The following is a 57,671-nucleotide window of genomic DNA, read 5'->3' on the forward strand; positions in this document are numbered from 1 at the left end:
GCCATAGCGGAGGGGAAACGCCCGGCTCCATTCCGAACCCGGAAGCTAAGCCCTCCAGCGCCGATGGTACTGCACTCGCGAGGGTGTGGGAGAGTAGGACACCGCCGGACTAAAATTAGATACAGGATGAAGGCCCTTGGGGATCGTGTCGAACACTTCGCAGTGTTCCACCTCCCCAGGGGCCTTCGCCATGTCCAAGTACAGTAATAGCGGCAGTCGCCTCGGAGGCGACGGGAAGTGGGTGCAACGTGGCGGCTGAGTCGAACGGCGAGCGCCGGCAGCGCGCGGGGTTCACCAATCCCGCCGACCGGACCGATCGCGGCACCGACGGAGATTCGTCACGTGGCACGAACCGGGGCGGCGGCGGTCGCTCGGGTGGCGAACGGCGCGGCGGCGAACAGCGCGGTGGCGAACAGCGCCGTGGCTACCAGGGCCGGAGCCGGGATCAGGGCCGCTCGGACGGGAACCGCGGGGAGCGGCGTGACGTCGGTGGTTCTCGGGGCGGCGACGCGCGCGGCGACCGTCGGGACTACCGTGGCGGCGACTACCGTGGCGGCGACTCCCGGGGCGGCGCTTCCCGCGGCGGGGATCGCCGAGAGTACGGCGGCCGCCCGTCGGGCGACCGTCGCACCGGGGGCGGCGCGGATCGTCGAGGCGGCGGCCCCGGTGCAGACCGCCGAGGAGGAGGCGACCGCCGTGGCGGCAATTCCTTCGGGGCTCGCAACGGCTCAGGCCCGCGTTCCAGCCAGGGCGGCCGGAGTGGTTTTCCGCGCGACGACCAGCGCTCCGAGCGGCCGCGCACCCGGGCCGGCGAGCCGTCGATCCCGAACGACGTCGATCCGAAGGAACTGGACCCCGCGATCCGGCGTGACCTGCTGAGCTTGGATAAGAACAACGCCGAGCTCGTGTCCTCGCACCTGGTGCTCGCCGGTCGGCTGCTCGACAGCGACCCCGCGGCCGCTCTGGCGCATGCGCGTGCCGCCCGCGAGCGGGCCGGGCGCATCGCCGCCGTGCGGGAGGCCTGCGGCATCGCGGCGTACATGAACGGCGAGTGGTCGGAAGCGCTCAGTGAACTGCGCGCCGCGAAGCGGATGGGCGGCGCCGTCAACCTGCTCCCGCTGATCGCCGACAGCGAACGGGGCCTCGGCCGGCCCGAGAAGGCCATCGAGACCGCCCGTGGTGAGGAGGCCGCGCAGCTGACCGGCGACGACCGGACCGAACTGCGGATGGTCGAGGCCGGCGCCCGCATGGATCTGGGGGAGTACGACAAGGCCGTCGTCACCCTGCAGGCCGAGGACCTCGATCCCGCGCGACGCGGCTTTCACGCCGCCCGCCTGTTCTACGTGTACGCAGAGGCGCTGCTCGGCGCCGAACGGCGGGACGACGCCTTGACCTGGTTCCTCAACGCCGCCGCGGCGGATGAGGACGAATTCACCGACGCGGAGGAACGCGTCGCCGAGCTGTCCGCCGACGCCGCGGAATGAGCGCACCACTCGCGGCCGGCTACGACCGGCTGCTCGTCGACCTCGACGGCACCGCCTACGCGGGCGCCGTCGCGATTCCGGGCGCCGCCGAGGCGCTCGACGGTCTACCCGTCACCTACGTGACCAACAACGCCAGCCGCAGCCCCGGCGACGTCGCCCAGCATCTCCGCGACCTCGGCTTCGCGGCGCCCGACGACACCGTCGTCACCAGTGCGCAGGCCGGCGCGGGACTGCTCGCGTCCCTCGTGCCGGCGGGAACGCCGGTGCTCGTCGTCGGCGCGCAGGCGCTGTGCCAGGAGGTCGAGGCCCGTGGCCTGGTGCCGGTGGAGACGGCCGAGGAGGCCCGCGCCGTCATCCAGGGGCACAATCCGGAGACCGGCTGGGCGCGACTGTCCGAGGCCGCTCTCGCGATCCGCGCCGGCGCCGTGTGGGTCGCCACCAACACCGACGCCACCCTCCCCACCGAACGGGGCCTGCTCGTCGGCAACGGCTCGATGGTCGCCGCGGTGCGCCACGCCACCGAGCGCGAGCCGCACGTCGCAGGCAAGCCTTTCACTCCGATCTTCGTCGACGCGATGCGCGCGGCCGGGGCCACGCGCGCGCTCGTCGTCGGAGACCGCCTCGATACGGACATCCAGGGCGGCAACGCCTTCGGAGCCGACACCTTCCTCGTGCTCACCGGCGTCAACGACGTGCAGGACGTCGTCGCCGCGCCGGACGTGCACCAGCCCACCTTCGTCGCCGACACCCTGGCGGGCCTGCGCCTGCCACCGGCGGCGTCGCGCCCGGGTCCGCGGGACGGCTGGACCGCCACCGTCGACGGGGACGAGCTGACCGTGACCGGAGCCCCCGGCGCGAACCCGGCCGATGCGACGTACGCCGCGATCGCCGCGGCCCGCGCACTCTCCGAGGAGCGGCGGTCGGGCCTGCGGCTGACGATCCGATAGCGTGGACCCCGTGGAGCCGACTGTGTTTCGAGGGGACGACCCGGCCGACGTCCGCACGGCCGTCGAGGACCTGATGCGTCGCGTCGACGAGCTCGAGGCGGAGCCTGTCGTCGACCCCGGTGCCGTGGCCGGCGTCGGCGAGCTCGCGACCCTCGGCCGGCAGGCCGCGCTGTTCGAGCAGGCGCACCACCTGCTGGTCGACGCCCTCGACACCGTGGATCGCGCCTGATGGCTCGGAGGGTGCGGCTCGACGCCGAGCTGGTCCGCCGCGGCATGGCCCGGTCCCGGGAACACGCCCGCGAGCTCATCGAAGCCGGGCGGGTCACCGTCAACAAGCAGATCGCGCGCAAGGCCGCCAATCAGATCGATCCCGCAGACCCCGTGCACGTCACGGCCGTCGCCGGCGAGGTCGAATGGGCCTCCCGCGGGGCGCACAAGCTGATCGGGGCGCTCGACGCCTTCCCCGACGTCGCGGTCGAAGGCCGGCGTTGCCTCGACGCCGGCGCGTCCACCGGGGGGTTCACCGACGTGCTGCTGCACCGCGGCGCCGCCCGCGTCTACGCAGTCGACGTGGGCTACGGCGAACTCGTCTGGCGACTCCGCGACGACGACCGCGTGACGGTCCTCGACCGGACCAACGTCCGTTTCCTCGAGCCGGGCGCGGTCGACGGTCCCGTCGACCTCGTCGTCGGGGACCTGTCCTTCATCTCCCTGGGTCTCGTGCTGCCCGCACTCGCGCAGTGCGCCGCGCCCGGCGCGGACCTGCTGCCCATGGTGAAGCCCCAGTTCGAGGTGGGGAAGGAGCGCCTCGGCGCCGGCGGCGTGGTGCGCGATCCCGCGCTGCGCGCGAGCGCGGTCCGCGGCGTCGCGGAGGCCGCCGCCGCGGCGGGCCTGAGTACCCGCGGCGTGACCTTCAGTCCGCTGCCGGGGCCGTCGGGCAACGTCGAATACTTCCTGTGGTTGCGCAGGGAACCCGGCGAGGCCGGGGCCGGTGGCGCGGTGGCCCTCCCCGACGAGGTGGACGACATGATCGACAGGGCTGTGACGGAGGGACCGCAGTGACCACACCGCACGACCGCACATTCCTGGTGGTGGTGCACACGCTCCGCAGCGACGTGGACCGCACCGTCGACGAGATTCGCCGCCGGCTCGACGCCGCCGGAGTGCGGATGAAGCTCGAGAGCGACGTGCGCGAGGCGCCGGACGATGCCGCGGTCGGCTGCGAGGTCGTCGTCGTTCTGGGCGGCGACGGCGGCTTCCTGCGGGGCGCCGAACTCGCGCGCCGCGCCGACGTCCCCATCATCGGCATCAACCTCGGGCACGTCGGCTTCCTCGCCGAGTCCGAGGTCGACACTGTGCCGGAGACCATCGACGATCTCGTGCAGCGGCGCTACACCGTGCACCCGCGGATGACGCTGGACGTCGAGATCCACGACGGTGACCGCCTCGTCGCCGCGGGCTGGGCGCTCAACGAAGTCTCCGTCGAGAACCGCTCCCGGCAGGGCCTGCTCGAGCTGGTCACCGAGGTCGACGGGCGCCCCGTCTCCCGCTTCGCCTGCGACGGCCTCCTCGTCGCGACGCCCACCGGCTCGACCGCCTACGCGTTCTCCGCGGGCGGGCCCGTCATGTGGCCCGATCTGGAGGCCCTGCTCATCGTGCCGAGCAACGCGCACGCGCTGTTCGCGAGGCCCATGGTGACCAGCCCGCGGTCGGTGATCGCGATCGAGGTCGAGGGCAGCCGGCACGAGGCGATCGCGTTCTGCGACGGCCGGCGCACCCTCGACGTGCCCGAACGCGGGCGCATCGAGATCCGGCGCGGCATCGAACCGGTCCGGTTCATCAAGCTGGGCGCCGGCCCGTTCACGGACCGCCTGGTGACCAAGTTCCAACTGCCCATCAGCGGCTGGCGCGGTCGCCGCGAGGGCGACGCCGGCAGCACCGACACCAGCACGGGAATCGGGGGATAACGCAGTGCTCGAAGAGATCCGCATCTCGTCGCTCGGAGTGATCGAACAGGCCGCGGCGGAGTTCGCGCCCGGCCTGACGGTGCTCACGGGTGAGACCGGGGCGGGCAAGACGATGGTCGTCACCAGCCTGCACCTGCTCGCGGGTGCCCGCGCCGACCCGGGCCGCATCCGCGCCGGTGCGGACAAGGCGATCGTCGAGGGTCGCTTCTCGCTGGCGGGCGCCAGCTCCGCGGACCTGGTCCGCGGGACCGTCGACGACGCCGGCGGCGAGCTCGACGACGACGCCGTGATCGCCGTGCGCAGCGTGGCCGCCGACGGTCGCTCCCGCGCCTATCTCGGCGGACGCAGCGTGCCCGTCGGCACGCTCTCCGAGTTCGCCGGCCCTCTCCTCACCGTCCACGGGCAGAACGATCAGCTGCGGCTGCTGCGCCCCGAGCGGCAGCGCGACCTTCTCGACGCCTTCGCCGGCGCCCCGGCGGCCAAGGCCCTGCGCGCCTACCAGGGTGTGCGGGAGGAGTGGCTCGCCGCGCGCGCCGAGCTCGCCGACCGCACCACCCGCTCGCGCGAGCTCGCCCTCGAGCAGGACCACCTCACCGCGTCGCTCGCCGAGATCGACGGCGTCGCACCGCTGTCCGGTGAGGACACGGAGACCGTCGAGAAGATCAAGAGGCTCTCGGACCTCGACACCCTGCGCGAGGCCGCCGATACCTCGTACGCCGCCCTCACCGGCACGGGCTACGGCAGCGACGCCGAGGGCGCCGGCTCCGTGCTCGACCTGCTCGGTACCGTCCGCGCCGCACTCTCGAGCTCCGACGACGCGGCGCTGCGCGCGCTCGCCGAGCGGATCGAGGAGGCGGCGACCGTCGCCGGCGACGTGGCGACCGAGCTCGGCGCCTACCTCACCGACCTGCCGAGCGACCCGTCCGAGCTGGAGTCGCTCCTGCTGCGCCAGTCCGAGCTCAAGACCCTGACCCGCAAGTACGCGCCCGACATCGACGGCGTCATCGCCTGGGCCGAGGAGGCGCGGACCCGGCTCGAGGGGATCGACACGTCCGCCGAGGGGCTCGCGGCGTTGCAGACCCGGGTGACCTCCCTCGAGGCTTCGCTCGCGGAGGCGGGATCGGCGCTGACCGCCGCGCGCGTCAAGGCGGCCGGCTCCCTGGGCAAGAAGGTCACCGGTGAGCTGCGCAAGCTCGCCATGGGCGGCGCGTCGATCACCGTCGACGTGGCGCCGGATGCCGCCGCGCCCGACACCGAGGCCGCCGCGGTCGTCGTCGACGGTGCGCCGCGCCGGGCCGGCGCGCACGGCACCGACGTGGTGGAGCTCCGGCTCGTCGCGCACGACGGCGCAAATCCGCTGCCCATCGGCAAGTCCGCGTCGGGCGGCGAGCTCTCCCGTGTGATGCTGGCGCTCGAGGTGGTTCTCGCGGCCACCGAGCAGGGATTGACCATGGTCTTCGACGAGGTGGACGCCGGCGTCGGCGGCAAGGCCGCGGTCGAGATCGGCCGCCGGCTCGCGGCGCTCGCGCAGCGGCATCAGGTGATCGTCGTGACGCACCTGCCGCAGGTCGCCGCGTTCGCGGACACGCACCTGACGGTGGGCAAGCAGACGGGCAAGGGCTCGGTGACCTCGACGCTGACCGCACTGTCGCGCGAGGAGCGGATCGCCGAGCTGGCGCGCATGCTCGCCGGGCTCGGTGACTCCGATACCGGCCGCGCGCATGCGGAGGAGCTCCTCGAAGCCGCCGACTCGGACAAGGTCGCGCAGTCGGGGGCGCACGCGAGCGGTTAGCCCTCGCGCCGGGGCGATTTCGCGGTTGCCAGCGGTTTCGGTGAGAAAGTGCCTGGTCGCCGCCGCCGAAACCGCTGGGAATCGGTGGGCGTGCTCGAGGTCGACGCGGATGCGCAACTGAAGCGGTGGAAGTAGTTCAAAGTTTCCAGTGTTGTCGGCGCGCCTCCCGTGACTTTTGTGACTGGCGGGGCAGTATGTGCGGCATGAAGCTCACTGGCCTGCTGTCCCGCAACACGTCGAACCTGCCCGGCGTCACCGGCACCGCCCGGGTCGACAAGGACACCACGCGTCTGCTCGGCCGGATCGGCCGCGGCGACATCGTGGTGTGCGACGAGCTGGACCTCGACCGCACCACCGCCGACCTCATGGTCGAGGCGGGGGTCGCGGCGGTGGTCAACGCGTCGCCGTTCATCTCCGGCCGCTACCCGAACCTCGGACCCGAGGTGCTGGCGGCCGCCGGTATCGAGCTCGTCGACGACGCGGGCAAGGAGGTCTTCTCCCGCGTCAAGGACGGCGCGAAGGTCCGCGTCCACGAGGGCGTCGTCTACACCGGCGAGCGCGAGCTGGCCCAGGGCGAGCAGCTCACCGACACCGACGTGACCTCCCGCATGCTGGCCGCGCGCTCCGGCGTCGTCGACCACCTGGAGGCCTTCGCCGGCAACACCGTCGAGTTCATCCGCGTCGAGTCGCCGCTGCTCATCGATGGCGTCGGCATCCCCGACGTCGAGGTCAACCTCAACAACAGGCACGTACTCGTCGTCTCCGACGGCGCCGACCACGTCGAGGACCTCAAGCGACTCAAGCCCTTCATCAAGGAGTACGCGCCGGTGCTCATCGGCGTGAACCGCGGCGCCGACGCGCTGGTCAAGGCCGGCTACCGCCCCGACCTCATCGTCGGCGACCCGGAGACGATCACCACCAACACGCTGCGCTCCGGCGCTCAGGTGGTGCTCCCGGCCGCCCCTGACGGCCACGCCCCCGGCCTCGAGCGCATCCAGGACCTGGGCATCGGAGCCATGACCTTCCCGGCCACCGGCTCCGCCGCCGACCTCGCGCTGATCATCGCCGACCACCACGGCGCATCGCTCATCGTCTCCGTCGGACACTCCGCCTCGCTGGAGGAGTTCTTCGACGCGGGCCGCCGCGAGTCCAACCCGTCGACCTTCCTCACCCGCCTCAAGGTGGGCACCAAGTTGGTCGACGGCAAGGCCGTCGCCACGCTCTACCGCAGCCGCGGTCACGGCGGCGCGATCGCGCTGTTCATCCTCGCCGCGCTGGTCGCCGTCGTCGCTGCCGTGCTGGTCTCCAACCAGGGCCACGACGTGCTGCAGTGGCTCATCGACCAGTGGAACCGTTTCGCGCTCTGGGTCCAGGGCCAGTTCCGGGCACTCTAGGTGCTCGGCCGCTCGCGTCGCCTCCGCTCGCCCGGCGCCCGCCGGCCCGCGCTGGTCTGGGCGGCGGTGCTGTTGGCGTTCGCCGTCGGCGTCGCGCTGGGCGGGGGCGTCCTCGCCCGGTTCACCACCGACAGTGACCTCAAGAACCTGCGCACGAAGGTCGATCAGCTCGAACAGAGCAACGCCGCGCTCACCGATCGCGCCCGCGCCGCGGACGCCTACGCCGGCGCGGCGGCACCGTCGACGCTGGGCCGCAGCCTCGCGGGCGTGCCCGTCCTCCTGTTCGTCGCGCCGTCGGCCGACCGCGGCGACGTCCAGCGGATCAGCGATCGGCTCACCCAGGGCGGCGGCACCGTCGCGGGCACCGTCACCCTGACGGCCGACCTCTACGCCGAGGACAAGTCCGAGCGCCTGCGCGGCGTCGTCGACAACGCCGTCCCGAGCGGCGTCTCCCTCGACGACGCCCTCGTTGACCCCCGGGCCCGCGCCGGTGACCTGCTCGGCGCAGTCCTGCTCGCCAAGGGCGCCGCCGCGGCGCCGTCGACCGGCCGCACCGACGCCCTCGCGGCCCTGAAGCAGGCCGGCTTCGTCGATTTCTCCGGTCCGACGGTGCCCGGCGCGCGCGCCGCGGTGATAGTGACGGGCGGAACAGTGCCGGGCGAGCGAGCCGGCGAGGGGCAGGGGATCGGCCGGCTGGCCGCCGCGCTGTCGCGCCACGGGGACGGCGCGGTCCTCGCCGGTCGCTCCGGATCGTCGCAGGGTGCGGGACCGATCGTGGTCGTCCGGCAGGACAGCGGGCTCTCCGCGGCGCTCGCCACCGTCGACGACGCGGACACCGTCGTGGGGCAGGTCTCGACCGCGCTGGCGCTCGCGCAGGCGACGCGCGGCGACGTCCGCGCCTACGGAACGGGCGTCCGCTGACCCCTGGTGATAGGCTGAAGTCCCGTAGTAGAAGCAGGTCTGTCCGCTCGAATACGGGAGTTTCGTTGCCCTCTCCTCGCGTTGGCGCGCGCGTCGCCACGAAGCACATCTTCGTCTCCGGAGGCGTTGCGTCCTCCCTGGGTAAGGGCCTGACGGCCTCCAGCTTGGGACAGCTCCTCACGGCGCGCGGTCTGCGCGTGACGATGCAGAAGCTCGACCCGTACCTCAATGTGGATCCGGGCACCATGAACCCGTTCCAGCACGGCGAGGTCTTCGTCACCGAGGACGGTGCCGAGACGGACCTCGACGTCGGCCACTACGAGCGCTTCCTCGACCGGAACCTCTCCGGCATCGCCAACGTCACGACCGGCCAGGTGTACTCGACAGTCATCGCCAAGGAGCGCCGCGGCGAGTACCTGGGCGACACCGTGCAGGTCATCCCGCACATCACCGACGAGATCAAGGCCCGCATCCTCGCGATGCAGGCGCCCGACTCCGAGGGCATCGTCCCCGACGTCGTGATCACCGAGATCGGTGGCACCGTCGGCGACATCGAGTCGCAGCCCTTCCTCGAAGCCGCACGCCAGGTGCGCCACGACGTGGGCCGCGACAACGTCTTCTTCCTGCACGTCTCGCTGGTGCCCTACCTCGCCGCGTCCGGTGAGCTCAAGACCAAGCCCACCCAGCACTCCGTCGCCGCGCTGCGCAGCATCGGCATCACGCCCGACGCGCTGATCCTGCGTTGCGACCGCGACGTCCCCGAGGGGCAGCGCAACAAGATCGCGCTGATGTGCGACGTCGACATCGACGGCGTGATCTCCTGCCCCGATGCGAGCTCGATCTACGACGTGCCCAAGGTGCTGCACGGCAACCAGCTCGACGCCTACGTCGTGCGCAAGCTGGGCCTGCCCTTCCGCGATGTCGACTGGACCGTCTGGGGAGACCTCCTCAAGCGCGTCCACGAGCCCCGAGAGACGGTGAACATCGCGCTGGTCGGCAAGTACATCGACCTGCCCGACGCCTACCTGTCGGTGACCGAGGCGCTGCGTGCCGGCGGCTTCGCCAACTGGGCGAAGGTGCAGATCTCCTGGGTCCCGTCGGACGACTGCGTGACGGAGGCGGGGGCCTCCGCGGCCCTGCGCGACGTGGACGGAATCCTCATCCCCGGCGGCTTCGGCATCCGCGGCATCGAGGGCAAGCTCGGCGCGATCCGCTACGCCCGCAAGCGCGGCGTGCCACTGCTCGGTCTGTGCCTGGGCCTGCAGTGCATCGTCATCGAGGCGGCCCGGTCCGTCGGGCTCGAGGGCGCAAGCTCCACCGAGTTCGACGACGACACCGAGCACCCCGTCATCTCGACCATGGCGGATCAGGAGCGCGCCGTCGCCGGCGAGGCCGACCTGGGCGGCACCATGCGCCTCGGCGCCTACCCGGCCGCGCTCGAGCGGGGCTCGATCGTGGCGAACGCCTACGGTTCGACCGAGGTCTCCGAGCGGCACCGCCACCGCTTCGAGGTCAACAACGCCTACCGCGACAAGATCGCGGAATCGGGCCTGACCTTCTCGGGTGTCTCGCCCGACGGGCACCTCGTCGAGTTCGTCGAGTACCCCCGGGAGGCGCACCCCTTCCTCGTCGGTACGCAGGCGCACCCCGAGCTCAAGTCGCGCCCCACGCGCCCGCACCCGCTGTTCGCGGCGTTCGTCGGTGCGGCCCTGAAGTACCGGGCCGAGCTCGAACTGCCGGTCGGTGTCCGGACCGCGGTGGACGAGGTACCGTCGGGGAATGACAGTTCAGGCGGCGGAGCAGATGACTGACCAGCTCACCTCGCTCGATTCCGTGCAGACGCACGACTTCCAGGCGCTCAGCAGTGAGACCGTGTACGAGGGGCCGATCTTCGCGGTCCGTCGCGACGAGGTGACGATGCCCGGCGGCGGCACGGCCATCCGGGACGTCGTCGAGCACGACGGCGCCGTGGCCGTGGTCGCCATGAACGCGGACGGCGCCATCGCCATGGTCAACCAGTACCGCCACCCCATGGGCCGGCGGATGCTGGAGATCCCCGCCGGACTACTCGACCACTCCGGCGAGGAGGAGCCCGTGTGCGCCGCGCAGCGCGAGCTGGCCGAGGAGACGGGGCTCGGCGCCCGCGAGTGGCACGTCCTCGTGGACCTCGCCCCGTCGCCCGGGTTCACCGACGAGATGGTGCGCGTCTACCTCGCCACCGATCTCCGCTACTGCGAGATGGCCGCGCAGGAGGACGAAGAGCTCGACATGACCGTCGAGTGGATCTCCATGCCGGACGCCGTCCGCATGGTGCTCTCCGGCGAGATCGTGAACTCCACCTCGGTGAGCGCCATCCTCGCCGCCACGATGGTGACCGACGACGACACCCCGCTGCGCTGTTCCGATGCGCCGTGGCCGGGCCGCCCGACGGCCCTCGCCGCCCGCAAGGGTCGGCCCGTGGAGGACGGGCGGTAACTGTGCCGGTCGAGGTGGTTCTCGACGATCAGCTGCGCACGTACATCGACCACCTCACCGTCGAACGCGGTGCCGCGGCGAACACCCTGAGCAGCTACCGGCGTGATCTCGCCCGCTACCGCGAGTACCTTCGTGGGTTGGGCGTGGGCGATCTCGCCGACGTCACCCAGAGCCAGGTCAGCGGGTTCCTCGTCGCACTGCGCGAGGGCGGCCCGGAGCATCCGCCGCTCGCGGCCAGCTCCGCCGCGCGCTCGCTGATCGCGGTGCGCGGTCTGCACAAGTTCGCGGCCGCCGAGGGCGTGACGAGCGTCGACGTGGCCCGCGAGGTCCGCCCGCCCGCGCCCGCGAAGCGGCTGCCCAAGGCGCTGCCCGTCGAGCAGGTGATCGCCCTGCTCGAGGCGGCCGGAGGGGAATCCGAGTCGGACACCCCGTCGCGGCTGCGCGACCGTGCGATGCTGGAGCTCCTGTACTCCAGCGGCGCCCGAATCTCGGAGGTCACCGCACTCGACGTGGACGACATCGACGCGGAATCCCGGTCCGTGGTGTTACTCGGCAAGGGCGGCAAGCAACGCGTCGTGCCGATCGGGCGGCCCGCGCTCGCGGCGCTGGACGCGTACCTCGTCCGGGGCCGGCCCGCGCTCGTGCAGCGCTCGAACCCGGCGCTGTTCCTCAACGTGCGCGGCGGTCGGCTCTCCCGGCAATCGGCGTGGCAGGTGCTCGCCGTCGCGGCGGAGCGCGCGGGGATCGACACATCGCAGGTGCACGTCTCGCCGCACACTCTGCGACACTCCTTCGCCACCCACCTGCTCGAGGGCGGTGCCGACGTGCGCGTGGTGCAGGAGCTGCTCGGCCACGCCTCGGTGACCACGACACAGGTGTACACGCTGGTGACGGTGCAGGCACTGCGTGAGGTGTACGCGTCGGCGCACCCGCGCGCGTTCGCCTGAGTGCCCGCCTGCGCACGGGGCCGGCTACGCCCTCCGGGCGCCGGGCGCGCCTGGCGCGGGGATCGATCCGGGGTGATCGCTCGCCCGAAGAGCCATGCGTTTCTCGCATACCCCTTCTGAACTACCAAGCTGCACCCGTTCCGCGCGTGCGCACCCGGCGTGCAGGGTGCGACGGGGTGCCGCGGGTGCGGGAAGCCATCCGCACCCGATCTGCCGACCACGATCAACGACGCTTCGATCCGGGCGCGCCCACGCAGCTGCGGGGCTGACCCGCGTGCCGCTGCGGCGGCACGCGGGTCGCGCGCATTAGGCTGGGTGTGGACTTATCTGGAGGTGGACATTGGCGGCAGCGCCCGATGCGGAGAACCCGGGCCTGGACCTGGGGGAGCTGGAGCATCACCACGCGCCGAAGCCCACGGCCGAGGACGGCCTGGACGTGACCGGCCGACCGGCCGTCGAGTTCCCCGAGCCGACGCCCAAGACCAGCCACGGCCCCGCCCGCGTGATCGCGGTGTGCAACCAGAAGGGCGGCGTCGGCAAGACGACGACCACCATCAACCTCGGCGCCTCGCTGGCCTCCTACGGGCGCCGCGTGCTGCTGGTCGACCTCGACCCGCAGGGCGCGCTGTCGGCCGGCCTCGGCGTCGCGCACCACGAGCTGGAGCTCACGGTGCACAACCTGCTCATGGAGTCCCGGATCTCCGCCGACGACGTGCTGCTGCGCACGCGGGTCGACGGCGTCGACCTGCTCCCGTCGAACATCGACCTCTCCGCCGCGGAGATCCAGCTGGTCAACGAGGTGGGCCGCGAACAGACCCTCGGCCGGGCCCTGTATCCGGTGCTGGACCGCTACGACTACATCCTCATCGACTGCCAGCCGTCCCTCGGGCTGCTCACGGTGAACGCTCTGGCCTGCGCCGACCAGGTGCTCATCCCGATGGAGTGCGAGTACTTCGCGCTGCGCGGCCTGGCGCTGCTCACCGACACCGTCGACAAGGTGAAGGACCGCCTGAACCCGCGCCTGGGCATGGCGGGGATCGTGGTCACGATGTTCGATTCGCGGACGCTGCACTCGCGCGACGTGATGGCGCGGGTGGTCGAGGTCTTCGGCGACGCCGTGTACCGCTCGGTGATCTCGCGCACCGTCCGCTTCCCCGAGACCTCCGTCGCGGGCGAGCCCATCACGTCGTGGGCGCCGAAGTCGGCCGGCGCCAACGCCTATCGCGCCCTCGCGCGCGAGGTGATCGCGCAGGAGAAGTGAGCACCACCGAAGTCGAACCCATCGAGGCGGTCGCGGCGCCGGAGGCAGCGAACGCGGGCGGCCCGGTGGCCGACGGTGCATCCGAATCGTCGTCCGGTTTCACCGTGAAGCTCGCGAACTTCGAGGGCCCGTTCGACCTGCTGCTGCAGCTGATCGGCGGCCGTCGCCTGGACGTCACCGAGGTCGCGCTGCACGTCGTGACGGACGAGTTCATCGCCTACACCAAGCAGCTCGGCGCGGAGGCCGACCTCGACCAGACCACCGAGTTCCTCGTGGTCGCCGCGACGCTGCTCGACCTCAAGGCCGCCCGCCTGCTCCCGGCGGGCGAGGTGGAGGACGCCGAGGACCTCGCGCTGCTCGAGGCGCGCGATCTGCTGTTCGCGCGCCTGCTCCAGTACCGCGCCTACAAGCAGGTGGCCGAGTTGATGGCCCAGCTGGAGGCGAAGGCGAACCGTCGGTACCCCCGGGCCGTGGGCCTCGAGCCCCGGTTCGAGGCGCTCGTGCCCCCGGTCCAGTTGGGCGTGACCCCGGAACAGTTCGCGCTCGTCGCGGCGTCCGCCTTCACCCCGAAGCCGAAGCCGACCGTCGGGCTGGGGCACCTGCACGTGCCCAAGGTCTCGGTGCCCGAGCAGGCGCGCCTCCTCGCGGCGCGGCTGCGCGCGCGGCCCGAGCACTGGTCCGGATTCTCCGAGCTCGTGGCCGACTGCGACTCCGGCATCGCCGTGATCGCGCGCTTCCTCGCGCTGCTCGAGCTGTACCGCGAGCGGGCCGTGCTGTTCGACCAGCCCGAGGCGCTCGGCGATCTCAAGGTGCGCTGGTCGGGGGAGAACGAGAACCTGGTGGTGGGCGGCACCCGCGACGAGTACGACGAGACACCCGGCGACGACTGGCAGGAGGAACAATGAGCGAACAGGCCGAGGCTTTCGCCCTGGTCGAGGGCATGGAGCCGGACGAGCTGCGGTCGGCGCTGGAGGCGCTGCTGCTCGTGGTGGACGCGCCTGCGACCGCGGAGCAGCTGGGCACCGCCCTGGAGGAGCCGGAGGAGCGGATCACCGCCGACCTGCGCACCTGGGCGGGGGAGCTGGCGGAGCGACGCTCCGGCATGGAGCTGCGCGAGTCCGCGGAGGGCTGGCGGCTCTACAGCCGCGCCGAGTACGCGCCCTACGTCGAGCGGCTCCTCCTCGACGGGGTGCGGTCCAAGCTGACCCGCGCCGCGCTGGAGACGCTCGCGGTGATCGCCTACAAGCAGCCGGTGAGCCGGTCCCAGGTGGGCGCGGTGCGCGGCGTCAACGTCGACGGTGTGATGCGCACGCTCGCCGCCCGCGGCCTCATCGTGGAGGCGGGCACCGACGCCGGGGCCACCACGTACGCGACGACCGAGCTCTTCCTCGAGCGGCTCGGCCTGAGCTCGCTCGACGAACTGCCGCCGCTCGCGCCCCTGCTGCCCGAGGTCGACGTGATCGAGGACCTCAGCAGCCGGCTCGACGAGGAGCCGCGGTTCGCCAAGCTCGGCCGCAAGAGCGCCGACGTGATCGGATTCGATCCCGATGCCTGATCTCTCCGCCGTCCTCCGCGAGGCCTTCCCCGTCGGCGCCGCCGGCCCGGCGATACGCCGCTGGTGGCCCCTCGTCCTCACAGCGGTCGTCGCCGCGCTGACCGTCTGGGCGGCGACGGTGCCCTGGCTCGGATTCAAGGTCGGGCAGGTCGGGCTCCCCTGGGGCTTCACCGGTACCGGCCGGCTCGTCCTGAGCGGCGAGCTCGACGCGGATCGGGCGGCGGCCGCGGGCTTCCCCGAAGCGGGCGCGGCGACCGACGGGGTGATCCCGTGGGGGTACGCCACCGCCGGTCTCGCGATGGTCGCCCTGATCCTCGTGATCGTGGCCGCCGTGCGACCGGCGTTCGGCGTACGCGGTCGCGCCCTGGCGAGCGGGATCCTCGGTCTGGCCGCGATCCTGTCGATCCTGGTGTGGATCTTCCCGTCCATGATGATGAGCGGGCTGGACGACCTCACCGGCGGCGATGCGGGCGGCGACCCGCTCTTCTTCCCGCCGAAGGCCGGTCTGGTCAGCACGATCGTGCTCACGTCCGTCGGGGCCTCGGTCCTGTTCATGGGCCGCCGGAACCGACCGCTGAGCGCCGCCGGGGCCGCGCCGCGGTGACGAATACCGATTTCGCCCGCGACCTGCGATCATGGAGGGATCATGAACAGACCCGCTCGCCGTGATGGCACACCGGACAGACATCGAACCACCAAGCCGAACCAGGGAGCCGCGCCGCCGCAGAAGCAGCCGGGGCGCCAGGGCGGAGTTCCCCGCCTCTCGAACGCCAAGCCGGCGCGTACGCAGAACGTTCCCGTGCGGTCCTCGGAATCGTCGGACCAGGGGCCCGAGGGCGAGGGCATCCGCCTGCAGAAGGTGCTCGCGCAGGCCGGCGTCGCCTCGCGCCGGGTGGCCGAGGAGATGATCGCCGACGGCCGCGTCGAGGTGGACGGCGAGATCGTCACCGAACAGGGCCGGCGCGTGAACCCCGACGTCGCGGTGGTCCGCGTCGACGGCGTGCGCGTCGTGGTCAACGAGAACCTCGTGCACCTGGCGCTGAACAAGCCGCGCGGCTGGCAGTCGACGATGAGCGACGACATGGGCCGCCCCTGTGTGGGCGACATCGTCGCTGAGCGCGTGGCCGCGGGTCAGCGGCTCTTCCACGTCGGCCGGCTCGACGCCGACACCGAGGGCCTGCTGCTCGTCACGAACGACGGTGAGCTCGCGCATCGGCTCATGCACCCGTCCTATGAGGTGCCCAAGACCTATCTCGCGTGGGTGCAGGGCGAGGTGCCGCGCCGCCTCGGCAACACGCTGCGCTCCGGCGTCGAGCTCGAAGACGGCCCCGCGAAGGCGGACAAGTTCTCCGTCCTCGAGGCGTCCGAGGGGCGCTCGACGGTGCGGATCGTGCTGCACGAGGGTCGCAAGCACATCGTGCGGCGCCTGCTGGCCGAGGTGGGCCACCCGGTCGAGCGCCTGGTGCGCACCCACGTCGGGTCCGTGGCGCTGGGCGATCAGCGCCCGGGGTCCCTGCGCGTTCTCGGCCGCGACGACGTGACTTCGCTCTACAAGGCGGTCGGACTGTGACACTCGTGATCGCCATGGACGGCCCCTCGGGGACGGGCAAGTCGACGGTGGCCCGCCGCATCGCCGAGAACCTCGGCGCCCGCTACCTGGACACCGGGGCGATGTACCGCGCCGCGACGGTGTGGGCGCTGGAGCGGGAGGTCGACCTCACCGACCCGGCCGCGATCGCCGCGGCCACGGCGGACCTGCCGCTGGCGATGGGCTGCGATCCGCTGTCGGAACAGGTGGAACTGGACGGGATCTCGATCACCCGCCGCATCCGCGAGGACGATGTGACCGCGGCCGTCTCGGCCGTGTCCGCGGTGCCCGAGGTGCGCGAGCAGCTCGTGGACTACCAGCGGGCCATCGCCGCCGACGACGATACGACGATCGTGGTGGAGGGCCGCGACATCGGCACCGTCGTCTTCCCCGACGCGCCGGTGAAGATCTACCTCACGGCGTCGGCGGAGGCGCGCGCGCAGCGCCGGCACGCGCAGAACACCGAGCTGGGGCTGCCCAGCGACTACGACGAGGTGCTGGCGTCCGTGCAGCGCCGCGACGGTCTGGACTCGACGCGCAAGATCTCGCCGCTGCGCCCGGCCGACGACGCGATCGAGCTGGACTCGTCGGAGATGAACCTGGAGGAGACCGTTGCGGCGGTGGCCGAGGCGGCCGACCGCGCGCTGGCCCGACGACGGGAGCGAAGCGAGCGGGTCGACGCAGCTCCGGAGCCGCAGAAGGAGGTCACCCGATGAGTGACAACGAGTTCGAGTACGCCGACGACGGGGTGTGGGAGGACGAGGGCGACTTCGCCGAGTACGAGGGCGACTTCGCCGACCTCGAGGCGGAGGCCGCCGCGGCGGCGGCGAAGCTGCCGACGGTGGCCATCGTCGGGCGCCCCAACGTGGGCAAGTCCACCCTGGTCAACCGGATCCTGGGCCGCCGCGAGGCCGTGGTCGAGGACATCCCGGGCGTGACCCGGGACCGGATCAGCTACGAGGCCAACTGGGCCGGCCGACGGTTCCTGGTGCAGGACACCGGCGGCTGGGAGCCGGACGCCAAGGGCATGCAGCAGTCGATCGCGCAGCAGGCCGAGATCGCCATGCGTACCGCCGACGCGATCGTCGTCGTCGTGGACGCGACGGTCGGTGCCACCGCGACCGACGAGGCCGTCGCCCGCGTGCTGCGCCGGTCGAAGGCCCCGGTCATCCTCGCGGCGAACAAGGTCGACGACCAGCGCACCGAGGCCGAGGCCGCCACCCTGTGGTCGCTGGGACTCGGTGAGCCGTACACCATCTCCGCCGCCCACGGACGGGGGACGGGCGATCTGCTCGACGTCGTCCTGGAGAAGCTGCCGGAGACGCCGCGCGAGGGCACCGGCGGTACCGGACCGCGTCGCATCGCGCTGATCGGCAAGCCGAACGTGGGCAAGAGCTCGCTGCTCAACAAGCTCACCGGTGAGAACAGGTCCGTCGTGGACAACGTCGCGGGCACCACCGTCGACCCGGTGGACTCGCTCGTCGAGCTCGGCGGCAAGACCTGGAAGTTCATCGATACCGCCGGCCTGCGCAAGAAGGTCAACCAGGCGAGCGGGCACGAGTTCTACGCCTCGCTGCGCACCAAGGGCGCCATCGAGGCCGCCGAGGTGGCGATCGTGCTCATCGACGCCTCCCAGCCGATCACCGAGCAGGACCTGCGGGTGCTGTCGATGGTGATCGAATCGGGCCGCGCGCTGGTGATCGCCTACAACAAGTGGGACCTCGTCGACGAGGACCGTCGGTACATGCTGGAGAAGGAGATCGACCGGGAGCTCGTGCAGATCCCGTGGGCGCTGCGGGTGAACATCTCCGCGCAGACCGGCCGCGCGCTGCAGAAGCTGGTGCCCGCGATCGAGACCTCGCTCGAGTCCTGGGACAAGCGCATCCCGACCGGTCGGCTCAACAACTGGCTCCGCGAGGTCATGGCCGCGACCCCGCCGCCCCTGCGCGGCGGCAAGCTGCCCAAGGTGCTGTTCGCGACGCAGGCGGCCACCCGGCCCCCGACGTTCGTGCTGTTCAGCTCCGGCTTCCTGGAGGCGGGCTACCGCCGGTTCCTGGAGCGCAGGCTCCGCGAGGAGTTCGGCTTCGACGGCTCGCCCGTGCGGGTGAACGTCCGGGTCCGCGAGAAGCGCGCGAAGAGGTAGCGCCGTGACGGCGGCGCAGGTGGATACCGCTCCCGTGCCACGCCGCCAGGTGGCGGCGTGGTGCGCGTGGGACTGGGGGAGTGCCGCGTTCAACGCGGTGATGACCACGTTCGTCTTCACGGTCTATCTCACCGGCGCCGTCGGCGAGGACCTACCGGGCTCGATCAGCGCCACCAGCTGGCTGTCGTGGGCGATGGCGGCCGCAGGCGTGGTCGTGGCGCTGTCGGCGCCGGTGCTCGGCGGGCGCGCGGACGCGGCCGGGCGGCGGAGGCTGTCACTCGCCGTGTGGAGTGCGGTCATAACCGTGTGCACCGCCGCGTGCTTCTTCGTGCGCGACGAGTACCAGTACCTGTGGCTCGGGCTGCTGCTGCTCGCCGTCGGGACGGCCGCGTTCGAGCTGGCGAACGTGCCCTACTACGCGATGCTGCGGCAGGTATCGACGCCCAGGACGATCGGCCGGGTGTCCGGGATCGGCTGGGCCTGCGGCTACTTCGGCGGCATCGTGCTGCTGTTGATCTGCAACTTCGGGTTCATCGCGGGCGACGGCCCGACTCGCGGGTTCCTCAACGTGCCCACCGAGGGCGGGCTGAACATCCGGCTGGTCGCCCTGTTCGCGGCGGCGTGGTTCGCGATCTCCGCGTTGCCGGTGCTGTTCCTCGTGCCCGAGCTGCCCGCCGATCCGTCCGCGGCGCCCCGGCGCGGGATCGTCGGCGCGTACCGGGACCTCATCGCGACCATCGGCGCGCTGTGGCGCGAGGACCGGAACGTGGTGTGGTTCCTGGTCTCGTCGGCGGTCTTCCGGGACGGGCTCGCAGCGACGTTCACCTTCGGCGCGGTGCTCGCGCACAGCGTCTACGGGATGAGCGAATCGACGGTGCTGCTGTTCGGTGTGGCCGCCAACGTGGTGGCCGCCCTCGGCGCGGTGATCGCCGGCCGGTTCGACGACCGGATCGGCCCGAAGCCGGTGATCGTGACGTGCCTCGTCGGGATGCTTCTCGCCGGGACGGTGCTGCTGTTCGTAAGCGGCCAGACGATGTTCTGGATCTTCGGGTTGCTGCTCACGGTGTTCGTGGGCCCGGCCCAGTCGTCGGCGCGCAGCATGCTGGCGCGGATGACGGTGCCCGGCCGCGAGGGCCAGATGTTCGGGCTCTACCAGACCACGGGCCGCGCGGCGTCGTTCCTCGGCCCCGCTCTGTTCGGCCTCTTCGTCCTGATCTTCGGCACCGACCGGGCGGGCATCGGCGGCATCATCGTGGTCCTTCTGTTGGGGCTGGCGATGTTCCTGCGGGTCCGCCCCGCCCGCGACCGCGCGCTCGCCTGAGCCCGCACCGTCCGGGCCCGGGGGCTCGGAGGCTGTATCACTGCGCTCTCGGATCGTGTCCGGTACGGCCACGCTGTCCGCCGTGGACAGAATTAGAGAGTCGATCCACGGGGCGGCTACGGCACCGGTGGTGCGGTGCGGGTCAGCGCGGCGGGAGCATCGCGGCGACCGCGGGGTAGTCCACCGAGAGCCGCAGGTTGAGCACCGGCCCGTTGGGGGTGTTCGGCATGGCCTTGCGCACGTTGTTCATCAGCTGCGAGAGCTGGATGCCCACGCCGGTGGCGCTGCCGTTCGGGAACGCCGCGAGGATCGGCTGCAGCAGGCTCACCAGCATCGGCGACGCCGTCTTGAGCCCCTCGAGCGCCTGCGGCGTGAGGATCGCCTGCAAGCCGGCCACCAGGCCCGTGCGTTCGTCGTTGAACGCGTCCTGCATCGCGATGGTCGTCTTGCTGTCCCCGTTGTGGAGCGGCAGGTGATCGAGGCCGGCCTGGAAGGCGGGGATCATGGCCGCGAGTGCGGGATCGGCGGCTTTGAGCGAGGCGACGATCGTCGGGAAGGTCTGCGCCGTGGACAGGCGCTGCGTCTCCTGCACCGTCTGCGCCACGCTGCCGAGCGCGGTGAGGAGTGGCAGCATCGCCTTCGACGAGGCGTCGACGTTCATCAGGATCTGGCTCATGTGCGGGCGCAGGGCGTCGTTGTTGACGTCGCCCAGGGTCCTGATCATGTTCGACACGGTGTTGTCGGTGATGGGTCGCGTCGGGGCCAGTTCGGCGCCGTTACGGAGCTCGCCGCCACCCTCGTGCGGGGTGAGGATGACCTCCGAGACGCCGAACAGGTTGCCCGCCGAGAACGCCGCCTCGAGGTTGTTGGTGAGGCTGCGGCCCTGCGGGCCGTCGATGCGCAGGGTCACGCCCTGCTGGGCGTTACCGAGGGCCCGGACCTCGCTGACCGCGCCCACGTCGACGCCCTGGATCCGCACCTTGGCGCCCTCGACGATGCCGGCGGCCACCGTCGGCGTGCGGAGGGTGAGGGTGAAGTCGTCTTTCGGGCGCAGGGCCTGGACGCCCCACACGGCGAGTGCGATCAGCGCCACGCACAGGCTGAACGCGACGCCGCGCCGCCGGAGCTGGGCGCGCGACGGGGAGAAGCCGGGCACGGGAGCAAGATCCACAGGTAGACAAAGTATCCGCAGTTGTCTGAAACTCTTGCTCCGACGGGGCCTTTTGTGCCCACACTCACGTCATCGTCGTCCTGTGACTGCGGTCACCGGGCTCGCCGCCGATGCCCCGGAGAGGCCTAGTCGATCTGTCCGACCGGGGTCCGCTTCTCGGCTTGGAAGGCGTCCTCGGCGCGGCCGCGCGCCCAGTATCCGGAGATCGAGATGCGCTCGCGCGGTACCGCGAGCTCACGCAGGATCTTGCGGATCGCCTTGATCGACTCGCGCTCGCCGTGCGCGAAGACGTGCGCGCTCGCGCTGTCCGCGGGCCAGTCCGCGACGGCCACCTGGCGTGCGAGGAAGTCGACGTCGGCGAGGTCCGGGTTCACCGCCCACCGCACGTCCACGCCCGCCGGTGCCGTCAACGCGATCCGGTCGGCGTTGCTTTCAACCTCGATGATCGCCGCGCCCCGCGCCGCGGCGGGCAGCGCCTCGAGCGCCGACGCGATCGCGGGCACCGCCGAGAGGTCGCCGGCGAACAGGTGCCAGGCGGCCTCCGGGTCGGGCGAGTAGGCGCCGCCGGGGCCCATGAGCGTGATCGTGTCGCCGGCCCGGGCGCGCTGCGCCCAGGGGCCCGCCAGTCCCTCGTCGCCGTGCACGACGAAGTCGAGGGCGATCCGGCGCTCGGCGCGATCGAAGGACCGGACGGTGTAGGTGCGCGTCACGTCGCCGAAAGCGAGCTTGACGTACGCGTCCGTGCTGGGCAGGCCCGGAAGGTCGGGGTCGCCGAAGGAGGCGAGGCATTCGCCCTCGGCGATCACCCGGACCAGGTGTACGCCGATCCTCTCGGTGCGCGCGACAGTGACCTCGTAGGTCGGGCGCGGGCGGCGGACGGGAGCAGTGTTGTCGGTGCGGGTTTCAGTCACGGTCTCCACCGTACTCCGCGAGAGTTAGGGTAGCCTACGTCTCACAGTGGAAAGTTTGCCACTCAAACTGCTCCGAACCGGGTCGGGCGAGGGCTAGCATTTCCTTGCATGAGTGCAGATGTTACGAACGGCAAGCAACTTCGCAAGCGCGTCTCGCGTTCCGCCCAGGCGGGGTTCACTCCCGACGGCCGCGATCCCGTCGACATCATCCGGGAGCAGAACAGCACCCGCATCCAGGAACTGGTGCCCGTGCGGATGTCGCGCATGCTGCACTCGCCGTTCTCCTTCTACCGCGGCGGCGCGGCGCTGATGGCGCACGATCTGGCGGGCGAGGCGAACACCGGCGTCACCGTCATGAGCTGCGGCGACGCGCACATCTCCAACTTCGGCCTGTTCGCCTCCCCGGAACGTCGGCAGTTGTTCGACGTCAACGACTTCGACGAGGCGGGCAACGCCCCGTGGGAGTGGGACGTCAAACGGCTCGCGGCCAGCGTCATGATCGCCGCGCGGGAGAACAACTACACCGATGACCAGGCGCGGAGCGCCGTGGTCACGGCGACGGGCGCCTACCGCACCACCCTCGCGAGCCTGCTGGAGCAGGGCGCGGTCGACCGCTTCTACGTGTCCGTCGACGTCGATCGGCTCACCGCGCAGGCCGCCGGAGACAAGTCGCTCCAGGACCTCATCGAGCAGACCGCGAAGAAGGCCCGCAAGCACACCTCCGCGCGCATGGTCGAGAAGATCACCGCCGCCGGCGACGACGGCGAGCTGCACATCGTGGCAGACCCGCCGACCCTAGTGCCCGCCCCGGCGAAGCTCGTCGAGGGGTTCGAGGGCCTCTACGGGAAGTACCTGGACAGCCTCCGCCCCGATGCGGCCCAGCTGCTGGGGCAGTTCCGCGTGCTCGACTGGGCGCTGCGCGTCGTCGGCGTCGGTAGTGTCGGCACCCGCTGCTTCATCGTCCTGCTCGGGCGGGACGTCCCGGGCGGCGGCACCGAGACCCTCTTCCTGCAGGTCAAGGAGGCCGCGGAGTCCGTGCTGCAGACCTACGGGAAGCGCGGCCCGTCGACGATGCCGCCCCGCGCGCCGCAGAGCGGGGCGCAGGCCTGGCGCGTGGTCGCCGGACAACAGATCCTGCAGGCGCAATCCGACGCCTTCCTCGGGTACACGCCCACACTGCGCGACAAGGACTTCTACTGGCGCCAGTTCCGCGACATGAAGGGATCCGTCGCCCCGGAGCTACTCACCCACGACCAGTTCGAGCAGTACGGCCAGGCCTGCGCCGCGATCCTGGCCCGCGCGCACGCACAGTCGCCGGGATCGGCCGCTGTCTCGCAGTACCTGGGCAAGTCGACGGAGTTCGAGGAGGCCATCGCGACGTTCGCGGCGGCCTACGCCGATCAGAACGAAAAGGACTACGCCGCAGTGCAGGCCGCCGTTAAGGCGGGTGTCCTGCCCTGCGCGGAGGAGGGCGTCTGAAGTCTTAGCGCGACCTTGACGGTACCGGGCCTTCCGCGCGCGTCCCGGCCCGCGTAGACCGGTAGGCGTGACTCTGATGGAGGTACTGCCCTCACTCGCCCGCGCCGGCATCGCCCGGTCCTTCGACCCCACGATCTGGCCCGAGGGCACCGCGATGGACGGCGACGACGTCCTCATCGCCGGCGTCCCTTCGGCCGCGCTGGCAGGCGGGGCACCGTCGACCTACCCCGTGGTGGTGAGCCGGATCAGCCGGCTCGTGCGCTCCGGACCGGTGGTCCTCTGCGATGTCGTCGGGGAGCTCCCGCCGCACGCGAGCCTCGCCGACGTGGCCTGGCCCGGGGTCCGCCTCGCGGGGGCACGCATGCGACAGCTGCTGGTTCGCGGCGCCGACGGTACGCGGCTCGCGGCCCGGGTCGAGGTTCCCGTCGACGTCCCGGTCGACGCGCCGATCGCCCTCGCGCTGACGCTGCCGCACGGCCTCTCGACGCCCGGTGCCCGCTCCTTCTGGCCGGAGGCGTGCGCCCACCGCAGCTTCGGGCGCCTGGCCTGAGCGGCGTCACCGTCGGGGCGAGCGCCGCGTCGATTAGGCTCGGGCCGTGCACAACTTCCGCGACGTGGCCGGTGCGGACGGCTACGCGGCCGACGGGGGCCGGATGCGCCGCGGCCTGCTCTTCCGCTCCAGCGTCCTCGACGCCGATTCGATCGATCCCGCCCGGTTGGCGCAGGCCCGCCTCGCGGACGTCTTCGACCTTCGCATGACGGCGGAGGTGACGCCGAAGCCCGACGTCGTTCCCGACGGTGCGCGGTACGTGCGGCTCAACGTGATCGGTGACGACGTGGAGCTCGGCGCGCTGGATCCCGCGTCGTTCACGGACGCCGACGGCGCCCGCGAGCTGCTGACGGACGTCTACCGGATGTTCGTCAGCGAGGAGAACGCCCGCACGCAGTTCGCGGCGCTGGTCCGTGCGGTCGCCGCCGAGGACCGGCCGCAGGTCTTCCACTGCACCGCGGGCAAGGACCGCACCGGCTGGGCTGCGGCGATCGTGCAGCGAATCCTCGGCGTCTCGCCCGACGACGTGATGGCCGATTACCTGCTCACCAACGACTACTCCGCCGCGGTGATCGAGAGGATCGCCGCGGCCGCGGCCGCCGAGCGGGGTGAGGCGATCGGGGAGGCCGCCCGGGTGCTCGCCGGCGTCTTTCCCGAGGCGCTGACCGCAGCGTTCGACGAGGCCGACGCCCGGTACGGCGGGTTCGATGCCTATGTCCGCGACGGGCTCAGGATCGATGACGCCGTCGTCGCCCGGCTGCGCGCGAAGCTCGTCGGCTAGCGCTGAGCCGGAGCAGCTAGCCGAGCGTGCGGCCGCGAGTGGAGAACCGTCCGTCCTCCTGCGTGAAGCCGGCGGAGTCGACGGAACACTCCAGCCCGTTGTCGCGCAGCGCGGTGCAGGACGCGCCGTGCACCGACAGCCGGGCGCCCTCGGGAAGGGTGCGGGGGCGCTCCTGCACGGTCAGGGTGTCGAGGTAACGCCAGCCGCGGTCCGTGACTTCCACGGCCTCGGGCCGGACGCTCCGGCCCTTGACCGTGATCCGGGTGCCCGCGGGGGCGGAGACGCCGCACCGCACGGTGGTCGGATCGGCCTGGATGGTGCAGACCCGCTTGGTGCCGTCGTAGTGGTAGAGGAAGGCGTATCCGCCGCCCTCGACGCGGTAACGGTCGGCGTCCACCGCCGGTTCCGCGGCCGCGGGCAGCGCGACCACGAAGGAGGCGGCGACGATCGTCGACACCAGCAGTGCACGCTTCATAGCCGTCACTGTACCGCGCAGACAGCGCAGGTAGCAGGGCTAACTTCCGCTCACCCGCACGATGCGATCGTCGCCGGGGCGCGGGTCGCCGCGCCCGTCGGTGTTGTTGGTGAGGATCCAGGCGGAGCCGTCGGGAGCGCGCACCACGTCGCGCAGCCGACCGAGGGATCTGCCGAGCTGCTCGCTCGCCGTGTCGGTCGCGGCGAGCGGGACCGTCCGCAGCCGCTCGCCCCGCAGGTTGGCGACGAGCAGATTCGATCCCACGACGGCGATCCCGCTCGGGCTCGCCGCCGACGGCGCCCACTGCTGCAGCGGGTCGACGAAGCCTGCGCGCCGCCCGATGCCCTCGACCTCCGGCCAGCCGTAGTTGGCGCCCGGGCGGATGAGGTTCAGCTCGTCCCAGGTGTTCTGGCCGAACTCGCTCGCGTACAGCGCACCGTCGGGCGCCCATGCCAGTCCCTGCGCGTTCCGGTGACCCAGGCTGTAGACGAGGCTGTCGGGGAACGGGTTGTCCGCGGGCCGCGCCCCGTCGGGCGTCATCCGCAGGATCTTCCCGCCGAGGGATCGGGGGTCCTGCGCGTCGTCGGGTCGCCCCGCGTCGCCGACGGTGGCGTACAGCATCCCGTCGGGCCCGAAGGCGATGCGCCCGCCGTTGTGGACCGACGCGGCCGGTAGACCGGTCAGAATCGTGCGCGCCGGCCCGAGGCTGCGCGCTCCCGGGGCGCCCCGCAGCGGCATGCGGGCGATCCGGTTGTCCGTTGCGGTGGTGAAGTAGGCGAACAGGTCGCCGTCGCGGATCGCGATGCCCAGCAGGCCGCCCTCGCCGCGCGCCGCGACGCCGTCGATCAGGCCGACCTCGCGTGGCCCGCCCTCGACGATCTCGACGATCCGGCCGCGGTCCCGCTCGCTGACCAGCGGAGCACCGTCGGCGAAGGCGATCGACCAGGGCGCGTCGAGACCCGTCGCGATCGTGGTCTCCGAGCCTGTGCTCTGCGAGCCCGTGTTCTCCGGGCGCGGGCCGGCGCTCGCGCTCGTCTCTGCGGTGTCCGACGGTGCGCCGCCCCCGCACGCCGTGACTGTCAGGGCCGCGAGCAGCGCGATCGCGGTACTTCGGCGTCGAAGTGGGGTACGCATGCGTCCATAATAGGGAGGAACGTCCGATTCGTACCGCGATGCGACGGCCGGTGGCGCCTGACTGTGCGCGTGGGCGGGCTCCCGGGTCCGTGGGCAGGCGATTTCTCCTCGGCGCGGCGCATGGGGTAATCTCCTACAGCACCGCGAGAGCGGCCACGGGCTGTGGCGCAGCTTGGTAGCGCACTTGACTGGGGGTCAAGTGGTCGCAGGTTCAAATCCTGTCAGCCCGACCAGAAGTCCCGAGACACACAGTTTCTCGGGACTTTTTTGGTCCCCGGGCGATGTCCTGGCCGCCCAGGGAATCGCTCGCGGTCGGGCGAGGTTGGCCCTGGCATGGGCGACGAACGGGAGAACGCGCACGCACTGTGGGTCTTCGCGCATCCGCGAGGAGACTCGCTCAACGCCACGCTCCGCGATGCGGGGGTGGCGCGGCTGCGGGCGGACGGCTGGTCGGTGGACGTCGCCGACCTCTACGCGGAGGGTTTCGACCCGGTCCTGGTCGACGAGGGCGGGGACGACGTCCGCGCCGAGCAGTGCCGACTCCTCGCCGCGGATCTCGTGGTCCTGCAGTTCCCCCTCTGGTGGTACGGACCACCGGCCATGCTCAAGGGCTGGATCGACCGAGTCTTCGAGCGCGGCTTCGCCTACGACGTGCCCGACCCGGCTACCGGCCGCAACCGCAAATACGGCGACGGCGGCCTCGTCGGCCGCCGGGCGCTCGCCGTGGTCACCGCGGGCGACCGCGCCGACTCGATCTCGGCGCGCGGGATCAGCGGCGACGTCGAGGACCTGTTCTGGCCCTTGCTGCACGGCACGTTCTGGTACACGGGCATGGAGGCGCTTGCGCCGCATCTCATCACGGACGTCCACGGCATCGACGCCGACGGGGTGCGCCGCGTGGCCGGGATCCTCGCCGAGCGGCTCGGCACCGTCGGGACCGAGGAGCCGATCCCGTACCTTCCCATGACGGAGGAGTATTACGACCACTCGATCGCGCTCCATCCGCACGTCGCGGCGGGGCTGGTGGGAGGGTCGGCGCACCGGCACCGGTCTTAGCCCGTGGACGGCGGCGAACGGAACGCGGTGGATTGCTCCTGGCACTTCGCCGTGCATGATGGGCGTATGAGTCTTTCGGACAAGGCTGCTGAGCTCGGCGCGTGGGGCCTCGAGAACGGCCATCGCGCCCTGCTCGCGATCACGGGCGGACGGTTCCCGAAGCGCGTACTCGGGATGCAGACGCTGGAGCTGCACACCATCGGCCGCACGTCCGGGCAGCGCCGGTCGACGATGCTCACCGCGCCGATCTACGAGCCCGACCGCGTGGTGGTGGTCGCATCCAAGGGCGGGCACTCCGACAACCCGGACTGGTACAAGAACCTGGCGGCGAACCCCGACGTGGAGATCACCGTCGACGAGGTCACCAGCACGTGGACGGCCACAGCGGCCAGCGCCGATGAGAAGTCGCAGCTCTGGCCGCGGATCACCAAGGCCTACAGCGGCTACGAGGGGTACCAGAAACGCACCGACCGCGACATCCCCGTCGTGGTGCTCACCCCGCGCCGGATCACCGGCTGACGCGCTTCGACCCGGCGCGCGGGCTGCGTGGACCGCACCCGCGCGCACCCGCCGATCATTTCCCGAACGCGGGGTCCCGGCCGATGAACGCCATCAGCGAGGTGACCTCGTCGGTCCCGTCCGGCACCGGGATCGGCGCGCCGAACTGCCCCGACTCCTGCAGCATCGGCCCCATCGACTCGAGGCCGCCGCGCAGCACCCGGGCGAACGCCGGGTCGAGGTCCGGGGTGATCCCGTTCGAGCGTGCGAGGTCCCAGGTATGCATGAAGACGTCGGCCGTGTAGAACTGGTCGATCAGCGCATCGAGCTGCTTGTCCCCGAACATCTGCGTGGTGAGCACCCGCGAGGCGTCCGGCGCGTCGAGCAGCGCCTGCACCGCCTCGGTGAGCTGGCCGAAGGCCGCCGCCGGTTCCGCCGCGTCCGACGGCGCGCCGGGCAGTTCCACCCCGTTCATCGCGAGGAATCCGGGGAGCCATTCGACGAGGTGGCCGACCACCTCGCGCGCCGTCCATTCCGGGACGGGGGTCTGCGCGTCCCAATCGGTGATCGCGCCGGCGACCCCGGCGAAGGTCGCGGCTGCGGAGCGGTGGCGTTCGGCGGGGGAGAGCGTGCTGAGTTCGGTCATGAGGTCACTCTGGCACGCTGCGGTCGACGGTGTGCTCCGGTTCGGCCGCTCGATGTCGATCGGATCAGTGTGCTCGTTCACCTCGCAATCGCCCTCCGTTATGTATCTAATAAGGAGCATGTTGCACAGGCGAAAGATGTCCACCACCGTCCGGGTCGTCAGCGCGCTGACAGCCGTGAGCCTCGTCGCGGCCGGCTGCGGCACCTCGAGCGATGATGCGGCCCCGTCGAGCACGGCGGCGGGCTCGTCGTCGAAGGCGGCGCCCAGCAGCGTCGACCGGCCCGCGCCCGCCGGTGCTGCGGACGACGCGGGGGCGACCGAGAAGGCGCGCGCTCTCGCCGACGCCGTCACGCTCGACGGCGCCGTCAAGCACCTGGAGGCGTTCCAGGACATCGCGAACCGCAACGGCGGGAACCGCGCGCTGGGCTCGCCCGGCTACGAGCAGAGCGTCGAGTACGCCGAGAAGGTGCTCCGCGACGCCGGCTACACCCCACAGCGCCAGGAGTTCTCGACGTCCGTCTGGTCCGCCTCGAGGGTCGACGTCCAGGCCGGTGGTGCCCCCGTGAAGGCCGCTGCCCTCTCGTTCTCCGGCGCCACCGAGGGCACCGTGACGGCCAAGGCCGTCGTCACAGGGAAGCGCGGCTGCACCGCCGCCGACCTGGAGAAGGTCACCGCGGGCTCGATCGCGGTCGTGCAGCGCGGCGACTGCACCTTCGGTGACAAGTACAAGACCGCCGCCGCCAAGGGTGCGAAGGCCCTCGTCATCACCAACAATCAGGCGGGCGACTGGAAGGGCGGCACGCTCGGCCTCGACGACGGGGCGTCCATCGCCGTCGTCGGCGTCGCGCAGGACGCGCCGATCGCGGACGGCCAGGACCTCACGCTCACGGTTGACGCCAAGACCGAGAAGGCCAAGACCTGGAACATCCTGGCGGAGACCACGAAGGGCGACGACGGATCCGTCCAGATGGTGGGAGCGCACCTCGACGGCGTCACCGAGGGCCCCGGCATCAACGACAACGGCACGGGCTCCGCCGCGGTACTGGAGACGGCCGCCAAGCTCGGCGCGAACGCCGACGTCAAGAACAAGGTCCGGTTCGCGCTGTGGGGCGCCGAGGAGGAGGGCCTCGTCGGCTCGGAGCACTACGTCACGGCACTGAGCGAGGACCAGGCCTCGAAGATCAAGCGCTACCTCAACTTCGACATGCTCGGCTCACCCAACGGTGGCTACTTCACCTTCGACGGCGACGGCTCGTCCAAGCTCGAGGGCGGTGCCGGCCCCGCCGGCTCCGGCGTGATCGAGCAGGTCTTCCGGAACTACTTCGCGTGGCGGGGCGTGCCCGTCGAGGCCTCCGCGTTCGACGGTCGCTCGGACTACGGGCCCTTCAAGGAGGTCGGCATCGCCTCCGGCGGCATGGACACGGGTGCGGACGGCACCAAGACCCAGGAGCAGCAGCGTCAGTGGGGCGGCACCGTCGGCGAGATCTTCGACCCGAACTACCACAGCCCGCGCGACACGATCGAGAACGTCAACCGCGATATGTACCGCGTCTCGCTCGGCTCGGTGGGCTGGTCGACGGCGTACTTCGCGGCGCTCTGAGCCGGCGCGAGCGGCAGCGGTAGTCTCGACTGCGCAAGCGGTCGAGCGTCGAGTGCGGAGGTCACGTGGGCAGGTTCAGCAACAAGGTGTGGAAGGTGCTCGGCGCGCAGAGCACACGGAACCAGTCCCGGTCCGTCGCGCTGATCGAGCAGTCCGCCGTCTTCGACGAGTGGGCGCAGGGGCTCTCCGACGACGAGTTCCCCGACGCCGCGCTGGCGCTGGACGTCTACGCCGCGAAGTCGGAGGATCGCGCGAAGTTCATCGCGATCGCCCGGGAGGGCGCCGACCGCGCCCTCGGTCTGCGCCCCTTCGACGTGCAGCTGCAGGGCGCCGACCGGCTGCTCGAGGGCGACGTGGTCGAGATGGCCACCGGCGAGGGTAAAACCCTCGCCGGCGCCATCGCTGCGGCGGGCATGGCGCTCGCCGGCCGCAGCGTGCACGTGATCTCGCCGAACGACTACCTCGCCCGGCGCGACGCGGAGTGGATGAGGCCCTTCTTCGAGCTGCTCGACGTGACCGTCGGGTACGTCGCGGAGTCCTCGACCCGCGAGGAGCGGCGCGCGGCCTACGCCAAGGACGTCGTCTACGGCTCGGTCAATGAGATCGGCTTCGACGTGCTCCGCGACCAGCTCGCCACGCGCGCGGAGGACCTGCTCTCGCCCAAGCCCGACGTGGCGATCGTCGACGAGGCCGACTCGGTCCTGGTCGACGAGGCCCTCATCCCGCTGGTGCTGGCCGGCTCCGTCAGGGGCGACGTGCCGCAGGCCGCGATCATGGAGGTCGTGGCCCGGCTGCGCGAGGGCAAGCACTACGAGATCGATGCGGACGGAAAGTCCGCCTTCCTCACCGACGACGGCGCGAAGCTCCTCGAGGAGGAGCTCGGCGGCATCGACCTGTACTCGGACGCGCACGTCGCGTCGACTCTGCCGCAGGTCAACATCGCCCTGCACGCCTACGCCCTCGTCGAGCGCGACGTGCACTACATCGTGCGTGACGGCCAGGTGAAGCTCATCAACTCCTCGCGCGGACGCGTCGCGGAACTGCAGCGCTGGCCCGACGGACTGCAGGCGGCGGTCGAGGCCAAGGAGGGCCTGTCGCAGACCGACTCCGGCGAGGTGATCGACACCATCACGGTGCAGGCGCTGCTCCAGCGCTACGCGCTGGTGTGCGGCATGACGGGCACCGCCATCGCGGCCGGCGAGCAGCTGCGCCAGTTCTACGACCTGGGCGTCTCGCAGATCCCGCCGAACACGCCGAACGTTCGCGTCGATCAGCCCATGCGCGTCTACGACAACAAGGGCAACAAGGTCGCGGGGATCGTCGACTACGTGCGCGAGGTGCACGAGACGGGCCAGCCCGTGCTCATCGGCACCCACGACGTGGCGGAGTCCGAGGAGCTCGCGCACATGCTCAAGATCTCGGGCGTGATCGCGACGGTGCTCAACGCCAAGAACGACGCCGACGAGGCCCGGATCATCGCCGACGCCGGCACCAAGGGCGCGGTCACCGTCTCCACTCAGATGGCGGGCCGCGGCACTGACATCAAGCTCGGTGGCCACGACGCCGGCGACGCGAGTCCCGAACACGACGAGGTGGCCGCGCTCGGCGGCCTCGCCGTGGTGGGCACCGGCCTCCACGACACCGAGCGCCTCGACCAACAGCTGCGCGGCCGCGCCGGCCGCCAGGGAGACCCGGGCACGTCGGTCATCTTCGCGTCGGTCGAGGACCCGATCGTGGAGCGTCATCTGCCCCTGAAGCGACCCCCGGGCGGCGCGGACCCCGAGACCGGAGAGTTCCCCCGGGGCAAGGCGGCCGACATGCTCGACGCGGCGCAGCGCGTCGCGGAGGGCGGCATGCTCGAAACCCACGCCAACACGTGGCGCTACAACCAGCTGGTCAACCAGCAGCGCGACCTGGTGATGGCGCGGCGGCACACGCTGCTGACCACCCAGCGGCCGCTGGACGACTTCGCGGAGCTGGAGCCCGAGCGGCTCGCGCAGCTCCGCGAGGCGGGGATCGACGACGACGTCCTGGAGCAGGCGGCCCGCGAGGCCTTCCTGTACCACCTCGACCGTGGCTGGGCGGAGCACCTGGCGTTCGTCTCCGAGGTGCAGACCACGATCCACCTGCGTGCGCTGGGCAGGCAGTCGCCGCTCGACGAGTTCCACCGCCTGGTCATCGAGGAGTTTCGCAAGCTGCCGGAGGAGGCCGTGAGCCGCGCCCGGGAGACCCTGCGCGAGGCGGAGATCACCGCCGACGGCATCGACCTCGACGACGCGGGCCTCGGCCGCAACACGCTGACCTGGACGTACATGGTCCACGACAACCCGTTCGCCACGAAGGGGATGGCGAACATGTTCGGAATGATCTGAGCCGGACGTGAACGATCCGGGGCGGGAGGCACCGTCGGTGCCGGGCACGCAGCCGAGTGCGCTCAATGTGCCCAACGCCTTGAGCCTGCTCCGCCTGCTCGGGGTGCCGGTGTTCCTGTGGCTTCTGCTGGTGGAGCACAGCGACGGGTGGGCGCTGGTGGTGCTCGTGGTGTCGGGCATCACCGATTGGCTCGACGGCAAGCTGGCCAGGCTGCTGAACCAGCAGACCCGGCTGGGGGAGCTCCTCGACCCGGCGGCCGATCGGCTCTACATGATCGCCATCCCCATCGCCTTCGGCGTGCGGGGGATCCTGCCGTGGTGGGTGATCGGGCTGCTGCTCGGGCGCGAGGTGGTGCTCGCCGCGACGGTGCCCTTCCTCCGCAGCCGCGGCATCACGGCGCTGCCGACTCTGTACCTCGGCAAAGCCGCGACGTTCGCCCTCATGTACGCGCTGCCGATGCTGCTGGCCGGCACCTTCGACAACGGGCTGGGCGCCGTGATGCACCCGCTGGGCTGGGCGATCCTCATCTGGGGACTGGCCATGTACTGGTGGACCGTGGTCCTGTACTGGTGGCAGACGGTGCTGGTGGTGCGTGACCTGCCCAGGGTGCGGTAATCGGGGGGTGTGTTGCTCAATCATCGTGCCGCCCACTAAGTTGTAATCCGCTGCGCGGCCCCGCTCAGCCCTCGCGAAAGGACGTCCACGTTGAGCGCCAGCTTCCCCGGAGAACTGTTGTACACGCCCGATCACGAGTGGCTGCTGAAGAAGAGCGAGACCGTGGTGCGGATCGGGATCACCGATTTCGCCCAGGATCAGCTGGGTGACGTGGTCTTCGTGCAGCTGCCCGAGGACGACGCCGAGGTCGCCTCCGGCGACTCGTTCGCCGAGGTGGAGTCCACCAAGAGCGTCTCCGACATCTACGCGCCGCTGTCCGGCACCGTCGTGGCGATCAACGGTGAGCTCGACTCGAGCCCCGACCTGATCAACTCGGACCCGTACGGCGAGGGCTGGATCGTCGAGATCGAGGCGGCGTCCCCCGAGGACCTCGAGGCCGCCCTGGGGGAGCTTCTCGACGCCGACGCGTACAAGGCGCTGACCGCCGAGGCGTGAACGCCTTTCCTTAGAACGGCTTTAGAGCCCCCGAATCCGGCCGCCTCCGAGGCGCCGGGCGCGGTACCGTGGACCTGTACGTCCATCAGGTGTCGTGACCTACAGAACTATGCAGTAAGCACTGACGAAGGAGCGATGTGAGCGAGAACGACAAGGGCAACGAATCGGCCCCCGTTGAGACCACTTCGGTGTTCCGCGCCGACATCATCCGCGAGATGGACGCCTCCGGCGGCCCCGAGAACGATGCGCCCGTCCAGGGCCTCGACAACCTCCCGGCCGGCGCCGCCCTGCTCGTGGTGAAGCGCGGCCCGAATGCGGGTTCCCGCTTCCTGCTGGACCAGGAGACCACCTCCGCCGGTCGCCATCCGGACAGCGACATCTTCCTCGACGACGTGACCGTCTCGCGTCGGCACGCGGAGTTCCGCTCGGTCGAGGGCGGCTTCACGGTCGTCGACGTGGGCAGCCTGAACGGCACGTACGTCAACCGCGAGCCGGTCGACGCGTCGCCGCTCGCCCACGGCGATGAGGTCCAGATCGGCAAGTTCCGCCTGGTCTTCTTCGTCCCGGCGGCCGGCTGACCCCAGTGACGGCCCCACGCCAGGAATCGGCGGCCCCGAGCGCGATGTCGATCGGGGCCGTCCTCGAACGACTTCGTGACGAGTTCCCGGACGTGACCATCTCCAAGATCCGATTCCTCGAGTCGGAGGGGCTGGTCACGCCTGATCGGTCCCCGTCGGGGTACCGGCGGTTCTCGCCGAAGGACTGCGAGCGGCTCAAGTACGTGCTCACCGCGCAGCGCGACTACTACCTGCCACTGAAGATCATCAAGGAGCAGCTCGACGCGCACGACCGGGGCGAGGCCGTCGAGGGCCCCGCTCCGCGTGCGCCCCGCGCGCTCGCGGCGGTGTCGTCGAAGACGGCGCCCGCCACCGACTTCTCGGCGCGCCGACAGACTCGGATCAGCCGCGCCGACCTCCTCGCCCGGTCCGGGGCCGACGAGGCCTTCCTGCGGGAGCTGGAGCGCTCGGCGCTGCTCACCTCCGGCAAGGCGGGCTTCTTCGACGAGGACGCGGTCGCGCTGGTGCAGGCCGCCAAGGCGCTCGCCGAGTACGGCCTGGAGGCGCGGCACCTGCGCGCCTTCAAGACCTCGGCCGACCGTGAGGCCGGCCTCATCGCGCAGATCGCCAATCCCGTCGCCCGCGGCGGTGACGCGGGCGCCGCCGAGCGCGCGGCCGAACTGGTGCGCGAACTGGCCGCGCTCTCGGTGACCTTCCACACCCAGTTGGTGAAGGCCGCCGTCAAGGATGCGGTGCGCTGACGCCGACCCTGGACTCGATCGGCGGCGCTCCCCGGTAACCGGGGGCGTCCGCGCTCGATCCCGGGTGTCGCGCCGGTAAGCTGGAAACATGATCGAGATGACCGTCGCGGGCATCCGGATGGATCCGCCGCAGAACGATCCCGTGCTGCTCCTGCGGGAGGTTTCGGGCCCCCGGTACCTGCCCATCTGGATCGGCCAGGGCGAGGCCACCGCCATCGCGATCAAGCTGCAGGGCGTCGAGCCGCGCCGCCCTCTCACGCACGACCTCATCGTGGACCTCCTGGAGGCCCTGGGGCGCTCCGTCACCGAGGTGCGCATCACCGGGCTCCAGGAGGGCACGTACTTCGCGGATCTCGTGCTCGACGGTGACCAGACCGTCTCGGCCCGGCCCTCGGACTCCGTCGCCATGGCGGTGCGGCTCGCGGTGCCGATCTTCGCGGAGGAGGAGGTGCTCGCCGAGGCGGGCCTTCTGCTCCCGGACGAGGAGATCGATTCGGAGGCATCCGAATCCACCGAGGAGCCACCGGCCGACGAGGAGGTCGAGGCGTTCAAGGAGTTCCTCGATTCCATCTCGGCGGACGATTTCAAGGCGCCCGGCGACTCCTGAACCCGGCGCAGCTCCGGCACCGGCCCGAGGTCACGATTCGATCTCGACCTCAACTTCAACTTGAGGGTACCGGAGTGTCGCGTTGATTCGGCGCCGTCGGCCCCCTAGCGTTCACGTCGAACAGGGCGGAATGGCACCGGGGGAATTACACCGACGGATTCCACCCGGCAGGCGTACTCTGAGAGTGCGCACGGACCTCATGAGGGAGACGGCAGTGACCGATCAGGACGGCACCGGGCAGAACGCGCCGCAGGCGGATTCCGCAGTGGGCACGCAGGGCTCGCTGGACGACATCGCTCCGGGCCTGTTCCCGAACGACACCATCCCGGATGAGCTGCTCGGCTACCGCGGTCCCAGCGCGTGCCAGATCGCCGGCATCACCTACCGGCAGCTCGACTACTGGGCCCGCACCTCCCTCGTCGTGCCGTCCATCCGCAGCGCGGGCGGCTCCGGTACCCAGCGCCTGTACTCCTTCAAGGACGTCCTGGTCCTCAAGATCGTGAAGCGGCTGCTCGACACCGGCATCTCGCTGCAGAACATCCGCGTCGCCGTCGATCACCTCCGCCAGCGCGGCGTCGAGGACCTGGCCCGGATCACCCTCTTCTCCGACGGCACGACCGTCTACGAGTGCACCAGCGCCGAGGAGGTCGTCGATCTCCTGCAGCACGGCCAGGGCGTCTTCGGTATCGCCGTCTCGGGCGCGATGCGCGAACTGACCGGCACCATCGCGGACTTCCCCGGGGAGCGCGCCGACGGAGTCACCGCCGAGGCGGCGCCCGAGGACGAGCTGGCCTCGCGTCGTCGCAACCGCGCCCGCGCCACCGGGTAGGCCGCGCCGGCGCCGGCCGGAGTGCGTCAGCCCGCCACCGAGGTCCGCGACGATCGTGCGCGCTGCACCACCGGATCGGGATAGGGCACCGCATCGACCAACCGCCGCGTGTACTCCGACGCGGGGTTGGTGAGCACGGCGTCCGTCTCGCCCGATTCCTCGAGCCGGCCGCCCCGCAGTACCGCCACGCGGTCGGACACCTGGCGCACGACTGCCAGGTCATGGCTGATGAACAGTGCCGCGAATCCCAGGTCCGCCTGCAGGTCCACGAACAGCTCCAGCACCCTCGCCTGCACCGACACGTCCAAGGCGCTCGTCGGCTCGTCGGCGATCAACAGTTGGGGGCGCGCGGCGAGCGCACGGGCGAGTGCCACTCGCTGCCGCTGGCCGCCGGAGAGCTCATGCGGCAATCGGTGCGCGAAGGAGGTAGGGAGTTGAACGGCGTCGAGGAGTTCTGCGACCCGGGCCGCGCGTTCTGCGCGGTCGCCGACGCGGTGGATGTCCAGCGGCTCCCGCACGGATTCTCCGACGGTGAACCGCGGGTTCAGGGAGGCCGCGGGATCCTGCGGGACGAAGGCGAGGAGCCGCCGCGTCGCGCGCAGCTCGGTGCGCGAGAGCGACGAGATGTCGCGGCCCGCCACGGTGATCGTGCCGGACGTCAGTGGGACCAAGGCCCCGACGGCGCGGCCGAGTGTGGTCTTTCCGGAGCCCGATTCACCCACCACGCCGACGATCTCGCCGCGTCCCACCGTCAGCGAGACGTCCGAGAGCGCGCGATGTCCCGCGGCACCGAATCGCCCCGGGAAGTGGACCGAGACGCGGTCGACCACGAGGGCCGGCGCCTCCGCGGCGCTGGAATCCGCCTGCGACGGTGCCTCCTCCGTCGCGGAAGCCGACGGGGTAGGCACCGGAACACCGTCGAGTGGCAGTCGTGGCACGGATTCGAGGAGCTGCCGCGTGTACGGGTGTTCGGGGCGGGCGAACACAGTGTGGACGTCGCCCCGTTCGACGACCTCGCCGAGCTGGACGACCACCACGTCGTCGGCGATGTCGGCCACCACGCCGAGGTTGTGGGTGATGAGCAGAATGCCGGCGCCGGTTCGGTCGCGCAGTCGCACCAGCAGGTCGAGGATCTCGGCCTGGACGGACACGTCGAGGGCGGTCGTGGGCTCGTCCGCGAGCAGCAGGGCGGGCTCGTTCGCGAGCGCCAACGCGATGACCACTCGCTGCTTCTGGCCGCCGGAGAGTTGGTGCGGGAAGTAGTCGACCCGCTTCTCCGGATCCGGGATCTCCACGAGTGCGAGCAGCTCGACCGCCCTGTCCCGTGCCTGCGCGCGGGACAGGCGTCCGTGCGCCCGTAGCGCCTCGCGCACCTGCCAGCCGATGGTCCGGACCGGGTTGAGCGCGGTCTGCGGTTCCTGGAAGACCATCGCGACCGCGCGGCCGCGGAGGGTCGTGAGCTCACGCTCGCTCCGTCCGATGACCTCGCTGCCATCGACGCGGACGGAGCCGCGCACCGTCGCTCCGCGCGGCAGGAGGCCGATCGCCGCCAGCGCGGTCATGGTCTTGCCGGATCCCGACTCGCCCACGAGCGCGAGGATCCGGCCCCGTTCGACGGTCAGACTGATTCCGGCGACCGCGGGTCGCGGGTAGTCGAACGAGATGTGCAGATCGGTCACCTCGAGCGCCGGTGGCGGCGATTCCCGGCCGTCGGCGGCTGCCGAAGCGGGCGGGCCGTGGCGTTCGGTGTCGGTCATGCATTCCTCCGAGCTCGGGAGAAGGACTGGGCGATCAGGGCGAACCCGAGGACGAGCGCCGTGATCGCCAGCAACGGTGCGATGGAGATCCACGGGTTCGACTCGAGGTAGCCGTTCCCGGCGGCGAGAATGGAACCGAGCGAGGGGGCCGGGGCGGGGATGCCGATGCCGAGGAAGCTCAGCCCGGACTCGATGAAGACGGCGAGCGAGAGCGACAGCGCCACCTGGACGATGAGCGCGTCGATCGAGTTGGGCAGCACATGGCGGCCGAGGATCCGGGTGGTGCTCGCGCCGCTGACCGTCGCGGCCTCGACGTACGGGAGCTCGCGGACGGACAGCACGGCGGTGCGCACGAGCCTGCCGAAGATCGGGATCTCGGCGACGGTGATGATGATCGCGATGGTGACCGCGCCGGGGGAGAGGATCGCCGTGAGCGCGATCCCGAGAATCAGGGCGGGGAAGGCGAGGATCACGTCGAAGGCCCGCTGCGCGATCACGTCGGTGACGGGGTGGGACACCGCGACGAGACCGACCAGCGCACCCAGAACCGCCCCGATGGGCACCGCGGTGAACGCGATCAACAGGTCGATCCGGATTCCGTGAAGCACGCGGGTCAGTACGTCGCGGTTGACGTCGTCGGTCCCGAACGGGTGACTCGCGCTCGGGCCGAGCAGGTAGGCGCCGTCGATCTGCTGCGTCGGTCCGTACGCGGTGAGGAGCGGGCCGAGCAGGCCCGCTACCAGCACGATGCCGACGAGCACCGTTCCGATCAGGCCGGGACCCGTGACCAGGGCGCGCCACAGCGGTGGCCGCGCCGTCCGCCGATCCCGGTCACCCGGTTCTTCGGGGACGAGGCCGGGCGTGATGGTGGGCTCGCCGGCGGGTGCAGCGACGTCGACACTGGTCATGGGGTTCTCCTCGCCCGGCGGTGATGCGACCGGTAGGTTCCGTGCGGATTCGGCGGTCACGACCGTGCTCCCAGGCGGATGCGGGGATCGAGCCAGGCGTGGGCCACGTCGGCGAGCAGTTGAACGACGATGAACACCGTGACCGAGAGGAGCAGCAGCACCTGCACCAGGGGGTAGTCACGGCTGAAGATCCCCTGCTCGGTGAGCATGCCGAGCCCGGGGTACCCGAAGACGGTCTCGACGAGGATCGCGCCGCCGAGGAGTCCTCCGACGAGCAGGCCGAAGGCGGTGACCGTGGCGGGTAGCGCATTCCGTAGCGCGTGCCGGAGCACGATCCGGCGCTGGGAGACGCCGAGCGAGCGCGCGGTCACCGCGTAGGGCTTGCCCAGTTCGGTGTGCAGGGACTCCGTCAGGAACCGGGCGAGCATCGCGCCCGTGGGCAGCCCCAGCGTGATCGCCGGAAGGATCAGGTACTGGACCGCGATGGTGGGTTCGGTCAGGTAGCCGTCCGGCGGGGCGCCACCCGCGGGCAACCAGCGCAGCCGCACCCCCGCCAGCAACACCAGCAGCGTGCCGAGGACGAAGGTGGGGATCGCGATCGCCGCGGCGTTCACCCCGGTGACGACCGCGGAGAGCCAGCGATTGTCGAAGACGGTGACCGCCAGCGCGAGCCCGACGGCGAGAACGACCGCGACCAGCAGGGCCGCGCCGGTCAGCACGAGGGTGTTCACCAGGCCGAAGCTGATGAGCGCGCTGATCTCGCCGCCGACCTGGTAGCTGCGCCCGAAATCCAGGCGGAGTATCGACGAGATCCAGGTGAGGTACTGCGCGAAGAAGCTGCGGTCGAGGCCGAGTTCGTGGCGCAGTGCCTGCACGTCGCTCGGCGAGGCGTCGGGGCCGAGCAGCGCCGCCTCCGGTCCGCCCGGAATGAAGCGCAGGATGCCGAAGATGAGGACGGACGCGAGCAACAGCACCAGCAGGGCCGTCGGAACGCGGCGGAGGAGATACGCGGTCATGGGATTCTCCAATATCGGGCGGCCGGCTACTGCGGCGAGGCGAGGTAGGTCCGGGCGAAGCGCAGGTCGTTGCGCTTGCCCCAGTCGACGCCCCCGACCTGGGGTGACGCTGCGACCTGGGTGATCCGCACCCCGATCTCGACGATGAATAGGTCGCGGAGCAGGATCTCGCTGAGACGGCGGTAGGCGGCGAGCGCCTGCGGCGACGTACCGTCGGCGACGCGCCACGCCGCCTCCGCGGCCGCGGTGTAGTCGGGGTCGGAGTAGTTGGACGAGTTCTTCGCCGCGTTGAACGGGTAGGCGGAGACAGCGAGCGTGGACGGGGTGAACTGGGCGAAACCGTGCTCGAGGATCCATAGCCCCTCGAACTTCCCGCCGACCAGCTTCTCGGACTGCTGCGCGTAGTCGTTCGCCACCAGGCGCACCTTGATGCCGGCGTCGGCGAGATTGGACTGCACGATCTCCGCGATGATCCGCTGATTGCCCCCGGAGGCGTAGTCGAGGGGGATCTCAGGAATCTCGCCGATCTCGCGGACCAGTTCACGGGCCTTGTTCACGTCGCGGCGATAGGTGCGGTTGTCCGCCTCGTCGTAGGCGGGCGACCACCTGGGCCAGGCGACGTTCACCGCGTACGCGCTGCCGCGCGTGACATCGTTGACGATCCGCTCGCGGTCGATCGAGTACGCGATCGCTTGGCGAAGCCGCACATCCGACAGCGCTGGATTCTTGACGTTGACGCCCACGTACTGCTGGGACTCGGCGCCGACGAGGGACACGTTCTGGAAGCCGTTGCGCCCGGCCGCCAGTTGCTGGTCCTGGGGAGTCAGTTCGTCCGCGATGTCGATCTGCCCGGTGAGCAGGCGGGTGTACAGCGCCCGGCTGTCCGGGATCACCTGATAGGAGATGTGTTCCAATGCGGGGCGCCCGCCCCAGTACCGGTCGTTCCGATCGAGTCGTAGTGATTGTTTCGGCTGCCACTGCCCGAATCGGAACGGCCCGGTGCCGTTGTAGACGGTGCCCTCCTTGAGCTGCGGAAGGGTGGCGACGTCGAGGATCGGGGCGGAGTCCAGCAGGTCGAAGACATTGCTGAGCGGATGCGCGAAGTACAGGATCACGCGGTGCGGGTCCTGGGTGTCGAACCGCGTGATGGCGGCCGCGGTGCGCTTGAACTGCGCCGTCCAGGGACCGCCGATGTACGCCTTGATCGACTCCTCGACGTCGCGGGAGACGAAGGGGCGTCCGTCGTGGAAGGTGACGTCGGATCGCAGGTCCAGCTCGAGTGAGAGCCCGTCGGGAGCGAGCCGCCACGCGGTGGCGAGGGACGGGGTCGGCGTGACCCCGTCACGGGTGTACCGGATCAGCGTGTCGTAGACGTTTGCGAGGACGGTGCCGTTGAGCTTCTGGCCGATCTGCAGGAAGGTCTTGGGAGAGAAGTCCTGATCGACACCCACGCGCAGGGTTCCGCCCTGGGGGACGGAGCCGTCCGTGCGTGGTGCCTGGGTGGCTGCGGTGCGCTGACGCGCCACTGCCGACTCACAGCCGGAGGAGCCGACCGCCAGTATCAGGACGACGATCAGTGCGATCGCACGGGTGACCGGGGATTTCGTCACGTGCCTCTCCGTCTATGTCGAACACGGCGCACGCGCCAGTCTGGATCGGAATCACCGTAGGGTTCGGGACCGGTGGCGGGCCAATCTTTGGATCAGGCTGAGCGCAAGTGATTTCGCGCAGCAGTGAGCAAAACTCGATGGGTGATGATGGTCGAGGCCGCGCGCCCGAGCGCGGCGTCGAGGGATGAGGGTGGCGAGACGGTGAGTGATTCCGAGCGGCGGGCCGATGGCGGCGCGGCGACCGACGAGAGCACGGACATCCCGGCGGACGCGCGGGGCTATGAGGGCTTCGAAGGTGTGGTCCGCCGGCTCGCGTCCCGCTCGGTCCCCGCGTGGGCGCCCGAGCTGCGTGCCCCCGACGGTGCCCCCAACATCGTCGTGGTCCTCATCGACGACATGGGCTTCTCCGATATCTCGCCGTTCGGCTCCGAGATCGACACCCCGCATCTCGCGGCTCTGGCCGACCGCGGTGTGCGCCTGACGAATTACCACACGACGCCGGTGTGTTCGCCGGCCCGTGCGGCCCTGCTGACCGGGCTCAATCCGCACCGGGCGGGGTACGGCACCGTCGCCAATTCCGATCCCGGCTTCCCCGGCCAGCGTCTCGAGCTGGCGGACGACGTCCTCACCCTCCCGGAGATTCTGCGGGCCTCGGGGTACGCGACCTTCGCCGTCGGCAAGTGGCATCTGGTCCGCGATGCGAACATGGGGCCGGGTCGACCCCGCGAATCCTGGCCTTTGCAAAGAGGATTCGACTCGTACTACGGATCGCTCGAAGGGCTGAACTCGTTCTTCTACCCGAACCAGCTGATCGCCGACAACACCGTGGTGGACGTCGAGGACTACGGCGACGACTATTACGTGACCGACGACCTGACCGATCGCGCGGTGGCCTCGATCACGTCGCTGCGTGCGCAGGAGCCGGACAAGCCCTTCTTCCTGTACTTCGCCCATATCGCGATGCACGGCCCGCACCAGGCGAAGGCCGCCGACATCGACAAGTACCGGGGCCGGTACGCCGAGGGCTGGGACGAGATCCGGCGGCGCAGGTTCGCCCGTCAGGTCGCCGACGGGCTGTTCGACGAGAACACCCCCATCGCGGAGCGCAACACCGAACCCGGGTACGACGCGCCGCCGTGGGATTCGCTCACCCCGGACGAGCAGCGCCGGTTCCAGCGGTACCAGGAGGTGTACGCCGCGATGGTCGACAGCATCGACCAGAGTCTGGGGCGGATCACCCGCCTGCTGACCGATCTCGGCGAGCTGGACAACACCATCATCGTCTTCACCTCGGACAACGGCGGCACCGCCGAGGGCGGCCCGGTGGGGACCCGCTCCTACTTCAGTCAGTTCGTGCACTCGCCGGTGCCCGCGGACTGGGAGCGCGACGTCGATCACGACGAGGACCTGATCGGGACCGCGGCGCTGGGCACCCATTATCCGCGGGGCTGGGGACAGGCGTCCAACACGCCGTTCCGCTTCTACAAGGGGCAGACCTTCGCGGGCGGCGTGCGTGTGCCGTTCGTCCTCTCGTGGCCGCGAGGCCTACCCCGCTCGGCGGACGACAACGGCGTGCGGCGGCAGTTCACCTACGTGACGGACCTCGCGCCGACGCTGTTGGACCTGGCAGGGGTGCCGACGCCCGCCGAGCGGCACGGCAAGCGGGCGAAGGACCGGGACGGCGTCAGTGTGGCGGACGTGCTCAGGTCGGCCGACCTTCCGAGCCCGAGGCACGAGCAGTACGCGGAGTACGGCGGGCACCGGGGCTTCTACCGCGACGGGTGGAAACTGCTGTCCCTGCACACCGACCCCAGGGCGGTCGACGATCCGACCTGGCAGTTGTTCGACGTGCGCACCGACCCCGCGGAGACCCGCGACGTGGCGGCCCAGTACCCGGACAAGGTCGCCGAGCTTTCCGCGGCCTGGGACCGCGCCGCTTGGCACAATACGGTCTTCCCGCTGTACGACGATCCCGCCGCGCAGGTCCGGCGGCGGCCGGAGGAGGCGCGCTACAGCGATCCGATCCGGATCCTGGCCGGTACTCCGACGCTCGAGCGGTACCGGTCGAGCAGGCTGATCGCCTACCGGGACGTGCAGATCGACGTCGAGCTGTCCGGGTGGACGCCGGCCGACGAGGGAGTCCTGGTGGCCCACGGCGACCCGCAGGGGGGCTACCTGCTCTACATCGAGGACGCCGTCGCCCACCTCGTCGTCAACTCCTACGGACGGTTCCATCGGACGTCCGCTCCGGTGCCCGCGGGGACCGACTCCCTGGTGGTGCGGATCGGTGCATCGCCGAGCGTGCGGTGGAACCTCGCCCTCAGCGCTCGGTCCGGCGCGGACGAGGTCCATCTCGCCGAACTCGACGGCGTGGTCGCCCTGGTCGGCATGGCGCCGTGGACCGGGATCTCGGTGGGCGTCGACGCCCGGGGCCCCGTCGACCCCGAGCTGCGAGCTCGGCGGGGCCTGTTCCGGTTCGGCCCCGCGCTCACGGCGGTCACGTACACGCCGGGCACCGTTCGCGTCCCCGAGCCGGTGCGCCGGGGTCTCGATGAGGAGGCGGAGGAGTACGCGGACTGAGAGGGGCACTTGACGCGCCACCCGCGACCCGTCCCCTCACCGTACGGGCGTCTTGTTGAAATGCGCTAGAATCTTCGTGCGCCGCAACACCGCGTGGGAGAGCCCTGCGGGCACCGTCGAGCACGGGCCCCGGGGCGCCGAAGGAGCAACACCTCTCCGTCAATCTCTCAGGCACCAGGACCACGTGGGTTGGGCGCCTCTGGAGCCGCCGGCGACTGAGGGAGAGGCCACCCGGCCCGGAGGTCCCCAGTGTCCGACAGCACTCCCGCGAGCAACTTCCCCGCGCGCCACATCGGCCCCGACACGGGCGAGCTCGAGCAGATCCTGCGCGTCATCGGCGTCGACAGCCTCGACGACCTGGCCCGCGCCGCCGTCCCGTCGGCCATCCTCGACCCGGAGTCCGACAACGGCCTCGGCGCCCTGCCCGCCCCGATCGACGAGCACGAGGCCCTCGCCGAACTGCGCGCCCTCGCCGACCGCAACACCGTGGACCGGACCATGATCGGGCTCGGGTACTACGACACGCTCACCCCGCCGGTGCTGCTGCGCAACATCATCGAGAACCCGGCCTGGTACACCGCGTACACGCCGTACCAGCCCGAGATCAGCCAGGGCCGCCTCGAGGCCCTCCTCAACTTCCAGACCATGGTCTCCGATCTCACCGGCATGGAGATCGCCAACAGCTCCATGCTCGACGAGGCGACCGCCGCCGCCGAGGCCATGACCCTGCTGCGCCGCGCCGGCAAGTCCAGGAGCCCGCGCCTGATCGTCGACCGCGACGTCTTCCCGCAGACCCTGGCCGTGATCGAGACCCGCGCCGAGCCGCTGGGCATCGAGGTGCTCGTCCACGACGTGACCACCGGGCTGCCCGAGGGTGACTTCTTCGGCGTGATCCTGCAGACCCCCGGCGCGTCCGGGCGGATCGCCGACGTGCAGGCCGTGATCGACGGTGCCCACGAGCGCGGAGCGCTCGTCGCCGTCGGCGCGGACCTGCTGGCGATGACCCTCCTGACGCCGCCCGGCGAGCAGGGCGCGGACGCCTGCTTCGGCACCACCCAGCGCTTCGGCGTGCCGCTAGGCTTCGGCGGCCCGCACGCCGGCTACCTCGCGGTGCACAGCAAGCACGCCCGCCAGATCCCCGGCCGCCTCGTGGGCGTCTCCGTCGACGCCGACGGCAACCTCGCCTACCGCCTGGCCCTGCAGACCCGTGAGCAGCACATCCGGCGCGAGAAGGCCACGAGCAACATCTGCACCGCGCAGGTGCTCCTGGCCGTGCTCGCCGCGATGTACGCGAGCTACCACGGCCCCGAGGGGCTGCGGGCCATCGCGCTGCGCGTGCACGCCCGGGCGTCGGCCCTCGCCGCGGGCCTCGGCGACGCCGTCGTGCACGCCGACTTCTTCGACACGGTCCTGGTCCAGGTGCCCGGCCGCGCCGACGACGTGCTCGCCGCGGCCAAGGCCGCGGGCTACAACCTGTGGCGGGTCGACGACGACCACGTCTCCGTCGCCTTCGACGAGACCAGCACCGCGGCCGACGTGGCCGCCGTGCTCGCGGCGTTCGGCGCGCGGCCGGTCGACGGCGCACCGTCGGATATCGAGAACCGCACCTCGGAGTACCTGACGCATCCCGCGTTCCACGCCTACCGCACCGAGACGGCGATGCTGCGGTACCTGCGCAAGCTCGCCGACAAGGACATCGCGCTGGATCGCTCGATGATCCCGCTGGGCTCGTGCACCATGAAGCTCAACGCGACGGCGGAGATGGAGTCCATCACCTGGCCGGAGTTCTCGCGGCTGCACCCGTTCGCGCCCGCCGCGGACACCGAGGGCATCCGCGCGCTGATCGCGCAGCTCGAGGAGTGGCTGGTCGCGATCACGGGGTACGACAACGTCTCGCTGCAGCCCAACGCCGGCTCGCAGGGCGAGTACGCGGGCCTGCTCGCGATCCGCAACTACCACCTCTCGCGTGGGGACGCGCACCGCACCGTCTGCCTGATCCCCTCGTCCGCGCATGGCACGAACGCCGCGTCGGCGGTGATGGCGGGCCTGCGGGTGGTCGTAGTCGCATCGCGCGAGTCGGGCGATGTGGATACCGCGGACCTCAAAGAGAAGATCGCCAAGCACGCCGACGAGCTGGCGGCGATCATGATCACCTACCCGTCCACGCACGGCGTGTACGAGCACGAGGTGCGGGAGATCTGCGGCGCGGTCCACGAGGCCGGCGGGCAGGTCTACGTCGACGGTGCCAACATGAACGCGCTGGTCGGCCTGGCTCGGCCCGGCAAGTTCGGAGGTGACGTCTCGCATCTGAACCTGCACAAGACCTTCTGCATCCCGCACGGCGGCGGCGGTCCCGGCGTCGGCCCGATCGGCGTCCGCAGCCACCTCGCGCCCTTCCTGCCCGGGCACCCGCTCGAGCCCTCGCTGGGCACCGGCCCCACGATCTCGGCGGCGCCCTTCGGCAGCGCCTCGATCCTCCCGATCACCTGGGCGTACATCCGGATGATGGGGGCGTCCGGCCTGCGCAGCGCGACCCTGACGGCGATCGCGTCGGCGAACTACATCGCGGCGCGCTTGAACGACGCCTTCCCCGTGCTCTACACCGGCGAGAACGGCCGCGTGGCGCACGAATGCATCCTCGACGTGCGCGGCATCTCCAAGGAGACCGGAGTCTCCATCGACGACGTCGCGAAGCGCCTGGCCGACTACGGCTTCCACGCGCCGACCATGAGCTTCCCCGTTGCGGGCACGCTCATGGTCGAGCCCACTGAGAGCGAGTCGCTCGGCGAGATCGACGAGTTCTGCGACGCGATGATCGCGATCCGCGCCGAGATCGACCGGGTCGCGGCGGGGGAGTGGCCGGTGGACGACAATCCGCTGCGCGGCGCCCCGCACACCGCGGAGTGCCTGGTGACCGAGTGGGATCACCCGTACTCGCGCGAGGTCGCCGTGTACCCCCAGGGCCTGCCGTCCGGCGGTGCGCGCGCCAAGGTGTGGCCGTCCGTGCGCCGCATCGACGGGGTCTACGGCGACCGCAACCTGGTCTGCTCGTGCCCGCCGATCGAGGCGTTCGCGGAGTAGCGCCTGCCGGGGGCGGGCCGCCGCCTGGGGCCAGGGGGAGGAGGTGCGCCGGTCCGCGCGCTCTCCGATTCTGTCCATGACGGACGCCGTGTCCGACATGGGCAGAATCCGAGAGCCGGGTTGGGGCGTGGATGTCATCAGCGCCCGGAACGGCGGTCGCCCTGCTCAGCGAGGACCGTCATGCGGAGCTGAGTGCGAGGCGAACGCGAAACGCCCGTCCCGAGAACGGGACGGGCGCTCCATGCCGAGGCGGACCCGAGGCGGGCCCGCGGGCACTCAGTTCTGCGGGGGAGTGGGCGGCTGGTTGCCCGGCGCCGGCGGGGTGCCCGGCGCCTGCTCGCCGCCCGGGGCCGGCGGGGTGGTGTTGGCGCTGCCCGTGGCGCCCTTGACCTTGTTCACCGCCTGATCGATCTTGTCCTCGTGGCCGGCGAACTTGCCCTTCGCCGCCGCGCCCGCCTTGTCGATCACTTTGTTGACCTGCTCCGGGTTCTTGCCGAGCAGTTCCTTGATCTTGTCGAGAAGCGCCATGGTGCATCCTTCCGATGGTTCTGTTCGCGGCCTTGTTCCTCGTTCACCGTATCGGAGTTCGGCCGCCCCGGCCGAGGTCGCGATCGCCCAGATTCCAGACCGGAAGGAGGAATGCGACAAATCCCCGCGGCGGCGAGAACGGCCTTCTGGATCTAGCGGCGGTTCAGGGAGTCGGCGAGCGAGATCACGGTGGCGTTCCCCGCCGGGGCGAGGGGCTCGACGGTGCCGAAAGCGACGGAATCCGTCTTCGCGGGAGCGGGCTCGCCAGTGACCCGGAAACCTGCCTCGGCCAGTGGTTTCGCATTGCCCTGCCGGGTCAGGTAGGCGACGAAGTCGGCGGCGGCGCGATGGTGGGCGTCGGTCGTGTCCCCGCGGTCGAGCACGGCGGCGGGGTAGGTGGCCGAGGCGGTCGGGCCCGCCGGGTACACCGCGACCGGTGCGGCCGCCCCCCGGCCTCGGGCGAACGTGGCGAGCTGCTGTTCGAGGACGGGCACGGCGCGCACGGCGTCGCCCGGCGTGGTCAGCGCGTCGAGGGCGGCGCCGGTCGTGGCGGACGCGGGGGCGTCCTTCGCCCAGCGGGCGAGCGCGCCGGTGACCACCGGGCTCCGGGCCGCATCGTCGGACAGCGCGGCCCCGGACGTGCGCGCGACCGCGGCGCCGACGGACTGCGCTGCGAGGTAGGTCCCGTCCGCCTCGGCGCCCGTCGGCAACGCGATCCGCAACTGCTCCTGCCGCGCCGGGAGGTCGAGCCATCGCACCCCGTCGAAGGCCGGCCGCGCGGACCCGCGCACGGCCAGGACCACGGGCGACGTGGCGATCGACGTCGGCTGTCCGGACAACTCGGCGGGCTTGACCGCCGCGAGGCGCGCCGTCCACACCGTGCTCTCCGGGATCCACAGCGACGGCGCCGCGCCGAGCTTCGGGTCCCAGGCGCCCGCCAGGGCGTCCAGCGCGACGCGGGAGTCTATCCCCGTCACCTGGATCTTCGCGCAGTAGTCCGCCGAGACCGTGCCGCTCGCGTTGAAGCCCTCCGCGACCCGGCGTAGTGGCTCGACGAGCGCGGGGGCGGCCGCGACCTGCACCGCGAGGTCGCCGCGCACGCACGAGGCGGCCGCGTCACGGCCCTCCTGGGCCGAGCGACCCGACAGCCAGACCATGGCGCCGGCGACCGCGGCCACCACGACGACCGCGGCGACCGCGACGATCAGCCAGCGCGCGATCCCGCGGGAACCAGTTGCAGAACGATGTGATCCCATCGAGAGCAACCTACCCGAAGACGCCGCGCGGCGGCATAGGAGACTCCTGTGCGTTCGCGCTGGTGAAAGGCTTCGCGCCGCCCACGAACCGGGTCACCTCGCCGCCGGAGAGCAGGGTCCCCGGGAACGGGTCGCCCGCCAGCCGCCGGGCCAGCCCGTCCGGCACCGCGCCCGCCACGACGACCAGGTTCCCGAACCGCCGGCCCTTGAGCACGGCGGGCTCCGCGGCCACGGCCACAGTGCCCCCGGTCGATGCGCCGAAGACCTCCGCGACCGTCGCGATCACCGACCTGGCGAAGGCGAGCGGCGGACCGTCGGCGACGTTGAGCGCGACCACCGCCCCCGGGGCGAGCAGGGGTTTCAGCGAGGCGAGGAATTCCGACGTGGTCAGGCCGGACGGGGTGCGCGCCCCGGCGAAGACGTCGACGACGAGCACCTCGACGGTGCCGAGCATTCCGGGCGGCAGCACGGTGGCCGCGAGCGCGGCGTCGGCGCAGCGGATCTTGATCTGCTCGCGCTTCGGGAGCGGCGCCGCGGCCCGGACGGCGTCGATGAGCGCACGGTCGACTTCGAGCACCTGCTGCCGCGAACCGGGCCGGGTGTGCGCGATGTAGCGGGGCAGGGTGAAGCCGCCGCCGCCCAGGTGCACGGCGGTGACGGGGACGCCGGGCGGCCGCGCCAGGTCGATCACGTGGCCGATCCGGCGCACGTACTCGAAGACCAGGTTGGTCGGGTCGCCCGTGTCGATGTAGCTCTGCGGCGTCCCGTCGAGGAACACCGTGAACGCACCGGGCCGGTCGCGATCGGCTTCGATCACGACCGGCCCGGAACCCGACGCAGCGCCGGTCTCGGCTGCGCCGCTCAGCTGTTCGCGGCCTTGTACTCGCGACGGCGCGCGTGCAGGATCGGCTCGGTGTACCCGTTCGGCTGCGTGCCGCCGAGCAGGATCAGGTCCTTCGCGGCCTGGAACGCGATGTTGGTGTCGAAATCCGGCGCCAGCGGGCGGTAGTCCGGGTCACCGGCGTTCTGCTGGTCGACGACCGGCGCCATGCGCTTGAGCGCGTCGATGACCTCCGCCTCGGTGACGACGCCGTGGCGCAGCCAGTTCGCGAGCAACTGCGACGAGATGCGCAGCGTCGCGCGGTCCTCCATGAGGGCGACGTCGTGGATGTCCGGGACCTTGGAGCAGCCGACGCCGGCGTCGATCCAGCGGACCACGTAGCCGAGGATCGACTGCGCGCTCTCGTCCAGCTCTTCGCGCTTCTCCTCCTCCGACCAGTTCGCGTTCTTCGCGAGCGGGATGGTGAGGATGTCGTCGACCGACGCGGGATCGCGCTTGGCGATCTCGTTCTGCACCTCGAAGACGTCCACCAGGTGGTAGTGCAGGGCGTGCAGCGTCGCGGCGGTGGGCGAGGGCACCCACGCGGTGGTCGCGCCGGCCTTGGGCTGGGCGATCTTCTGCTCGAGCATCGCGGCCATGAGGTCGGGCATGGCCCACATGCCCTTGCCGACCTGGGCCTTGTGCTGCAGGCCCGCGTGCAGGCCGATGTCGACGTTGCTGTCCTCGTACGCGGGGTACCAGGTCTGGCCCTTGAGCTGGCCCTTCCGGACGATCGGCCCCGCCACCATCGAGGTGTGGATCTCGTCGCCCGTGCGGTCCAGGAAGCCGGTGTTGATGAACACCACGCGGTCGTTCGCGGCCGCGATCGCCGCCTTGAGGTTCACCGACGTGCGGCGCTCCTCGTCCATGATCCCCATCTTGAGCGTGAGAGCGGGCAGGCCCAGCAGCTGCTCGACGCGGGCGAAGATCTCCGCGGCGAAGGCCACCTCCTCGGGGCCGTGCATCTTCGGCTTCACGATGTACACCGAGCCGGTGCGGGAGTTGCGGATCTCGCCCGAGAGGCCGTGGATGGCGATGAGCGAGGTGACGATGCCGTCGAGGATGCCCTCGCCGATCTCCTCGCCGTCCAGCAGGATCGCGTCGGTGGTCATGAGGTGGCCCACGTTGCGGACGAACAGCAGCGAGCGGCCGTGGAGCACCAGCTCCGAGCCGTCGGTCGCGGTGTAGACGCGGTCCGGGTTCAGGGTGCGGGTGAAGGTCTTGCCACCCTTGCTGACCTCTTCGGCGAGGTCGCCCTTGTTCAGTCCCAGCCAGTTCCGGTAGCCCAGGACCTTGTCGTCGGCGTCGACGGCCGCGACCGAGTCCTCGAAGTCCATGATCGTGGTGACCGCGGACTCCACGAGCACGTCCTTGACGCCGGCACGGTCGGTCGAGCCGATCGGCGACGCGGCGTCGATCTGGATCTCCAGGTGGAGGCCGTTGTGGCGCAGCAGGAGGCCGGTCGGCGCGGTGCGCTCACCGGTGTAGCCGACGAAGGCCGAGGGATCGGCTAGGCCGACCGAGGCGTCCTCGCTGGAGCCGGACGCCCCCTTGACGGTGGCGAGGAGCTCGGCGCCGTTGATGCGGTACTCGACGACGTCGACGTGCGAGCCGGACTCGAGCGGGACGGCCTGGTCGAGGAAGTCCTTGGCGAAGGCGATCACCTTGTCGCCGCGGACCTTGTTGTAGCCGGGCTTGCCGCCGGGCGCCTTCTCGGCGCCGTCGGCCTCCGAGATGGCGTCGGTGCCGTAGAGGGCGTCGTACAGCGAGCCCCAGCGGGCGTTAGCGGCGTTGATCGCGAAGCGGGCGTTGAGGATCGGGACGACCAGCTGCGGGCCGGCGGTGGAGGTGATCTCGGTGTCCACGTTCGCCGTGGTGATCTCGCGGTCCTCGGGTACCGGCACCAGGTAGCCGATGTCGGTGAGGAACTGCTTGTACGCCGGGAAGTCGGTGATCTCGCCGGGAGCGGCGGCGTGGTACTCGTCGATCTTCGCCTGCAGCTCGTCGCGCGTGGCGAGGAGCGTGCGGTTCTTCGGGGCCAGATCGCCGATCAGCTGCGCCGCGCCCGCCCAGAAGGCGTCCTGATCCACACCCGTGCCCGGAAGCGCCTCGTCGTTGATGAAATCGTAGAGGACCGTCGCGACATCGAGGCCGGCGACGGACGTGCGGGCGGTATCGGCCATGGCTGTGTCAACCCTTCGTCGAGAAGCAGTACGACCATCAGGTTACTCCGCGCGCGATCGCCGCCGACGCCGGGACCACCTGGCCGAAGTCCAGTTTCACCAGCTGGTCGGCACGGTCGAAGTACCTGTCGTCATGGGTGATCACCACGACTGTCTTCCCCCGTGTCCGCAGGTCCGGGATGATCCGGTCGTAGAAGACGGCGCGGAATCGCGGGTCCTGGTCGGCGGCCCACTCGTCGAACAGGTAGACGGGGCGGTCCTCCAGGAGCGCCGTGAGCAGCGCGAGCCGCTTGCGCTGCCCCGTCGACAGCGCGAGGGTCGAGAGTTTCCCATCCTGAACGCTGACGGCGTGCGCCAGCTCCAGTTCGTGCAGCAGTCCGCGCACCCGGTCGTCCAGGTCGTCCGCGGCGAGACCGAGGTAGTCGTCGAACAGGTGGAAGTCGGAGAACACCGCGGTGGTGTGCTGCCGGAACCACTCCGTGTTCTGCGGGCCGATCGGCTCGCCGCCGGCGCGGATCTCGCCGATCCGCGGCGCGTACAGCCCGCAGATGAGCTTGGCCAGCGTCGACTTGCCGCTGCCGTTGCCGCCGACCACGAAGGTCACCTCGCCGGGGCGCAGCGTGAGGTCGACGGGGCCGAGGCGGAAGCCGTGCGGGGCGCCCGGCGGGGGTCCCTGGGGAGGGTGCGGCGGCGGGCCGCCGGGGCCCCTGTGGCCGCCGGGGCCGCCGGGCGGCGGATGGCCGGGCCCCTGCGCCCCGGGCGGAGGCTCGGGGAGGTACTCGTAGCCGACGCCCCGCAGTTCGATGGTGCCGTCGCCCACGGGCCGCCCGTCGTAGGGCAGCACCGACTCGTCGCGCGGGGTCTCCAGGGAGAGGTCGAGGCCCCGGATCTTCGCGAGCGCGACGTCGCCGCGCAGCAGGTCGGGGATGCGGTGCAGGAGGCTCTGCATGGGCATCGACAGGAAGGTCGTGACCAGCACGTAGCCGATCATCGTCTCCCGTGGCAGCTCCATCGCCCGGGCGAGGACGAACAGGATGAGCACCATCGTGCCCAGCTGCAGCACCTGCCCCAGCGCCTGCCCGCCGGCGAACCGGCTCCCCGCGGCGACGTGCTTGCGGCGCAGGTCCTCGGCGGTGCCGAGGAGCTTGCGGTCGAGGAAGTCGCCGCGGCGCGCGCGGTGCAGTTTGAGCTCCTTGACGCCCTGCGTGACCTCCTGGAACGAGCCGATGAGCGCGTCGTCGAGCTCGCGGGCCCGGCGGTAAGTCTCCCGCACCCGCCGCAGCACCGTCTCCACGCAGGCGATGCCGATGAGGGTGCCGGCCACGGAGACCGCGAACAGCGGGCCCGAGACCGTCGCGAGGTAGGCCAGTGCGCCGATGATCGTCGCCAGGTCGATGCACAGCCCCGGGATGCCCGAGACCGCCATCGACAGGGAGCGGACGTCCTCGGTGAGCGTCGCCAGCAGCCGGTGATCGCCGAGCCGCTCGATGTGCTCGAGCGGCGCCGCCAGCACCCGCTGCGACAGCCGCGCCCGCAGCCGGTAGACGGCCGCCTGCGCGAGGTGCAGCAGGATCAGCTGCGAGGTCACGCCCGCCACGACCACGACGACGGCGGTCAGCACGAACCGGGTGACGGTGACCGTCGGCATGGGGCCCGGCGCGACCAGGCCGTTGATGAGGGTGAGCAGGTAGGCGTTCGCGGCACCGGCGATGAGGCCCGCGACCACCGCCGCGGCGATCGCCGCCGGCGAGATCGACAGCAGGAACCTGAAGAGCTTCACGGCGCGCTCACTCGCCGCCGGTCACGACGTCGAAGAGGAAGCCCTCGACGGTCACGCCGGGCGCGAAGGAGAAGGCCATGCCGGTCTGCGGCGACCCGTCGGACTGGCCGCCGGCACCGTCGTGGACCTGGGACAGGAGCCGCTCGAGGACGAACAGCAGAGAGACGCTGAGCATGTTGCCGTGCTCGGCCAGCACCCCCCAGCTCGTCCGGGAGGCCTCGTCGGGCAGGCCCAGCGCCGCGGCGGCGGACTCGATGATCCTCGGGCCGCCGGGGTGGATCGCCCAGTGCGCGATGGCCTCGCGGCCGAGCCCGTTGCGGCGCAGCACCTCGTCGACCACGGGCGCGACGCCGTTCACGATGTACTGCGGCAGGGACTGGGCCAGCTCGCACGTGATGCCGTTGGCGTTGACGCCCAGCACGATCCCGTCCTCGGCGCCGTCGAGCAGGTGGGTGAAGGTGTCGCGCACGACGATGCGGCCGGCCGCCAGCGGGTGCCCGACCTCGCTGGCGCCGATGAGGGCGGCGCCGCAGCCGTCGGCGAACAGGCTGGAGATCACTACGTCGTTCGGCTCGCCCGAGAGGACGGCGTTCACCGAGCTCAGTTCCAGGCAGATCAGCAGCGACTTGCGGTCCGGGTGGGCGCGCACGTAATCGGAGGAGACGCGCAGCGCGTTCATCGCCGCGGCGCAGCCCATGAAGTTGATGACCACGCGGCTGGTCTGCGGCGCCAGGCCGAGGGCGCGGATCACCGCGACGTCGACGCCGGGCGCGAGGAAGCCGGTACTGGTGACGAAGACCAGCTGGCCGACGTCGGCGGGCTCGAGATCGCCGAGCGCGCGGCGGGCGGTCTCGATCGCCAGCGGCGCGGCGTACTCGTAGAACAGGTCCATGCGCTCGCGGACGGTGTCCGGGCGGGTGCTGAACTCCGCGAACTCCGGGGTGAGCGGGTCGATCGCGAGGTGCCGCTCGGCGACCCTCGTCTTGGCGTAGACGCGCCGGATCCGCTCGGCCTGCGCCGGGTCGCCGAACCGCGCTGCCACCCGGTCGGCGGACTCGGCCTGGCCGTGGACCTGCGCGGGCGACCCCGTCGCGAGCGCCTCGATCACCGCGACCGAGGTCGGCGGCGCCGGCGGCGCGCCGAGCCAGGCCTGCCGGGGCAGAACGGTCTGCTGCTCCGTGGTGTTCATGGTGATCTCCTTACACCGTGCCGATGCCGGTGAAACCGGCGACGACGTACGAGCCCGAGGTCTTGAGCGCCTCGGGCGAGAAGTGCTCGCGGAAGAAGCCGTGGCCCTGCTCCTGCGCGGGCCGCGCCTTGCTGCCGAGGAAGGTGCGGACCTGGTCCGGCAGGCGGTCGAAGAAGAAGCTGCGGCGCGGCAGCCATTCCACGCCGAACTTCGCGGCCTCCTCGGCCATCAGCTCCTCGGTGGCGATGTTGGCGAAGCCGCTGCGCTGGTAGGGCAGGACGTGGTGCACGCGGTGGCTGGACAGGCCGGCCGAGAGGAAGCAGTCGACGTACCGATTGCCCGAGATCCGCAGGTCGTAGGCCTGGTTGAGCTGGTTCACCGCCCAGTCCTCGGTCTCGATCTCGGGGAGTTCGTCGACGTCGGTCTCGAAGTCGTGGCTCGCCACCACGAGGAACGTGCTCACCCACAGCACGGCCACGAACTGCGCGACCCATGCCCAGACGTCGCCGAGGAACAGGAACAGGAAGAACTCGCCGATGAGCAGCGCGCGCATGGCGAAGGCCCCGACGAAGTGGGGGAGCGCGCCGCGGAGCGACCCGTACATGTCGGCCACCCCCACCTGGCGGGTGAGTTTGACGATCTCGAACAGCCGCATCGTCATGCCCGTCGCGGTATGCCCGAACTTGTGCAGGGTATGGATCGGGATCCGGTACCAGCGTGGGATGTCCATCATCATGGTGAAGACGTTCTTCTTGATATCCACCTCGCTCTGCGTGTGCGGGTGATGCAGTAGCGCGTGGCCGTCGGCCGTCACGAAGGACAGGGCGACGTAGTTGATGTCGAAGGCGTTCACCAGCACCTTCGTCGCGCCCTTCTGCGCGCGGTGGATCGCGTAGTGGCCGAAACCCGCGAGCGAGCTGCGCAGGATCACCATGAGTAGCACGAACAGCCAGATCGGCATCCACGACGGCACGCTGAGCCGGGTCGCGATGACCACGACGTAGGCGACGGCCAGCGCCGCGGCGGCGACGTTGAACCAGCGGTCCATCCGCTGGATGCGCGCCCTCATCGCGGGATCGCGCAGTCTTGCCTTCACGGCGTGCAGTAGGTCCTTCGGATCGTCGAATCGGTAGCGCGGGGTGTCGCGCCAACTGTCGAAGCCGTCCTTGAAGAGGAACGCGGGGGCATTGTTCTTCGGGTGCACGTCCTCGACGCGGGCGTCACGGTCGAGCGCGAACCGTTCCAGCATCTTCTCGATCTTCTCGGGATTCGCGTGATACGAGCCGATGATCGACGTGATGTCACGATTCTTGGACCGACCGATGAAGAATTCCCCGCCCGGATGCTTGTTGATCCATTCCGAGAGATCGTAGGCGCGGCCTTTGTAAATCCAAACATTCGACAACTGTGGTCCCCCGCCGGGACCGGGTTCGCGCCCCAGATCGCGCGGCCCGGGGTCGCCGCTCTCGGTCTCGAAATCGCGGCCGCGGGGGCCCGCGGGGCGGCGGCCGGGATCACTCTCGGCGGGACTGGAAGCATCGTCCTGACCTGCGCCGCCCCCGCGCCCCGGGTCGGTGCCGCGCTCAAGGTCGCGGGGGCCGGGATCGGCCGCGCCGCGCCCGGACGGCGCCCGTGGCGGGGTGGAATTGATCGACACTTCTCGTTCCTCCTGAACGCTTCCGAATCGGCCGTTGGGTAGACCGTCCCCGATGACGCTAATGGATCACTGAAGATGCACTTGCCGCTACCTCCAGTTGTCCGTTTTGTTCCGAAACGGCGCGGAAGAGGGGGTCGACCGCCTCCGGAATTCATGCATACTTCATCGTGAAGGGCGGGGCTTCCGCCCTTTCATTCGGCTCCGGGCGATTCCGCCCGGACTGATTCACAGGGGGGAACCCATGAATGTCAAGGCATCGCGGGCGGCCGTAGCGCTGCTCGCCGCCGGCGCGCTGGTGCTGACCGGCTGCGCTGATAAGAAGTCCGACGACAGCGGCACGACGACCGCGACGGCCGCCGCTGCGGGCGGCGCGTCCGGCTCACCGACGGCCGCGCCCTCGGTCGACGCGAGTGGACTGCCCACCGTCCAGATCGTGAAGGACGCGGCCCTGGCCACTCGGGAGACCTACTCGGAGCACCTGACGCTCGCCGTCGACAAGGGGATCCAGGGTCTGCCCGTCACCAGCGTCACGGGCGACATCATCTCCTTCAAGGACACCAAGCGCGTTGCCGCACAGGGCGACGCCAACGTCCGGGTGCAGGACAACTACGTCCAGACGAAGTTCGTCGTGATCGACGGGGTCATGTACGCCAACCTGGGCGGAGCCAAGTACCAGCCGATGGGCAAGACGGGCGAGAAGGGCGTCTACGATCCGGCGATCATCCTGGACCTGGAGAAGGGCCTCGCGAAGATCCTCGACTCGGTGCAGAACCCGAAGGTCGACGGCAAGGACACCGCCAACGGGCTCAAGACCGTCAAGGTCACCGGCACCGTCGCCACGCAGGTTCTGGACCCGCTCCTGCCGCAGATCACCGACATCGCCACCCGCGGCAACGCCGGCACGTCGCTGCCC

General features: G+C 71.0%; 51 protein-coding genes, 1 tRNA gene, 1 rRNA gene and 1 riboswitch (1 of these 54 running past the window's edge). Of the genes, 37 read left to right on the forward strand and 16 right to left on the reverse strand.

Annotated features, from left to right (window positions below):
• From rrf to FK529_RS15685, 20 genes are all read left to right on the forward strand, one after another.
• A 5S ribosomal RNA gene (gene rrf, locus FK529_RS15585) occupies positions 1-110 on the forward strand; the annotation flags it as partial.
• A 138-nt stretch (positions 111-248) separates the two neighbouring features.
• The gene (locus FK529_RS20230; protein ID WP_166436427.1) at positions 249-1,484 is read left to right on the forward strand and encodes a tetratricopeptide repeat protein; all 1,236 of its coding nucleotides are present in this window, start codon (positions 249-251) and stop codon (positions 1,482-1,484) included.
• Complete coding sequence (locus FK529_RS15600) at positions 1,481-2,431, forward strand: HAD-IIA family hydrolase (RefSeq protein WP_146562865.1); 951 nt, start codon at positions 1,481-1,483, stop codon at positions 2,429-2,431. The genes FK529_RS20230 and FK529_RS15600 overlap by 4 nt, the downstream gene beginning before the upstream one ends.
• Positions 2,432-2,441: 10 nt before the next feature.
• Positions 2,442-2,660: a hypothetical protein gene (locus FK529_RS15605; RefSeq protein WP_146562867.1), complete on the forward strand. Its 219-nt coding sequence runs from the start codon at positions 2,442-2,444 to the stop codon at positions 2,658-2,660.
• A complete protein-coding gene (locus FK529_RS15610) occupies positions 2,660-3,493 on the forward strand; it encodes a TlyA family RNA methyltransferase (protein ID WP_146562869.1) in 834 nt (277 codons plus the stop codon). The genes FK529_RS15605 and FK529_RS15610 overlap by 1 nt, the downstream gene beginning before the upstream one ends.
• Positions 3,490-4,398, forward strand: a complete 909-nt coding sequence (locus FK529_RS15615; protein ID WP_146562871.1) for an NAD kinase — start codon at positions 3,490-3,492, stop codon at positions 4,396-4,398. The genes FK529_RS15610 and FK529_RS15615 overlap by 4 nt, the downstream gene beginning before the upstream one ends.
• A gap of 4 nt (positions 4,399-4,402) precedes the next feature.
• On the forward strand, positions 4,403-6,190 hold the full coding sequence (gene recN, locus FK529_RS15620; RefSeq protein ID WP_146562873.1) for a DNA repair protein RecN: 1,788 nt from the start codon (positions 4,403-4,405) through the stop codon (positions 6,188-6,190).
• 203 nt (positions 6,191-6,393) lie between these two features.
• On the forward strand, positions 6,394-7,584 hold the full coding sequence (steA, locus tag FK529_RS15625; protein WP_146562875.1) for a putative cytokinetic ring protein SteA: 1,191 nt from the start codon (positions 6,394-6,396) through the stop codon (positions 7,582-7,584).
• Entirely contained in the window at positions 7,585-8,505 is a 921-nt protein-coding gene (locus FK529_RS15630; protein WP_146562877.1) for a copper transporter, read from the forward strand.
• Positions 8,506-8,570: 65 nt separating this feature from the next.
• On the forward strand, positions 8,571-10,316 hold the full coding sequence (pyrG, locus tag FK529_RS15635) for a CTP synthase (protein ID WP_231703125.1): 1,746 nt from the start codon (positions 8,571-8,573) through the stop codon (positions 10,314-10,316).
• A complete protein-coding gene (locus FK529_RS15640) occupies positions 10,309-10,980 on the forward strand; it encodes an NUDIX domain-containing protein (protein WP_146563033.1) in 672 nt (223 codons plus the stop codon). The genes pyrG and FK529_RS15640 overlap by 8 nt, the downstream gene beginning before the upstream one ends.
• 2 nt (positions 10,981-10,982) lie before the next feature.
• Entirely contained in the window at positions 10,983-11,927 is a 945-nt protein-coding gene (xerD, locus tag FK529_RS15645) for a site-specific tyrosine recombinase XerD (protein WP_146562879.1), read from the forward strand.
• Positions 11,928-12,300: 373 nt separating this feature from the next.
• Positions 12,301-13,188, forward strand: a complete 888-nt coding sequence (locus FK529_RS15650) for a ParA family protein (protein WP_146563035.1) — start codon at positions 12,301-12,303, stop codon at positions 13,186-13,188.
• Positions 13,185-14,093, forward strand: a complete 909-nt coding sequence (locus FK529_RS15655) for a segregation and condensation protein A (protein ID WP_146562881.1) — start codon at positions 13,185-13,187, stop codon at positions 14,091-14,093. Before FK529_RS15650 ends, FK529_RS15655 begins: the two co-directional genes overlap by 4 nt.
• On the forward strand, positions 14,090-14,743 hold the full coding sequence (scpB, locus tag FK529_RS15660) for an SMC-Scp complex subunit ScpB (protein WP_146562883.1): 654 nt from the start codon (positions 14,090-14,092) through the stop codon (positions 14,741-14,743). Before FK529_RS15655 ends, scpB begins: the two co-directional genes overlap by 4 nt.
• Positions 14,736-15,347 carry a hypothetical protein gene (locus FK529_RS15665; protein ID WP_146562885.1) on the forward strand — a complete coding sequence of 204 codons (612 nt, stop codon included), beginning with the start codon at positions 14,736-14,738 and terminating at the stop codon, positions 15,345-15,347. Before scpB ends, FK529_RS15665 begins: the two co-directional genes overlap by 8 nt.
• A 42-nt stretch (positions 15,348-15,389) precedes the next feature.
• Entirely contained in the window at positions 15,390-16,313 is a 924-nt protein-coding gene (locus tag FK529_RS15670) for a pseudouridine synthase (RefSeq protein WP_146562887.1), read from the forward strand.
• 14 nt (positions 16,314-16,327) lie between these two features.
• The gene (gene cmk, locus FK529_RS15675) at positions 16,328-17,047 is read left to right on the forward strand and encodes a (d)CMP kinase (RefSeq protein WP_146563038.1); all 720 of its coding nucleotides are present in this window, start codon (positions 16,328-16,330) and stop codon (positions 17,045-17,047) included.
• Positions 17,044-18,474, forward strand: a complete 1,431-nt coding sequence (gene der / locus FK529_RS15680) for a ribosome biogenesis GTPase Der (protein WP_146562889.1) — start codon at positions 17,044-17,046, stop codon at positions 18,472-18,474. The genes cmk and der overlap by 4 nt, the downstream gene beginning before the upstream one ends.
• A gap of 4 nt (positions 18,475-18,478) precedes the next feature.
• A complete protein-coding gene (locus tag FK529_RS15685) occupies positions 18,479-19,795 on the forward strand; it encodes an MFS transporter (RefSeq protein WP_231703126.1) in 1,317 nt (438 codons plus the stop codon).
• 142 nt (positions 19,796-19,937) lie between these two features.
• Here the strand turns inward: FK529_RS15685 and FK529_RS15690 are convergent, their stop codons facing one another.
• A complete protein-coding gene (locus FK529_RS15690; RefSeq protein WP_146562891.1) occupies positions 19,938-20,966 on the reverse strand; it encodes an MlaD family protein in 1,029 nt (342 codons plus the stop codon).
• Between the two features lie 125 nt (positions 20,967-21,091).
• Positions 21,092-21,877 (reverse strand): siderophore-interacting protein, encoded by a 786-nt coding sequence (locus FK529_RS15695; RefSeq protein WP_146562893.1) that lies wholly within the window; start codon positions 21,875-21,877, stop codon positions 21,092-21,094.
• Between the two features lie 108 nt (positions 21,878-21,985).
• Between FK529_RS15695 and FK529_RS15700 the strand changes: the two genes are divergently transcribed.
• From FK529_RS15700 to FK529_RS15710, 3 genes are all read left to right on the forward strand, one after another.
• Positions 21,986-23,356, forward strand: a complete 1,371-nt coding sequence (locus tag FK529_RS15700; RefSeq protein ID WP_146562896.1) for a DUF2252 domain-containing protein — start codon at positions 21,986-21,988, stop codon at positions 23,354-23,356.
• A gap of 76 nt (positions 23,357-23,432) precedes the next feature.
• Positions 23,433-23,906, forward strand: a complete 474-nt coding sequence (locus tag FK529_RS15705) for a hypothetical protein (RefSeq protein ID WP_146562898.1) — start codon at positions 23,433-23,435, stop codon at positions 23,904-23,906.
• 46 nt (positions 23,907-23,952) lie between these two features.
• Positions 23,953-24,687: a tyrosine-protein phosphatase gene (locus FK529_RS15710; RefSeq protein WP_146562900.1), complete on the forward strand. Its 735-nt coding sequence runs from the start codon at positions 23,953-23,955 to the stop codon at positions 24,685-24,687.
• A 16-nt stretch (positions 24,688-24,703) separates the two neighbouring features.
• Here the strand turns inward: FK529_RS15710 and FK529_RS15715 are convergent, their stop codons facing one another.
• Both FK529_RS15715 and FK529_RS15720 read right to left on the reverse strand, forming a co-directional pair.
• Entirely contained in the window at positions 24,704-25,162 is a 459-nt protein-coding gene (locus FK529_RS15715; RefSeq protein ID WP_146562902.1) for a hypothetical protein, read from the reverse strand.
• 39 nt (positions 25,163-25,201) lie between these two features.
• Positions 25,202-26,296 carry a PQQ-dependent sugar dehydrogenase gene (locus tag FK529_RS15720; protein ID WP_146562904.1) on the reverse strand — a complete coding sequence of 365 codons (1,095 nt, stop codon included), beginning with the start codon at positions 26,294-26,296 and terminating at the stop codon, positions 25,202-25,204.
• A gap of 156 nt (positions 26,297-26,452) precedes the next feature.
• Between FK529_RS15720 and FK529_RS15725 the strand changes: the two genes are divergently transcribed.
• From FK529_RS15725 to FK529_RS15735, 3 genes are all read left to right on the forward strand, one after another.
• Positions 26,453-26,529, forward strand: a tRNA-Pro gene (locus FK529_RS15725).
• Between the two features lie 100 nt (positions 26,530-26,629).
• A complete protein-coding gene (locus FK529_RS15730; RefSeq protein WP_146562906.1) occupies positions 26,630-27,352 on the forward strand; it encodes an NAD(P)H-dependent oxidoreductase in 723 nt (240 codons plus the stop codon).
• A 66-nt stretch (positions 27,353-27,418) separates the two neighbouring features.
• On the forward strand, positions 27,419-27,871 hold the full coding sequence (locus FK529_RS15735) for a nitroreductase/quinone reductase family protein (protein WP_146562908.1): 453 nt from the start codon (positions 27,419-27,421) through the stop codon (positions 27,869-27,871).
• Between the two features lie 55 nt (positions 27,872-27,926).
• Here FK529_RS15735 and FK529_RS15740 read toward each other — a convergent pair whose 3' ends face one another.
• Positions 27,927-28,496: a maleylpyruvate isomerase N-terminal domain-containing protein gene (locus FK529_RS15740; RefSeq protein WP_146562910.1), complete on the reverse strand. Its 570-nt coding sequence runs from the start codon at positions 28,494-28,496 to the stop codon at positions 27,927-27,929.
• Positions 28,497-28,632: 136 nt separating this feature from the next.
• Here FK529_RS15740 and FK529_RS15745 point away from each other — a divergent pair, with 136 nt between their 5' ends.
• From FK529_RS15745 to FK529_RS15780, 8 genes are all read left to right on the forward strand, one after another.
• Positions 28,633-30,096 carry a M28 family peptidase gene (locus tag FK529_RS15745; RefSeq protein ID WP_158635136.1) on the forward strand — a complete coding sequence of 488 codons (1,464 nt, stop codon included), beginning with the start codon at positions 28,633-28,635 and terminating at the stop codon, positions 30,094-30,096.
• Positions 30,097-30,161: 65 nt separating this feature from the next.
• Positions 30,162-32,468 (forward strand): accessory Sec system translocase SecA2, encoded by a 2,307-nt coding sequence (gene secA2, locus FK529_RS15750; protein ID WP_146562915.1) that lies wholly within the window; start codon positions 30,162-30,164, stop codon positions 32,466-32,468.
• Positions 32,469-32,475: 7 nt separating this feature from the next.
• Complete coding sequence (locus FK529_RS15755; RefSeq protein WP_146562917.1) at positions 32,476-33,084, forward strand: CDP-alcohol phosphatidyltransferase family protein; 609 nt, start codon at positions 32,476-32,478, stop codon at positions 33,082-33,084.
• A 90-nt stretch (positions 33,085-33,174) separates the two neighbouring features.
• Positions 33,175-33,579 (forward strand): glycine cleavage system protein GcvH, encoded by a 405-nt coding sequence (gene gcvH / locus FK529_RS15760; protein ID WP_068525803.1) that lies wholly within the window; start codon positions 33,175-33,177, stop codon positions 33,577-33,579.
• A gap of 137 nt (positions 33,580-33,716) precedes the next feature.
• Entirely contained in the window at positions 33,717-34,157 is a 441-nt protein-coding gene (odhI, locus tag FK529_RS15765; protein WP_068525802.1) for an oxoglutarate dehydrogenase inhibitor Odhl, read from the forward strand.
• A 5-nt stretch (positions 34,158-34,162) separates the two neighbouring features.
• A complete protein-coding gene (gene ftsR, locus FK529_RS15770; RefSeq protein ID WP_435594789.1) occupies positions 34,163-34,897 on the forward strand; it encodes a transcriptional regulator FtsR in 735 nt (244 codons plus the stop codon).
• Between the two features lie 88 nt (positions 34,898-34,985).
• Entirely contained in the window at positions 34,986-35,504 is a 519-nt protein-coding gene (locus FK529_RS15775) for a bifunctional nuclease family protein (protein WP_146562919.1), read from the forward strand.
• A gap of 199 nt (positions 35,505-35,703) precedes the next feature.
• Positions 35,704-36,333, forward strand: coding sequence for a MerR family transcriptional regulator (locus FK529_RS15780; protein WP_146563042.1), 630 nt, complete (start codon positions 35,704-35,706; stop codon positions 36,331-36,333).
• A 26-nt stretch (positions 36,334-36,359) separates the two neighbouring features.
• Here FK529_RS15780 and FK529_RS15785 read toward each other — a convergent pair whose 3' ends face one another.
• From FK529_RS15785 to FK529_RS15800, 4 genes are read right to left on the reverse strand one after another with little or no spacing between them, the layout of a single operon-like run.
• Complete coding sequence (locus FK529_RS15785; RefSeq protein ID WP_146562921.1) at positions 36,360-38,090, reverse strand: dipeptide ABC transporter ATP-binding protein; 1,731 nt, start codon at positions 38,088-38,090, stop codon at positions 36,360-36,362.
• Positions 38,087-38,998, reverse strand: coding sequence for an ABC transporter permease (locus FK529_RS15790; protein ID WP_146562923.1), 912 nt, complete (start codon positions 38,996-38,998; stop codon positions 38,087-38,089). The genes FK529_RS15785 and FK529_RS15790 overlap by 4 nt, the downstream gene beginning before the upstream one ends.
• Positions 38,999-39,054: 56 nt before the next feature.
• Entirely contained in the window at positions 39,055-40,014 is a 960-nt protein-coding gene (locus tag FK529_RS15795; protein WP_146562925.1) for an ABC transporter permease, read from the reverse strand.
• Positions 40,015-40,040: 26 nt separating this feature from the next.
• A complete protein-coding gene (locus FK529_RS15800) occupies positions 40,041-41,624 on the reverse strand; it encodes an ABC transporter substrate-binding protein (RefSeq protein WP_146562927.1) in 1,584 nt (527 codons plus the stop codon).
• A gap of 201 nt (positions 41,625-41,825) precedes the next feature.
• Here FK529_RS15800 and FK529_RS15805 point away from each other — a divergent pair, with 201 nt between their 5' ends.
• Together FK529_RS15805 and gcvP are read left to right on the forward strand one after the other, a co-directional pair.
• The gene (locus tag FK529_RS15805) at positions 41,826-44,204 is read left to right on the forward strand and encodes an arylsulfatase (protein ID WP_231703127.1); all 2,379 of its coding nucleotides are present in this window, start codon (positions 41,826-41,828) and stop codon (positions 44,202-44,204) included.
• 84 nt (positions 44,205-44,288) lie between these two features.
• Positions 44,289-44,397, forward strand: a riboswitch (glycine riboswitch).
• 56 nt (positions 44,398-44,453) lie between these two features.
• The gene (gene gcvP, locus FK529_RS15810; protein ID WP_146562929.1) at positions 44,454-47,285 is read left to right on the forward strand and encodes an aminomethyl-transferring glycine dehydrogenase; all 2,832 of its coding nucleotides are present in this window, start codon (positions 44,454-44,456) and stop codon (positions 47,283-47,285) included.
• A 276-nt stretch (positions 47,286-47,561) separates the two neighbouring features.
• Here gcvP and FK529_RS15815 read toward each other — a convergent pair whose 3' ends face one another.
• The 7 genes from FK529_RS15815 to FK529_RS15845 form a co-directional block, all read right to left on the reverse strand.
• Positions 47,562-47,813, reverse strand: a complete 252-nt coding sequence (locus FK529_RS15815; protein ID WP_146562931.1) for an antitoxin — start codon at positions 47,811-47,813, stop codon at positions 47,562-47,564.
• Between the two features lie 152 nt (positions 47,814-47,965).
• Complete coding sequence (locus FK529_RS15820; protein ID WP_146562933.1) at positions 47,966-49,069, reverse strand: type 2 periplasmic-binding domain-containing protein; 1,104 nt, start codon at positions 49,067-49,069, stop codon at positions 47,966-47,968.
• A gap of 10 nt (positions 49,070-49,079) precedes the next feature.
• Positions 49,080-49,886, reverse strand: a complete 807-nt coding sequence (locus FK529_RS15825; RefSeq protein ID WP_231703128.1) for a spermidine synthase — start codon at positions 49,884-49,886, stop codon at positions 49,080-49,082.
• Between the two features lie 44 nt (positions 49,887-49,930).
• Positions 49,931-52,132 carry a malate synthase G gene (locus FK529_RS15830; protein WP_146562937.1) on the reverse strand — a complete coding sequence of 734 codons (2,202 nt, stop codon included), beginning with the start codon at positions 52,130-52,132 and terminating at the stop codon, positions 49,931-49,933.
• Positions 52,133-52,169: 37 nt separating this feature from the next.
• Positions 52,170-53,912: an ATP-binding cassette domain-containing protein gene (locus FK529_RS15835; protein ID WP_146562939.1), complete on the reverse strand. Its 1,743-nt coding sequence runs from the start codon at positions 53,910-53,912 to the stop codon at positions 52,170-52,172.
• A gap of 7 nt (positions 53,913-53,919) precedes the next feature.
• Positions 53,920-55,101 carry a type III polyketide synthase gene (locus tag FK529_RS15840; protein ID WP_146562941.1) on the reverse strand — a complete coding sequence of 394 codons (1,182 nt, stop codon included), beginning with the start codon at positions 55,099-55,101 and terminating at the stop codon, positions 53,920-53,922.
• A 10-nt stretch (positions 55,102-55,111) separates the two neighbouring features.
• Complete coding sequence (locus FK529_RS15845; RefSeq protein ID WP_146563047.1) at positions 55,112-56,542, reverse strand: fatty acid desaturase; 1,431 nt, start codon at positions 56,540-56,542, stop codon at positions 55,112-55,114.
• 457 nt (positions 56,543-56,999) lie between these two features.
• Here FK529_RS15845 and FK529_RS15850 point away from each other — a divergent pair, with 457 nt between their 5' ends.
• On the forward strand, positions 57,000-57,671 hold the 5' portion of the coding sequence (locus FK529_RS15850) for an LppX_LprAFG lipoprotein (protein WP_146562943.1). Its footprint extends 150 nt past the window's final position; the window shows 672 of its 822 coding nt (coding positions 1-672); its start codon is at positions 57,000-57,002; its stop codon lies off the right edge, out of view.

Origin of the sequence: Tsukamurella asaccharolytica (assembly GCF_007858435.1) — a bacterium.
GTDB classification, from domain to species: Bacteria; Actinomycetota; Actinomycetes; order Mycobacteriales; family Mycobacteriaceae; genus Tsukamurella; species Tsukamurella asaccharolytica.

What these genes read in the sequence shown, in the direction of transcription:
- FK529_RS15715 (WP_146562902.1), bottom strand. Translation starts at nt 25,162, where the DNA reads ATGAAGCGTGCACTGCTGGTGTCGACGATCGTCGCCGCCTCCTTCGTG.
- steA (WP_146562875.1), top strand. Translation starts at nt 6,394, where the DNA reads ATGAAGCTCACTGGCCTGCTGTCCCGCAACACGTCGAACCTGCCCGGC.
- FK529_RS15640 (WP_146563033.1), top strand. Translation starts at nt 10,309, where the DNA reads ATGACTGACCAGCTCACCTCGCTCGATTCCGTGCAGACGCACGACTTC.
- FK529_RS15665 (WP_146562885.1), top strand. Translation starts at nt 14,736, where the DNA reads ATGCCTGATCTCTCCGCCGTCCTCCGCGAGGCCTTCCCCGTCGGCGCC.
- FK529_RS15780 (WP_146563042.1), top strand. Translation starts at nt 35,704, where the DNA reads ATGAGGGAGACGGCAGTGACCGATCAGGACGGCACCGGGCAGAACGCG.
- FK529_RS15815 (WP_146562931.1), bottom strand. Translation starts at nt 47,813, where the DNA reads ATGGCGCTTCTCGACAAGATCAAGGAACTGCTCGGCAAGAACCCGGAG.
- FK529_RS15735 (WP_146562908.1), top strand. Translation starts at nt 27,419, where the DNA reads ATGAGTCTTTCGGACAAGGCTGCTGAGCTCGGCGCGTGGGGCCTCGAG.
- FK529_RS15840 (WP_146562941.1), bottom strand. Translation starts at nt 55,101, where the DNA reads ATGAACACCACGGAGCAGCAGACCGTTCTGCCCCGGCAGGCCTGGCTC.
- FK529_RS15785 (WP_146562921.1), bottom strand. Translation starts at nt 38,090, where the DNA reads ATGACCGACACCGAACGCCACGGCCCGCCCGCTTCGGCAGCCGCCGAC.
- FK529_RS15775 (WP_146562919.1), top strand. Translation starts at nt 34,986, where the DNA reads ATGATCGAGATGACCGTCGCGGGCATCCGGATGGATCCGCCGCAGAAC.
- FK529_RS15820 (WP_146562933.1), bottom strand. Translation starts at nt 49,069, where the DNA reads ATGGGATCACATCGTTCTGCAACTGGTTCCCGCGGGATCGCGCGCTGG.
- der (WP_146562889.1), top strand. Translation starts at nt 17,044, where the DNA reads ATGAGTGACAACGAGTTCGAGTACGCCGACGACGGGGTGTGGGAGGAC.
- FK529_RS15745 (WP_158635136.1), top strand. Translation starts at nt 28,633, where the DNA reads ATGTCCACCACCGTCCGGGTCGTCAGCGCGCTGACAGCCGTGAGCCTC.
- FK529_RS15600 (WP_146562865.1), top strand. Translation starts at nt 1,481, where the DNA reads ATGAGCGCACCACTCGCGGCCGGCTACGACCGGCTGCTCGTCGACCTC.
- FK529_RS15740 (WP_146562910.1), bottom strand. Translation starts at nt 28,496, where the DNA reads ATGACCGAACTCAGCACGCTCTCCCCCGCCGAACGCCACCGCTCCGCA.
- scpB (WP_146562883.1), top strand. Translation starts at nt 14,090, where the DNA reads ATGAGCGAACAGGCCGAGGCTTTCGCCCTGGTCGAGGGCATGGAGCCG.
- FK529_RS15705 (WP_146562898.1), top strand. Translation starts at nt 23,433, where the DNA reads ATGGAGGTACTGCCCTCACTCGCCCGCGCCGGCATCGCCCGGTCCTTC.
- FK529_RS15720 (WP_146562904.1), bottom strand. Translation starts at nt 26,296, where the DNA reads ATGCGTACCCCACTTCGACGCCGAAGTACCGCGATCGCGCTGCTCGCG.
- FK529_RS15670 (WP_146562887.1), top strand. Translation starts at nt 15,390, where the DNA reads ATGAACAGACCCGCTCGCCGTGATGGCACACCGGACAGACATCGAACC.
- FK529_RS15790 (WP_146562923.1), bottom strand. Translation starts at nt 38,998, where the DNA reads ATGACCAGTGTCGACGTCGCTGCACCCGCCGGCGAGCCCACCATCACG.
- FK529_RS15795 (WP_146562925.1), bottom strand. Translation starts at nt 40,014, where the DNA reads ATGACCGCGTATCTCCTCCGCCGCGTTCCGACGGCCCTGCTGGTGCTG.
- FK529_RS15830 (WP_146562937.1), bottom strand. Translation starts at nt 52,132, where the DNA reads ATGGCCGATACCGCCCGCACGTCCGTCGCCGGCCTCGATGTCGCGACG.
- cmk (WP_146563038.1), top strand. Translation starts at nt 16,328, where the DNA reads ATGGACGGCCCCTCGGGGACGGGCAAGTCGACGGTGGCCCGCCGCATC.
- FK529_RS15730 (WP_146562906.1), top strand. Translation starts at nt 26,630, where the DNA reads ATGGGCGACGAACGGGAGAACGCGCACGCACTGTGGGTCTTCGCGCAT.
- FK529_RS15700 (WP_146562896.1), top strand. Translation starts at nt 21,986, where the DNA reads ATGAGTGCAGATGTTACGAACGGCAAGCAACTTCGCAAGCGCGTCTCG.
- FK529_RS15610 (WP_146562869.1), top strand. Translation starts at nt 2,660, where the DNA reads ATGGCTCGGAGGGTGCGGCTCGACGCCGAGCTGGTCCGCCGCGGCATG.